This is a genomic window from Streptomyces sp. NPDC005866 (assembly GCF_040629895.1).
GTDB lineage: Bacteria > Actinomycetota > Actinomycetes > Streptomycetales > Streptomycetaceae > Streptomyces.
In genome coordinates this window covers 1-56,387 of sequence record NZ_JBEXWP010000031.1, presented here as the reverse complement: position 1 = coordinate 56,387, position 56,387 = coordinate 1, and the positions used below count along the sequence as shown (strand labels likewise).

Sequence of the window (56,387 nt, the reverse complement as noted above, 5' to 3'; positions counted from 1 at the left end):
GGTCGGCCTTCCGCAGCTCACGTCGGGCTTCGACCTTGTCGAAAGACTCGATCTGCCCATGCACCTCAAGGTGCACGGGCCGCTTGAGCCCCTGGGCGGGGAGCAGCTCGCGCAGCTCTCCGAACGCATCAATCTGAGGGGCCGCGGCGGCGCGGGTTTCCCCTTCCACAAAAAGCTGCGCTCGGTCGCCGAAGCGGCGATCAAGCGCGGCGTACGACCGGTCGTGGTCGTCAACGGCAGCGAGGACGAGCCGGCCTGCCGCAAGGACACGGTACTGATCAACCGTGCCCCGCATCTGATCCTCGACGGCGCGCTGCTGTGCGCCGAGGCGCTGGGTGCCCGCACGCTCGTGGTGGGGGTCACCCGGGAGTCCACACAGCGCTCCATGGAGCAGGCGCTCGCCGAACGTGGCCTGAGCACCGGCCGCCGTTCGGCCCTGAAGGCGTTCGTCCAGCGCAACCCGGTCCGCATGGTCACCGGCGCCGCCGCGTCATTGATCCGCTCGATCGACGGCGGCCCGGCGATCCCGCCCGGCCGCAAGACCAGCGCCTCGCAGAACGGTGTCGGCGGCGCGCCCACACTGCTGTCGAACGCGGAGACGTTCGCGCAGCTGGCGATCGCGGCCCGCATCGGCCCGGAGCGTTACGGCAACACCGGCCTGTACGACGAGCCGGGCACCGTCATGCTGACGGTCTCCGGCGCGGTCGCCCGCCCCATGGTCATCGAGGTGCCCACGGGTGTGCCGCTGCGCTACGTCCTGCAGCTGGCCGGTGCCCCGCCGGTGCCGCAGGGTGTACTGACCGGCGGCTACCACGGCAAGTGGATCGACGCGGCCACGGTCAACGAGGCGATCGTCTCCCGCAACTCCCTCGACGCGGTGGGCGGCGCGCTGGGCGCCGGCGCGATCCTGCCGATCACGCAGGACACCTGTCCGCTGGGCGAGTCGCTGCGGGTCGCCCAGTGGCTGGCTGAGGAGAGCGCGGGACAGTGCGGTCCCTGCTACCTCGGTCTGCCGGCGGCCGCGCGCGGCATGGAGGACATCCTCAACGGCGGCGGACCTGCCGCCCTGGAGGCGCTCAAGCAGGTCGCGAAGAACGTGAAGCGGCGCGGCGCCTGCTCGCACCCGGACGGTTCCGCGATGTTCCTTGAGTCGACGATCAAGGCGTTCACCGACGACCTGGCCGCGCATGTCCTCGGAAACGGCTGCGGAAGACCCGTGGAGGGCGTTCTGCCGCTCTTCGAGGACGGCAAGCTCCCGACCGGTATCCCTGGCGGCGCAGAGCCCGAGGAGACCAGCGGCAGCCGTCAGAAGATTTACGTCGACTGGACGCTGTGCCGGGGCCACGGCCTGTGCGCGGACATCCTCCCGGAGGTCTTCGAGCTGGGCGCGGACGGTTTCCCGACGGTGGCGCAGGCGAAGGTGCCGCGGTTCGCGGAGGCCAAGGCGCTGCGCGCGGTGCGCCGCTGCCCGGCGCTCGCCCTGCGTCTGGAGGAGGACACGCGCTCCCAGGCGCCGGCCAGGAACCTGCCGGTTCTCTCGCAGGGCCGCGGCCGCCGAGCCCTCGGCCGCTGACCGCACCAGCACCGCTACAAAGCACCACGCACGACGAACACCACACACAAGGCGGGCCACCCGGCCGGGTGGCCTGCCTTACATGTGACACAAGTTTCCCGGCGCCATTTCCGATGTTTCCGAATGTTTCCGAACAACGCCGAAGGCGGACCATCCGTCCGGATGGTCCGCCTTCGACTTCTGTGGAGCTAAGGAGAATTGAACTCCTGACCTCCTGCATGCCATGCAGGCGCTCTACCAACTGAGCTATAGCCCCGCGTTTCGCTCCGCCCGGTCTCCCTGGCGGCGACGCCAACATTACACGGTCGACCGGGTGCACCACCAAATCGTTTCCGTTCTGTACGGATACGGGCGCTAGTGTCGGACTTCGTGACCGTGATCGCGTTCCCCGAGACCCGGCGCCGGGTGGTGGCGGCCCTGGGGGCGTGCCTCTTGTCGTTCACGGCGTTCTGGGCGGCACAGCGGGCCGCGCACGTGTCGATGATCGACCTGATGGTCTATCGGGCGGAGGGGGCGACCGTCCTCGCGGGCGGCGACCTCTACGCGCTCCGTACGACGGCCGCTCATCTGCCGTCCACCTACCCGCCGTTCGCGGCGCTGCTGTTCACCCCGTTGACGCTGCCGGACGTCACGACCATGCGGACGCTGGCGACGGCCGCGAACCTCGTGCTTCTGGTGGCGTTCGTGGCGCTTTCACTGCGGCTCGTCGGGCACGCGCGCGTGGAGGGCGTGCTGTGGGTCGCGGCGGCGGCGGTGTGGTGCGAGCCGGTGTGGACGACCGTGCGCTACGGCCAGGTCAATCTGCTGCTGGCCGTACTGGTCCTGTGGGATCTGTCACGGCCTCCCGCCGAACGTCCGGGCCGCTGGGCGGGGGTGGGCGTCGGGCTGGCGGCCGCCGTCAAGCTGACGCCCGCCCTGTTCGCGGTGTTCCTGCTCGCCACGGGCCTGATGGCGCGCCGCGACGGCCGGGACGGGGGGCCGTGGCTGCGGCACGCGCGCGGGGCGGCCGCCGCCTTCGCGGGGGCCACCCTGCTGGCGGCCGCCGTCCTGCCGTACGACTCGTGGCGGTTCTGGACCGGGATGGTGTTCCGGACGGGGCGGGTGGGGCGTGCCGAGGAGACCGCGAATCAGGCCCTGCGTGGCGTTCTGGCGCGGTTGCTGCACACTCCCGAGCCGGGACTGTTCTGGACCGCCATAGCAGCTCTGACGGCTGTCCTGGGGCTCGCGGTGGCGGTGGCGGCGGAACTGCACGGCCTGCGGGGCTGGGCGGTGGCCGGGTGCGCGGTGACCGCGCTGCTGATCAGCCCGGTGTCCTGGTCGCACCACTGGGTGTGGTGTGTGCCCGTGGTGCTGCTGCTGTGGACGCGCGGGCACCGGGCGGTGGCCGCCGGCACCCTGCTGGTCTTCTGTTCGTACGCCCCGTGGTGGGTGCCGCACCGGCACGGGCGGCCCGAACTGCACCAGGACGCCGTCGACTTGACGCTGTCGGCGCTCTACGCGGTCGCCGGAGTGCTGTTCCTGGCGCTCGCCCGGACATCGTTGCCGAAACCGGGCGCGGCTCAGGCCGTGACGAACGAGTAGAACCGCTTGAGCGTGCAGTGCTCCTCAAGGAGGCGACCGTAGATCGGCTCGCCCTCCAGCTCACGGTAGGTCTCGATCGGGTCGCCTTTTATGATCAGCGCCCGAGCGCATTCCTCGCACCAGTACTGGTAATCGGGGTTGATCGGCTCCATGTCGCGGACGATCGGCGTGCCGCTTCCACACCAGTCGCACTTCCGCCTGTGTGCACCCATCGATCAGCTCCAGCTGTGGCCGCAGGCCGTGCACACGTAGGAGATCCCGCCGTTGTCGCCCAGCACTTGGGCCACATGTGCGGAACCGCAGGAAGGGCAGAGCAGCCAGGTGATCGTATCCCGTATCAACGCCGCACCGAGGAGCTGGCCGCCCTCCTCAAGGATGCTCGCAGGCATCGCTACTCCCTCCCGTCGGGCCGCGCCCCCTTCCGGCCGTTTGATTCTGCCACGGCCGGACCAATACGGTCAGCGACGCCTCAGTACCAGTCCGGACACGGCACCCGCGGCCGCCGTCGCGGCGAGCGACCATGCGCAGGCTGACAGCGCCTCCGCAGAGGTATACGCCCGCGGCGCCCCAAGTGACTCAAGCCGGTTCAAGAACAGCGTGCCGAATCGGACGACACCGATCAGCCGACCGAGCGGGCGGGATGCAGGGCGCCGTAGCCGAGGCCGCTCTGAACGGGCAGGGTGAGGGTGAAGAGGAATCTGGCGTTGACGGCCATGACGCGGAAGACGGCCAGCGGAACCGTCATCAGCGACGCGGCAGTCGCCAGCAGGACCAGGCCGGGGAGGTCCAGGCCGGGGACAGGACCAGGCCGCGCGCCCGCTCCGGCCCGGATCCGGCGCCCGGCGGCAGGGTGCGCCTGCCGAGGACGCGGAGTACGGCACCGACCGGCACATTGACGAAGAACCGAGGATCGCCGAGTAGGCGCCGGCCGCCCGGATGCGGGCCTCTCCGGTCAGCGTGCCCTGGATGAGGCTGAGGACCTGCGGGATCATCACCGCCGACCCGGCGCCCTGCACCAGCAGGACGGAACGCGATCAGCTCGATGGCACCCCTGGGCCGGGCCACAGGCCGGCGAGGCCGTCGTCAACCGTGCGAGTCCAGCGAGGTGGACCCGACCGTGGAGCCCGTCGCCGAGCCAGGCGCCGGTGACCAGGAGCACGGAGTAGGTGATGGCGTAGCCGGCGACGACCAGTTACAAGTCGGCACCGAAGGCGTGCTGTTCGGAGCCGGCCTGGGAGGACTTCATATGGGCGCTGTCCGGGACGCGCCGGATCGTGGTCTGCGCCCGGAGGACGAACGGACGCGGGAGAAGGTCGTGTTGTTGCGGGAGCGCAGACCGCGGTTGTGGCCGGTGACCGGCGACGAGGCCGCCGAGTTCGTCCCGATCATCCTGGAGTGGAACGCAGAGAATCCCGCCCTCTGAAGAGGACGGGATTCTCTCATCGATCTTTGACAACTCGACAGTGTGTGGAGTGCCGATCAGTGGAGCTAAGGAGAATTGAACTCCTGACCTCCTGCATGCCATGCAGGCGCTCTACCAACTGAGCTATAGCCCCTCGCGTTCTTCCCGTCTTTCCGCTCGGCGGGGCGAACAAGAAGAACTTTAGCCTGCGACCTGCTGGAAAGTGAAATCCGGGTCCCGGCGTCGGCCGGGCGGCCTGAGGGTCCTTGGCGGGACGCCCGAAAAGGGCTCTCAGTCGTCGTCGCCGAGGACGGGCTCCGGAAGGGTACCCGCGTTGTGCTCCAGGAGCCGCCAGCCGCGGGCGCCTTCGCCGAGCACGGACCAGCAGCAGTTGGTGAGACCGCCGAGGCTCTCCCAGTGATGGGAGTCCAGGCCGAGGAGGCGGCCGATGGTGGTCCGGATGGTCCCGCCGTGGCTGACCACCACGAGGGTGCCGTCCTCGGGCAGTTTCTCGGCGTGCCGGAGCACGACGGGGGCGGCCCGGTCGGCGACCTCGGTCTCCAGTTCGCCGCCGCCGCGGCGGACCGGCTCGCCGCGCTTCCAGGCGGCGTACTCGTCGCCGTGGCGGGCGATGATCTCCTCGTGGGTGAGGCCCTGCCACACGCCCGCGTAGGTCTCGCGCAGCGCCTCGTCGCGGATCACGTCGAGGCTGGTGAGGTCGGCGAGCTGGGCGGCCGTGTCGGCGGCCCGCTTCAGGTCGGAGGAGACGATCGCGTCGGGGCCCAGGGAGGCGAGCAGCCGGGCCGCGCGGCGTGCCTGGCCGATGCCGGTCTCGGTGAGCTCGACGTCGGTGGAGCCCTGGAAACGGCGTTCCACGTTCCACGAGGTCTGGCCGTGCCGCCACAGGATGATGCGGCGGCCGCGGCCCTTGCGGTCGGTCACCTCGCCCGTGGCGCTCATCACCACTCCCCGCCCGGCTCGCCGGCGTCCTCGTCGGCCTTCAGTTTGGCGTGCTCCTCGGCCTTGCCGCGGGTGGCCATGGCGTCGGCGGGCAGCTCGATCTCGGGGCAGTCCTTCCACAGCCGTTCCAGGGCGTAGAAAACGCGCTCCTCGCTGTGCTGGACGTGGACGACGATGTCGACGTAGTCGAGCAGGATCCAGCGGGACTCGCGGTCGCCCTCGCGGCGCACCGGCTTGGCGCCGAGTTCCTTCTGGAGGCGTTCCTCGATCTCGTCGACGATCGACTTGACCTGACGGTCGTTGGGCGCGGAGGCCAGCAGGAAGGCGTCCGTGATCGACAGGACGTCGCTGACGTCGTAGGCGATGACGTCGTGGGCGAGCTTGTCGGCTGCCGCCTGGGCGGCGGTGGTGATGAGCTCGAGGGAACGGTCGGTGGCGGTCACTACGTGGCTTTCCGTCGGCGGTCGTTTGACCTCAAGGGTCTCACGAACCGCCGGGCGTACCCCACGTGATTACCGCGTCACGTGAGGTACGGCGGGCGTGCTCAGGAGGAGGACGGCTGGTAGTCCTGGCCCAGGACGACCGAGACGTCGGCGCCCGAGCCGACCGTGCCCTTGGCCACGGCGCCGGTGCCGAGGCCGAGGGTCTTGGCGACCTCGGTGGCGTTCGCCTTGTCGGCGGCGTCGGAGTACAGCACCCTGGAGGCCGCCTGGGTGCCGGAGCCCGTACCGCCTTCCAGGAAGGTGTAGCCGCCGTTGACGAGGACCACGCGGGCCTTGTCGGTGTTGCCCTTGACGCCGGTGGCGTTCTGGACGGAGACCCGGACCGCGGAGTCCGCGGCGGGGCTCTTGGCGGTGCCGCCGAGGATGTCCTTGACCACGCTGGAGCTGGTCTGGGCGCTGAGGGTGCCGTCGTTCTGCACGGGCAGCAGGGCGGTCTTGTAGTCGCCGCTCTTGGCGAGGTCGGCGAGCTTGGCGAGGAAGGCGCCGAGGTCCTTGTCGGTGAGCGAGGGGTCGAGGATCTGCGCGAGGCTCTGCACGGTGACCGTGGCGGCCGAGGAGTCGGAGGACATCTTGCGCAGCACACCCTGCATGACCTGCCCGAACCGCTCCAGCTGGGCGTTCTGGGCCTCGCCGGAGGCGCGGTAGGTGGCGTAGGCGACGGCGGCCTTGCCGCTGAGGGTCTGGCTCTTGCCCTTGTGGACGAGGGGTGCCCCGTCCTTCTTCTTGGCGCCCGGGTCGGGGACGTCGGCGTTGGTGTCGATGTCGATGTTGCCGACGAGTTCGACGAGGTTCTGCAGGTAGGGGGTGTCGAGGCGCCAGGTGCCCTGGATGTTGGTGCCGAGGACGGTGTCGAGCTGGTCGCGCGTCCCGGAGGAGCCGTCGGAGTCGACGGACTTGGCGAGGGTCGTGGTGGTGCCGTCGTCGGCGGTCATGGCGAGCGAGTTGGGCAGCAGGACGGTGGTGCCCTGCTTGGTGGTGGTGTTCTCGACGAGCAACGCGGTCGAGGTGCCGCCGCCGCTCGTGTTGTGCAGGTGTACGACGACCACGTCGCGTTTCTGTGCGGCCGCGGACGTCGTCGTACCGCCCTTGGAGCCGGAGGAGGACAGGCCGGGCAGCTTTCCGGCGTACCAGAGGTAGCCGGCGCCGCCGACGGCGACCAGGGCGAGCACGACGACCAGGGCGATCATGCGGCTGCGGGCGCGGCGCTTGGCCTCCTCGCGGCGCTCGGTGCGGTTCTCGGTGAAGTTCAGCCAGTCGATGACGTCCTCGGAGTCACCGTCCGGCTCCTCGACGAACGCGAACTGCTCGGTGTGGTAGTCCCGTTCGCCCCCGGCGGGCCGGCGACCGGTGGGCGCCTCGGCGGGTCCGGCCTGCTGCGGGATGTGCGCGGTCTGCTCGGCGACCCGGGGCTGCCGGCCGCTGGTGGCTGCCTGCCCGTAGGGGTCGTAGGCGGCCTGGCTGCCGGTGTTGTACGGGTCGTAGGCGGGCGTGGGCGGCTGCTGCCCGGTGTCGTGGAAGGCGGCATGCTGCCCGGTGTCGTGGACAGGGGCATGCTGCCCGGTGTCGTACGACGGCGGGCCCTGCCGTCCGGTGTCGTACGACGGCGCGCCCTGCTGTCCGCCTCCGGCGTAGGGGTCGTATCCGTAGTTCTGTCCGGCGTGCGGGTCGTACGTCTGCTGTGGTTGCGCCGGGATCTGGCGGTACACCGGTTGCCCGTACTCGTCGTAGCCGACGAGTTCGTACTGGTCGCGTCCGTAGCCCGCGTCGTATCGGTCGTTCACCGGTGCCCCTCTCGGCTCACTCGCCGCGGTACAGCTCGCGCTTGTCGATGTAGCGCACGACTCCGTCCGGCACCATGTACCAGATGGGGTCGCTCTTGGCGACTCTCGCACGGCAGTCTGTGGAGGAGATGGCGAGCGCGGGAACCTCCACCAGCGAGACGCCGCCCTCCGGGAGGCCGTGGTCGGTCAGGTGGTGCCCGGGCCGGGTGCAGCCGATGAAGTGGGCGAGGGAGAAGAGTTCCTCCGAGTCGCGCCAGGTGAGGATCTGGCCGAGGGCGTCGGCGCCGGTGATGAAGAAGAGGTCGGCGTCGGGGTTGAGGGCACGCAGGTCGCGCAGGGTGTCGACAGTGTAGGTGGGGCCGCCGCGGTCGATGTCGATTCGGCTGACGGAGAACTGCGGGTTCTCGGCGGTCGCGATGACCGTCATCAGATAGCGGTCCTCGGCCGGTGAGACCTTGCGGTGGGTCTTCTGCCACGGCTGCCCGGTGGGCACGAACACCACCTCGTCGAGGTGGAACTGGGCGGCGACCTCGCTGGCCGCCACGAGGTGCCCGTGGTGGATCGGGTCGAACGTTCCGCCCATGACGCCGAGGCGGCGTTTGCCGGTGTGCGGGGGGCCCGCCGGCGTGAACAGCGGGGTCGTCACCGTGTCGTCGGCGGCATCGGCCGCGTCATTCGCCGGACCGGTAGGCATGTCCTGCTCTCCCATGCGTGCAGACCCTACCGGCCCGGCCCATGGGCCCCGCCCGGAGGACGGGTGTCGGGCGCAGCGGCCGGCTCAGCGGTCGCGGTTGAAACGGGTGGTGATCCACAGCAGAAGCAGCAGGATGAGGAACGCGCTGCCGCCGGTGACAAGCGGGTCGAGGCTGTTGTGGTTGCCACCGTGCTCCCCACCGTCGGCGGCGAGGGTGACCAACTGGGCAGCGGCGCTGTGGAGATTCATCATCTGCGGCAGGACCTATCGCGTGTGGACGGGATAAAGACGTCGGCCCATCGTATGCGGGCGGCCTGGTGGCGATCACGCCGACTCCGCTATTGGGCCGATGCCTGCATCACAACGGCTCGGGGAACGATCCCGAAGGCTCAGTCGTCCTTCTGTCTGTAGCCGCGCAGCAGGAACCAGGCGGTCAGCGCGCAGCCGAGGAACATGACGATCAGAACGACCTTGAGCAGGTCGCCCGAGCCCTGTTGCTGGGCGGCGCCCGCCGCCTGGGTGAGCCAGGCGGCGTGGGGGTTGTGCTCCATGAGGCACTCCTTCGGCTGTACTGCCCGTCCACGGTATCTCCGCCTAGGCTGGGCCTTGCTTCGGGGGCACAGTGGGCACACTCACGCACATGGGGGATGACATGTCCGACGACGGCCACGAGCGGAACGGGCACGAGCGGGTGCCGGGCAGGCAGCGCAGGCGGTTCCCGGGGATCTCCTCGCGCGCGTACGAACATCCGGCCGACCGTTCGGCCCTGGTGGCGCTGCGCAGGCTGAGCGGCTTCGACACGGTCTTCAAGGCGCTCAGCGGGCTGCTTCCGGAGCGGAGCCTGAGGCTGCTGTTCCTGTCCGACTCGGTCCGTGTGTCGGACCAGCAGTTCGCACACCTGAACGGCATGCTGCTGGACGCCTGTTACATCCTGGACCTGAAGAAGGTCCCGCCGATGTACGTCAACCAGGACCCGCAGCCCAACGCGATGTGCATCGGCCTGGACGAGCCGATCATCGTGGTCACGACCGGGCTCGTCGAGCTGCTCGACGAGGAGGAGATGCGGGCGGTCGTCGGGCACGAGGTGGGGCACGCCCTGTCCGGGCACTCGGTGTACCGGACGATCCTGTTGTTCCTGACGACCCTGGCGCTGCGCGTCGCCTGGATCCCGCTGGGCAATCTCGCGGTCATGGCGATCGTCACGGCGCTGCGCGAGTGGTTCCGCAAGTCGGAGCTGTCCGCCGACCGGGCGGGCCTGCTGGTGGGGCAGGATCTGCGGGCGTCGATGCGCGGGCTGATGAAGATCGCGGGTGGCAACCATCTGCACGAGATGAACGTGGACGCGTTTCTGCAGCAGGCCGAGGAGTACGAGGGCGGGGGCGATCTGCGCGACTCGGTGCTGAAGATCCTGAACGTGCTGCCGCGTTCGCACCCCTTCACCACGGTCCGCGCGGCCGAGCTGAAGAAGTGGGCGGAGTCCCGCGACTACCAGCGGATCATGGATGGTCACTATCCGCGGCGGGACGGGGACAGGGACACCTCGGTCAGCGACTCGTTCAAGGAGTCGGCGGCGAGCTACGCGAGTGATGTGAAGAGCTCCAAGGACCCGCTGATGAAGCTGGTCACGGACATCGCGGGCGGGGCCGGCGGCCTGGGCGGCCGGGTCAGGCGCGGCTTCGAGGGTTTCACGAGCGCGCCGCCCCCGAAGGGCGCTTCCCCGAAGGAGGCACCGTCGCAGGACGGTCCGGCGCAGGACGCTCCCCCGCGGGACGAGGAGTAACGGGGGCTTCGTCAGACCTTCGGCTCGGCCGCGCAAGACCTTCGGTTGGGCCGCCTCAGACCTTCGGTCCGGCCCCGTCAGACCTTCGGTTCGGCCGCGGCGGCCAGCGTCCCGCACAGGGCGGTGGCGCTGTCCGTGGCGTACGGGTTCGTCCCCGCGGGGCCGCCTGCCCTGGCCGTCTGACCGGCCAGCAGCGGGTGCAGGTGGTTGGCGGAGTCCTCGGCGCAGGACAGCGGGCCGGCCTGGACGTAGGAGACGACCAGCTGAGTCTGGTGCAGGCGCAGGTCGTCCCGGTCGAAGCGGAAGGTCAGCTCGCGGCGGACGGTGAACAGGGAGACCTGGGAGCCGGCCCGGGCGCCGGTGGGCCGCAGCGCGTAGACGAGGGTGTGGTCGGCGGTGACCTCCAGGGTGGCCGAGTCGGTCTCGGTGGCCTGCAGGCTGCCCTGGATGCGGATCTTCGGATCGGCGAGCTCGGCGCGGGTGGGGTCGAAGCGGATCAGCCATCCGGTGGGCGCGTGCCGGCCGTCCGCCGTGGGGTGGTCGAAGCTCTGGTCGAACTGGTCGAGCTGGCCGGGGTCGAGCAGCACCCGCGCGGGCCGCACCTCACTGCTGTCGAGGACCTCGGGGTAGAGCGCGGAGCGGACGATGTAGTCCTTGGCCGTGGTCAGGGCGGTGACGACCTGGCTGTCGGAGAAGTGCGCGGTGCTGCGGGCGGGCGGCAACGATATCCCTTCGGCGCCGACCTGGTACTGGGCGGCGGGGCTGTGCGCGAACAGGGCCTCGGCGGCGGCGGCGCCGGGCACCTTGCCCGGCGGGGCGAGCGGTATGACGGTCATCCGCAGGGCTTCGACGGGCTGCTGGGCCTCCTGGGTACCGTAGGGGTGGCGGACACCCATGTAGATCGCGGTGCCGAAGGCGACGAGGATCAGCAGGACGAGGATCAGGGCCTGCCGGGTGAGGCCCCGGCGCAGCGGCGGGCGGCGGCGTACGGCGGGCGCGTGGTCGGCCATGCGTTCGCGCGCGGAAGACTCCTGGAGGCGGGCAGCGCGGACGAACGATTCGTCGAAGACGACGGATCGGTACTCGTCCTCTCCACCCACGGGGCCGCCCTCGGGTGTCCCCTCGGGTGGGTCTCCAGGCCCGCCCATACTCTCAGAGTAGGTCTCGGAAGCCTCAGGTAAACGCCCTGCTACACGACAAGTTCTGACAGGTTCTCACCAGGACGGGCAATCGCCGCTCAGGGGGTGCGCGGGACCGCGGAGACCGCCGACTGGGCGGGCTGGGAGTATTCGGGGGACGCGGAGGGTGCCGCGGCGGTGCCCTGTTCCAGTCCGGTGGAGGGGGGCCTGGGCACCTGGTCGCGGCTGCCTCCCGAGGAGGCGCCGCGGTAGACCGCCGCGAAGGCGAGCGCGACCATGCCGATGCCCATGACGAGGGCGAGCACCCAGGCGACGGGACGGTGCCAGCGCACATGCTTGCCGTACGCCCCCGCGGCGCCGTACCGGTGTTCGAGTGCGTCGGCGTCGTCCAGGTCGTCGAGGTCGGCGCTGTGGCCGGAATCGGGGCCGCCGGGGCCGAAGCCGTCGTCGTAGTGCTCGCCTCTGGCGTGGGCACGGCGGGCCTCGGCCTCGGAGGCCTCGGCTCTGGCCTGTGCGGCGGCCAGGAGGCGTTCGACCGCGGTCGGCTCGTGGATCAGGGCCGCCTTGACGAAGGCCTCGTCGAAGACCACGGAGTCGAACTCTTCGTCCGACATCTCGCGGTCATGGTCGTCGTCGGGCTCCCAGCCGTCAGGGAACGGCATGCCCCCCACGTCCTCCGGCACGTGTCCAGAGTAGACCTGGGGGGTCAATTTGGGCAGACGGTATGGAAATTCATAGGCCCTGTGCGGCACCTTCACGCCCGCGCGGGGCTCCGTACGCCCTTCCGCGCGCCCGCACGCCGTAGGCGTAGGGCGGGCGCGGTGGGGCCGTACGGGTGTCAGCGGCGGATGTGGCCGTCGCCGGTGACGATGTACTTGGTGCTGGTCAGCTCCGGCAGGCCCATGGGGCCGCGGGCGTGCAGCTTCTGGGTGGAGATGCCGATCTCGGCGCCGAAGCCGAACTGGCCACCGTCGGTGAAGCGGGTGGAGGCGTTCACGGCGACGGTCGTGGAGTCGACCAGCTGGGTGAAGCGGCGGGCGGCCTGCTGGGAGGTGGTGACGATGGCCTCGGTGTGCCCGGAGGTCCACAGCCGGATGTGTTCAACGGCCTTCTCGAGGGAGTCGACGACGGCGGCGGCGATGTCGTACGACAGGTACTCGGTCTCCCAGTCCTCCGGGACGGCCTCGACGACGGTCGCCTTGGAGGCCTTGGCATATGCCAGCACGCGTTCGTCGGCGTGGACGGTGACGCCGGCCTCGGCGAGGGCGTCGAGCGCGCGGGGCAGGAACTCGGCGGCGATGTCCTCGTGTACGAGGAGCGTCTCGGCGGCGTTGCAGACACTGACCCGCTGTGCCTTGGAGTTGATCAGGATGTCGATCGCCATGTCGATGTCGGCGTGGGCGTCGACGTAGACGTGACAGTTGCCGGTGCCGGTCTCGATGACGGGGACCTTGGACTCCATGACGACGGTCTGGATGAGGGAGGCGCCGCCGCGCGGGATGAGGACGTCGACGAGGCCGCGGGCGCGCATCAGCTCGTGGACGGACTCGCGGCCCTCTCCCGGCACCAGCTGGACGGCGTCGGCGGGCAGCCCGGCGCCGCCGACGGCGTCGCGCAGGACGCGGACGAGGGCGGTGTTGGACTCGTAGGCGGAGGCGGAGCCGCGCAGCAGGACGGCGTTGCCGGACTTCAGGCAGAGGGCGGCTGCGTCGACGGTGACGTTCGGGCGGGCCTCGTAGATGATGCCGACGACGCCGAGCGGGACGCGGATCTGACGCAGGTCGATGCCGTTGGGGAGGGTGGAGCCGCGGACGACCTCGCCGACCGGGTCGGGCAGCTTCGCGACGTCACGGACATCGGAGGCGATGACACGGACCCGCTCGGGGGTGAGGGTGAGGCGGTCGACGATGGCCTCGCTGGTGCCGTTCTCGCGGGCCTTGGCGATGTCCTTGGCGTTGGCCTCCACGATCTCGCTCGTACGAACCTCCAGGGCGTCCGCGATGGCGAGCAGCGCGTCGTCCTTCACGGCACGCGGCAGCGGCGCGAGGTCGGCGGCGGCGGCCTTGGCACGGTAGGCGACCTGGGTGACCGGGGACATGGCGTCATACGGCGAGAGCGTGGTCATGGGGGAAGGGTAGTGCGCGACCGCGTCCCGTCCACGCGTCATTCCATACCGCGAGACGCGATCAAAAGGGGCGATAGCGGTCACTGTCAGAACGGGTGGATACCGACCGGTGTCGCCGGTGGCGGTCCGTAGCCCTCGGCGACCCGCTGGTGGTAGGTGGCGCGGTCGATGACCTCCAGGCCGACGATCTCCCAGGCCGGCAGGCCGGCGGTCTGGCGGTGCTCGCCCCACAGGCGCAGCGCGACGGCCGCTGCGTCGTGGAGGTCGCGGGCCTCTTCCCAGTAGCGGATCTCGGCGTGGTCGCAGGCGTAGCGGCTGGTGAGGAGGAACGGGTGGTCGTGGGCCAGTTGTTCGAGTCCGCGGCGCAGTTCCGGCAGGGGGACCTCGGCGCCGCAGACGCTGAGGGTGACATGCCACAGGCGGGGCAGGTCCTTCGGCTCCTCGTAGGTGGCCCCGGCCGCGACGCTCATCAGAGCACCGCGGGACGCCGAAGCCCCAGGGCGCACTCGTCTCACGACGGCCTCCTTCAGCTGTGCTCGTGCGGAACCACGTGTCCCTGAGACAAAGTTGAGCAGGCCGCAAGAGTTCGTGTGGCGGTTTTACGGAACGTCCCCCACCGGGGTCCGTCGTTACGCCCCGTTTTACGGATTCAGGATCACCAGGTCGTCCCTGTGTACGACCTCGCGTTCGTACGCCGGGCCCAGTTCGCGCGCCAGCTCCCTGGTCGAACGCCCGATCAGCTGGGGGATCTCCTTGGCGTCGAAGCTGACGAGCCCGCGGGCCACCGCGCGGCCTTCCGTGTCGCGCAGTTCGACCGGGTCGCCCGCGGCGAACTCGCCCTCGACGACGGCGATCCCGGCGGGCAGCAGCGACTTGCGGCCCTGCACGACGGCGCGCACGGCTCCGTCGTCGAGGGTGAGCGAGCCCTGCGGGGTGGAGGCGTGCTGAAGCCACAGGAGGCGGTCTGCGGACCGTTTGCCGGCGGGGTGGAAGTAGGTGCCGGTGTCGCCGCCGGAGAGCGCGTCCGCGGCGTGCACGGCGCTGGTGAGTACGACGGGGATGCCGGCGGCGGCGGCGATCCGGGCGGCCTCCACCTTGGTGACCATCCCGCCGGTGCCGACGCCCGCCTTCCCGGCGCTGCCGATCTCGGCGCCCGCGAGGTCCTCCGGGCCCTTCACCTCCGCTATCCGGGAGGTGCCGGGCTTGCTGGGGTCGCCGTCGTAGACGCCGTCGACGTCGGAGAGGAGGACCAGGAGGTCGGCGTGGACGAGGTGGGCCACGAGGGCGGCGAGGCGGTCGTTGTCGCCGAAGCGGATCTCGTCGGTGGCGACGGTGTCGTTCTCGTTGACGACCGGCAGGGCGCCCATCGCGAGGAGTTTGTCGAGGGTGCGGGAGGCGTTGCGGTGGTGGGCCCGGCGGCTCATGTCGTCGGAGGTGAGCAGGACTTGGCCGACGCGGACGCCGTAGCGGGCGAAGGAGGCGGTGTAGCGGGCGACGAGCAGGCCCTGGCCGACGCTGGCGGCCGCCTGCTGGCGGGCCAGGTCCCGGGGGCGGCGGCGCAGGCCGAGCGGGGCGAGGCCGGCGGCGATCGCTCCCGAGGAGACGAGGACGACCTCCTTCTCCCCTCCGCTGCGGCTCTTGGCGAGGACGTCGACGAGCGCGTCGACCCGGTCGGCGTCCAGGCCGCCGGAGGCGGTGGTCAGCGAGGAGGAACCCACCTTGACGACGATCCTGCGGGCCTCGCTCACGGCCTGCCTTGCCCTTGCCACGTCGTGTCCCCACTTCCTTGCGCGTGGCAGCAATCTACGCGAACGGGACGGGCGTCCGGCCGCCCGTCCAGCCTCCGGACACGGCGACGGACACCCCGAGGGACGGACGCCGCGCATGGCGATACGTGATCGCGTGACTGCGGACCGCACACGGTAAAAAGGTTGCGTTGGCCGTCCATGGAAATCGAAACGAACTTAAAGTTAATTTAAAGTCTGTGTCATCTAAAGATCGCCGCATGAAGCGCGTCCTCCTCAGGTCGGGAAAGAGTCCCTACGACGTCGTCACCGTCGAGGAGGCCCTGCACCGGGACGTCATGGCCACCAACTCGGGCAACCTGATCTTCAGCGACGCCGCGCACAAGATTCTCGAGACACCGGACACCGAGGTTGTCTCGAACGGCATGCCCTCCGACGTCTCCGCGGCCGCACGCATCAACGAGGAGTACGACGCCTTCGTCATCCCGCTCGCCAACGCCTTCCGCCCGTCCTTCGAGAGCGCGCTGAAGCGGATGACGCGGCTGATCTCGAAGTTGAGAATCCCGGTTGTCGTGCTCGGCGTCGGTGCGCAGACCGGAGTCGGCTACAACCCGGACCGGCTGAAGCGCATCGAGCCGACCGTGCGGGAGTTCTGCACGGCGGTGCTGGAGCGCAGCGCGTCGATCGGCGTGCGGGGCGAGTTCAGCGAGCAGTACCTGAGAAACATGGGCTTCAATGACGTCGAGATCATCGGCTGTCCTTCACTGTTCTTGTACGGCGACCGGCTCCCGGTGCACAAGAAGGCGCTGGAGCTGACGCCGGAATCGCGGATCGCGATCAACGGCTCGCACAGCGCCGTACGCACGCAGGGCCTGGACCGGATCATCACGCGCACCCATGAGCGCTACCCGTATCTGCGGTTCGTCGGCCAGAACCTCAGTGACGCACGGCAGTTGCACTGGCGGGACCTGTCGGATCCCAACGCCGCGGTGACCGCGATGCCGACCCACCCGGACCACCCGATGTTCCGCGAGGACAAGGTGCGGGTCTACGTCGACCCGGTCACCTGGATCGACGATCTGCGTTCCTTCGACTTCTCCTTCGGTTCGCGCATCCACGGCAACATCGCGGCGCTGCTCGCCGGCACGCCGGCCACCGTGCTGTGCGGTGACTCGCGGACGCTGGAGCTGTGCCGTTACTTCGAGATACCGCACCTGCGGCTGGACCGGGCGGTCAAGGACCCTGATTCGGCGGACCCGGCGAAGCTGTACGCGGAGGCCGACTTCGGCGGGCTGGTCGGCGGACACCGGGAGCGCTTCGAGCGGTTCACCGGGTTCCTCGACAAGAACGGTCTGGAGAACACCTTCACGCACGGCGACGGCGGAGCGGCCTTCGAGGAGCGGATGCGCACGCTGGCGTTCCCCGCGGGCATCCGCCCCTGGAACGAGGCGGACCTTGCTTCGCTCACCTCTCGCTTCGGCTGGCTGCACAGCCGTATCGACGAACTGTCTTTGGACAACGCCAGGTTGCAGAAGGAACTGGCGCGCGCCGGAGCCCGCGCCAAGGCGGCCGCCGCGCAGCCGGCCTCGGTCTACCGGCGGGCCCGGCGAGCCGTGGGCAGACCGATCCGGCGGGCGCTGGGGGCGGCGGGTCAATAAGCCAGGTGCCGGGTGCCCGGTCAGGCCGCCGCCGCTTTGACTTTGACTTCTCGTGTCGGCAGCGACCGGCGGAGCTTGCGCAGGGCGCGCCGCAGAATGGTGTTGGCCGTGTCCTCGCGGTAGCCCTCGACCGCGCGGGCCTCGCGGGGTTCGGCGAGGTAGATCCAGTCGGGAACGCCGGCCGTCCTGGAGCGGAAGTGCGGATAGGCGAAATAGACGCGGGTGCCGCGCTTCTCCAGGACGGTCCCGGCCTGCTTCTTGGCGCGCACGAACTCGAGGACGTCCAGGAGGAGATCGGGGCGCTGTACGGCGACCAGGTGGAGTCGCAGCCGTTCGTGGACCTTGAGGCGGCGGGCGACTTCCGGATTCCAGTGGGCGTCCATCAGCGGCTTCGCCAGCTCCAGTTTGTTCCGGCGTATTTCTTCGCCGTCCTTGAGGAACCTGGGACCGAACTGCGGGAGCAGGGTGACCAGGAACGGCCGGACCATGAGCGCGTCGCGACGCGGCCCGGCCGGGACCAGGTCGGCGATCAGGTTCATCAGGGCGCGTGCGGAGTCGAAGCGGAGGGTGTAACTGCCGCTCTTGGTGACATGTTTGCCGTCCTCGCGGCCGACCAGGTAGTAGCAGGGGTAGTCGGCGACCACGGAGACACCGTCGGCGCGCAGATAGGCCTCCATGGTGAACAGCGCGTCCTCACCGGTCCACAAGGACTCGTCGAAACGCATGTCGTGTTGTTCAAGAAATGCGCGGCGGAACAACTTCTGCGCGCTGAGCGTGAACTTGATGTTGGAGGAGAAGACGTCGGTGCGGTCGAGCGTCCGTCCCCACATGGACCGCGGGGGTTTGCGGTTGATCCCCTCGACCTTGCCGAGGACGACGTCCGTGTTGTTCTTGTCGGCCATGGCGACCATGCGCGCGAGGGCCTCGGGGCCGAGTCGGTCGTCGGCGTCCAGGAAGAACACGTAACGGCCGGTGGCCTTGGCGAGGCCGACGTTGCGGGGGCCGCTGGGGCCTCCCGAGTTCTCCTGGCGGATCACGGTCACCGGCATGGCGACACGGGCCGCGAACTCCTCCAGGCACTCCCCCGTGCCGTCGGTCGACCCGTCGTCGACCGCGATGACCTCCATGCGCGCCGGGTCGAGGGTCTGGCGCTCCACGGAGGCCAGGCATTCCACGAGATACGGCATCGCTTCGTACGCCCCGATGATCACGGTCACATCAGGCTGCGCAACGACGGTCACGTTTCCCCCTAGTCAATGGTGCATTCCCCCTGCGTCACCTCGATCGCAACGCGTTAGATGGCCGGTCGGCACGACAGGTTGCCTTGGGGACGCCTCCCGTGTTCCACCTCACATGACGAACGGCCAGCCGGGCGGTGTACAGCTGGTTACCTCGAAGAGTACGGATGTGCGGTAAGGGCTGCTCACCGAGAACCGTGAAGCACCGGTAAGAGAACCGGCATGAATGGCTAAGCAAGGGTAAGAAGAGGCGCCCTGAGGAAACGCCGAGGGGGCTCGGTCCCGGGGAGTTCTCCCGGGACCGAGCCCCCTCGGCGTTGTTGTGCGAGAGGTCAGCCGGTGACGGTGCCCTCCGCCTCGCCGGCGGCCTTCAGCGGGTCTCCGGGCAGCACCTCGGCGAGTTCGGCCGCCTCGGGGTCACCGGCCGCGATCCTGGCCTGCTGGCCGAGGTTGCGGGTCTCGGCCTTGCGGGCGAGCGCGGCGACCGCGGCGTTGAACTGCTCGATGGAGGTCGGCTCGTCCGGTCCCAGCAGATACTGCTTGAGCTCGTCCCGGTCCAGGGCCAGCGGATCGGCCGACGGATCGCGTACGGCGGCCAGCAGGGCGTCCAGTTCCTTGGCGCTGTTGGAGAGGATCACGGCGGCACGCACGGCGGTGTTCGCCCGCTTGAACTCCTCCACGCCGACTTCGGCGGAGTCGGCGACGGCGTACGGCTTGCCGCTCGCGATGTAGTCGGAGACGACGCTGGAGATGTCGGAGACCATCGCGTCAGAGACGTTGAAGCAGTCGTACAGGCGCGGTTCGGCGCCTGTGATGACCCGGTGCTCGTGGTCGGGGAAGGAACGCCAGTAGGCGTCGTTCCACTCAGCGCGCAGCCGGGCGATCTCCTCGTGCTTCTTCAGGTCGACGACGTCGTCCCGGCTGGCCTCGGCCTCGTCGCGCTTCTCGCCGCCGGTGCCGGTCAGCTCGGCCAGACGGGTCTCGATACGGGTCAGCTCTGCCCGCGCCGCCGCCTGGGCGGCCGTGTCGGCGGTGAAGCGGGCGTCGGCCACGCGTTCGGCGGCGGCCTTCTCGACGAGGGCGGTGACGCGCCGGTGGGCGGCGCCGGCCTCGGCGCTGACGGTGCCGGTGAAGGGGTGCGGCTTGTAGAGGACTCGGACCGGCGGGTCGGCCTTCACCAGCTTCTTCACGATGTTCTCGCCGGCGAGCACGAGGGAGGTGTTGCCGGGGTTGCCGTCCCAGCCCTCCCAGGTGGGCGCGTAGAGAACGGTGGGACAGCGTCCGTCAGCGGCCCGGCCGCGAGCGCCGTCGGCCCCGCCGGGTGCGGCCTGCCGGCTCTGGATGGGGGCCAGCTGCGGGCGGCCGACCTGGACGATGTCGTCGTCGCGGACACCGACGTCGGCGATGGCGTAGCGGTCGCGGCCCGCTCGGCCTGCGGTCCACACCTCGTCGTAGACCTTGCTGAACGGATTGACGCTGGCCAGCTTGTCGCTGTCGCCGTGGCCGATGAAGACGTGCTTCATGGTGGGAACGCGCAGCAGGTGGATGTTCTTTCCGACGTTGGCCGCGTAGAGGGCGACGCGGACCGTGGAGAGGTCCAGGTTCATCAGGTGCACACCGCCGGGCACGCAGATGACGGGGACCGTGGTCGGGGCGAGGTTCTGCAGGATGACCCGCTCGCGCAGCAGGATCAGCGGGCGGGACTCCAGCTGTTCCATTGTCTCCAGCCACATGTTGACCTGGTAGGCGGAATCCTTGGAACCGGAGAAGTACAGCAAGGTCTCAGGCTTGTACCGGCCGATCCAGTCGTCGACGGCGGCCAGCACGGTGTCCGGATCCGGCGGGGTCTTGCGGCCGCGCACGTAGGGCATCAGCACCAGCACGTACAGGCAGCCCAGGGCAAGGGTGATCCCTATGCCGACGGAACCGGGGACGGCGTTGTCCGTCATCGCCGAGATCAGCAGGCCGACGACGGCGGCGAGGTCGAGGTGGAGCATCTTCTCGGCGGAGCGGTCGAGCAGGCCGCGCGGCGGGGCGTCCGGGATGCGGATGCGGGACTTCAGGTCGACGTTGCGGGTGGCGACCGGCATCCTGCGGCGGTTGCGGATCAGGGTGACCAGTGCGCCGTGCGGGGCCTGCAGCCCGTAGAAGGCGATGAAGCAGGCGATCGCGCCGTAGAAGATCAGGTCGTTGAACAGGGACATCCGGGCCAGCAGCAGGATCAGCAGCAGCTGCCGGATCAGGAAGCGGATCGACAGACCGGCCCGGACCTTGCTCAGGCGGTTGATGAGGTAGCTGCCCTTGCGGTGCAGGTAGTGGTCCGCCAGGTACGTGACGGCGGCCGCGGCCGCGAAGGCGTAAACGCTCGGGGCGAGCGCGGCGATCATGAGCACCGGGAAGCCCAGCATCATGAGTGCCGCCGCGGCCAGCTCGGCCGCGCTGCCCACCCGGGCGACACGAATAGCGGTGGATATCACGGATAACCTTTTACTGACAAAGAGGCCTGAATTTGACCTTGCGGACAATCTGGGCAGTTGTCGATCGGGTTTTTTACGGGTTCAGGCCCCTGTGATTGCTCCGCGAACGCGCAGCCACAGAGGCCTGAATAACAGATGACTAATGGACGTTGATTATGCCACGCCGTCCTGTCGGTCGAGGACGCTGGCCAGCGCCTGCTCGAAGCCGGAGGCCTGGCCGGCTGCCGCCGTCGGGTCCTGCTGGCGGACGTCGATGACATGGCCGGTGAGTTCGGACAGCAGCACGTCGAGGGAGGTGCGGGCGACGGCCTCGGAGGAGAGCAGCGAGCCCGTCGGCTCCTGGCCGAACGCCTTGGTGCGCATCGGGGTGGCGGTGCGCTCGGGGTTGATGCAGTTGACGCGGATGCCGTCGCCGGCCCACTCGTCGGACAGGGCCTGGGTGAGGTTCACCATGGCGGCCTTGGTCGAGGAGTAGAGGCTGTACTCGGCGCGGCCGCGGGTGTAGCTGCTGGAGGTGTACAGCAGCAACTGGCCCTTGGTCTCGGCGAGGTACTTGTAGCTGGAGCGGGCGATCTGCACCGGGGCCAGGTAGTTGACCTTCAGCGCCTCCTCGATGGTGGCGTTGTCGGTCTCGGCGAGCTTGCCGATGCGCAGCACGCCCGCCGTGTTGACGACGTAGTCGATCCGGCCGGTCTCGGCGTACGCCTTGGAGAGCGCGTCGTCGACCTCCTCCGGGTTCTCCACGTGTGTGCCGGTGGTGGAGCGGCCCAGCGCGTAGACGTTCGCGCCGTAGGACTCGGCGAGTTCGGCGATGTCCTTGCCGATGCCGTACGAACCGCCGAAGATCACCGCGGTCTTGCCGGTGAGCAGCTCGCGGTAGGCGTCCTCGCCGTTCTGCTCGGGCGCGGGCGCGGCCGTGGAGGCGAGCTGGAAGAGCTTGTCGGCGATGAAGACGTCGACGGGCTGGGTGACCTTCATGTTGTACTCGTCGCCCGCGACGACGTGGATCGGTACGTCCGGCAGGTACTTGAGTACGACGGAGCAGTCGTCGGTGGCCTGGAAGTTGGGGTCGCCGGCGGCGACTTCGTAGGCCCGCTTGATCGTGGACAGCTTGAAGGCCTGCGGGGTCTGGCCGCGGCGCAGCCGGGAGCGGTCCGGGATCTCGGTGATGAACTCGCCGTCCTCGCCGTGCGTCCGCGTGACGATGATGGTGTCGGCGGACGGGATGGCGACGTCGACGGCCTGGTAACGCTCCAGCGCGGCCACGCAGTCGTCGATGACGCGCCGCGACAGCAGGGGGCGTACGGCGTCGTGGAAGAGGACGTTGAGGTCCTCGCCCTCGGCCAGGCCCTCGCCGAGCGCCTCGATGGCGCGCTCGGTGGTCTCGTTCCGCGTGTTACCGCCCTCGATGATCTTCTTGACCTTTGTGAACCCGGCCTTGGCGACGATCTTCTCGATGTCCGCGACATAGCCAGGTGCCATCAGGACGATGACGTCGTCGATCGAGTCGGCCTTCTCGAAGGTGGTCAGGGTGTGCTCGATGACTGCCTTGCCGGCGATCTTCAGCAACTGCTTGGGGATCGACAGACCCACCCGCTGGCCGGTGCCACCGGCCAGGATCACTGCGGTGGTTCGGGGCTTGGCTATGTGCTGGGACACAGGTGACCTACCTTGGGGCATCAGGGAACCAGGGAATGGTCCCACTTCCGGTAACCGCTGTGCAAGGTGAGCGCCGTCCGCTGCATATGTGTCCGCAACCTTTCATTCACTTTGCATCGCTGGTGATGGGCGCGACCCCGTCGGCGTCCGGGAAAGTTCCGTGAATTTGCTGTGAGTAACTACACAGGGCATTCCGATTGCTGTGCGTGACGCGTGGCACGTCTCAGGACGGCTAAGCCGTGCCGCTTGGACGACTTAGCGCAGCTAAGCCGTCCGCACCCGGGACCGGCTCACCGCCGTCGCAGCTTCTTCAGACACCGGTGCCCCAGTACGCGTACGAGTTCCTTCGACGACGTCTGGTGCACCGTGCGGGCCTTCGCCTCGGCGGTGTGGCGTACCGGTGCCGCGGCCGCCGCGGCGAGGGCGCCGTACAGGGCCTGGGCGGCGACCTCCGGTGCGATGCGGGCGTCGCCGGTGGCCGGCCGGCGCTGCTGGGGTACGGCGGAGAGCAGGGAGGGGTCGCCGATGACGCGGACGCCCATGGCGCCGATGCGTTCCACCATCTCGGCGCCGATACGGCCGGCGGCCTCGACGGCCCAGCCGGGGGTGGCGATCTTCGCGTCCTCGGCGGTGGGGCTGCACGTGTTCTTCATATGCATGACGGCGCCGTTGCGGACGAGCCTGGAATAGAGCTCGTCGGGCAGCCCATTGCCACGGAATTCCACGTTGAGGTTTCGCAGCATTTCGGTCTCGGCGAGGGTGAGGGAGCGGTTCGCCGTGTCCGGGACGGGCTGGAGGAGCTTCTCGGGCAGTGCGAGCAGCGCTTCGAAGGTGCGCATCAGGCCGTCGCCGTCCCGGTCGTCGCCCACGACGACGGTGATCCGGTCGGCGCCGACCGCGCGGATCCAGCGTTCGACGAGCCGGTCGTGCCGGTGCCGGCGCCAGAAGCTGGGGTTGGGCTTCTCGTAGGGGGCCTTGCGGAGCATGTGGTCCAGCCAGTCCTCGTAGCCCATGCGCAGCCCGTTCTGCACGTACTGCTGCCACTGCGAGGGCATGGTCCGGGCGAGCGGGCGCGGGGTGACGAGAACGTGGACGCGGTCGCCGCCGAGCTGGTCGACGATACGGGCGACGGTCTCGTCGTCGGGGGCGTCGGCGAAGAACTCGCTGCTGCTGATCACCGAGGTCCGGGATCCGGTGGCCTGGACCTGCTTGAGCAGCCGCGTCCAGTGCTTCTCGGTGGGCACGGTGTCACCGATCATCGCGGGCCGGGCGAGGCGGCGAGGGCGGCCTCCATGGGGTGCCGGCTGGTCGCCGGGAACTCCACGCCGTGCTCGGGCAGCATGTCCTTCGCGGCGAACAGGGCGCCCTGGATGGCAGTGGTGCCGGTTTTGTGAGGGCCGATGTGCAGCAGGCGAGTGCCGGCGGGCAGGGCGGCAAGGGGACCGATGGGGCCCATAGAGCCTATGGGGGCGTTGTTCACCGGGGCCTCGCCTCTCGCACAGTCCGTCTCCATAGTGAACGAAAGGTAAGACGTTTACCTTAAGTTCACCCTAGAGAAACCTGGGACACTGATGAGTCCCAGCTCCTGTCACACGGACTTGGCTGTCGGCGCGCCGGATTCGCTCGTCACACGACCTGTACGCCCCGCTTCGTCCGCCTCGACGCGCAGGGTGGCCAGGGTGCTCGCGGTGGCCTGCGGCTTGACGACGGTGTCGAGGGGTGCCCCCGGTCGGTACCCCCGCTGCCCCCAGCCGCCCCCGGCTGCCCCCAGCCCCTTGACGACCGCCCCCGCCCCGCCCCCGTCACTCCTCGAACGGGTCGAAGTCGCCGTACTCCCGCAGGGACTCGTCCCGTTCCGCCTGCCGGTCGCGGCGGCGCTGGACGGCGGGGCGCTGTTCCTCGAAGCGGTGGTCCTCGCCGCGCCGGCCGAGCATCTCGGCGCCGGACATCATGGACGGCTCCCAGTCGAAGACGACGGCGTTCTCCTCGGGACCGATGGCGACGCCGTCGCCGGACCGGGCACCGGCCTTCATCAACGCCTCTTCCACGCCCAGGCGGTTGAGCCGGTCGGCGAGGTAGCCGACGGCCTCATCGTTGTTGAAGTCGGTCTGCCGCACCCAGCGTTCGGGCTTCTCGCCGCGCACCCGGAAGAGGCCGTCGTCCTCCTGGGTGACGGCGAAGCCGGCGTCGTCCACGGCCTTGGGCCGGATGACGATCCGGGTCGCCTCCTCCTTGGGCTTCGCGGCGCGGGCCTGGGCGACCAGCTCGCCTAGCGCGAACGACAGTTCGCGCAGGCCGAGGTGGGCGACCGCCGACACCTCGAAGACGCGATAGCCGCGGGCCTCCAGGTCGGGGCGGACCATGTCGGCGAGGTCCTTGCCGTCGGGGACGTCGGTCTTGTTGAGGACGACGATCCGGGGCCGGTTGTCGAGGCCGCCGTACTGCTTGAGCTCCTCCTCGATGACGTCGAGGTCGGAGACGGGGTCGCGTTCGGACTCCAGGGTGGCGGTGTCGAGGACGTGGACGAGGACGCTGCACCGCTCGACGTGCCGCAGGAACTCCAGGCCGAGGCCCCTGCCCTGGCTGGCGCCGGGGATGAGTCCGGGGACGTCGGCGATGGTGTAGACGGTCGAACCGGCCGTCACCACGCCGAGGTTGGGGACCAGGGTGGTGAACGGGTAGTCGGCGATCTTCGGCTTGGCGGCCGACAGCACGGAGATCAGCGAGGACTTGCCGGCGCTGGGGTAGCCGACCAGGGCGATGTCGGCGACGGTCTTCAGCTCCAGGACGATGTCCTGGAGGTCTCCGGGCTCGCCGAGCAGGGCGAAGCCGGGGGCCTTGCGGCGGGCGCTGGCGAGGGCCGCGTTGCCGAGGCCGCCGCGGCCGCCCTGGGCGGCGATGTACGAGGTGCCGTGGCCGACGAGGTCGGCGAGCACGTTGCCCTCACTGTCCAGCACCACCGTGCCGTCGGGCACCGGCAGGATGAGGTCCTGCCCGTCCTTGCCCGCGCGGTTGCCGCCCTCGCCGGGCTTGCCGTTGGTGGCCTTGCGGTGAGGGGAGTGGTGGTAGTCGAGGAGGGTCGTCACGGACTGGTCGACGGTCAGGATTACGTCGCCGCCGCGGCCGCCGTTGCCGCCGTCGGGGCCGCCGAGCGGCTTGAACTTCTCCCGGTGTACGGAGGCACAGCCGTGGCCTCCGCTACCCGCGGCGACGTGCAGCTCGACGCGGTCCACGAAGGTGGTCATGGTGGGGTGCCTCCAGTTACTGACGGGGTAATACCAATGTCAACACGCGAAAGGCGGACCCGCCTTCCCGATCGGGAAGTGAGGTCCGCCTCGCGAAACGTTCGGACTGAGCCGTGCGGTCAGAAGACCAGGACTCAGGCGACCGGAACGACGTTCACGACCTTGCGGCCACGGTGGGTACCGAACTCCACCGCACCCGGCTGCAGCGCGAACAGCGTGTCGTCGCCGCCACGGCCGACGCCCGCACCGGGGTGGAAGTGGGTGCCGCGCTGGCGGACCAGGATCTCACCCGCGTTGACGACCTGACCGCCGAAGCGCTTCACGCCGAGGCGCTGAGCGTTGGAGTCACGACCGTTACGGGTGGACGATGCGCCCTTCTTGTGTGCCATCTCTCCTCAGTCCCTTACTTCGCAGCCGCGGGGATCTCAGTGACCTTGATCGCCGTGTACTGCTGGCGGTGGCCCTGACGACGGCGGTAGCCGGTCTTGTTCTTGTAGCGAAGGATGTCGATCTTGACGCCCTTGTGGTGGTCCACGACCTCGGCCTGGACCTTGATGCCGGCCAGGACCCACGGGTCGCTGGTCACAGCGTCGCCGTCGACAACGAGCAGGGTCGAGAGCTCGACCGTGTCGCCAACCTTGGCGGTGGAAATCTTGTCAACCTCAACGATGTCGCCGACAGCAACCTTGTGCTGGCGACCACCGCTGCGCACGATGGCGTACACGCGGATCTCACTCTCTCGCTCGGGAACGGCACCCCCGCAGTCCAGCCGCCCGGCACGCGAGCGGCCTCTCCGGAACACCGTGTGCTCCGGAGGAAGAGGTTTACGGGGATGTGGCGCGTCCTCATATCCATGGACACGCCGACGGTCAAGGTTACGGGGCGGTGGCCGAGGGGGTCAAACCGGGCCCCTTTGGGTGTGGGGCCGGTCACTCGGCCCCCCTTGTGCCGCGGTGGGGGGCCGGTCACTCGGACCGGCCCCCCCACCCGGGCGTCAGCCCTCGTCGGAGGCGGTGGCGACCGTGGTGGTGGCCTTCTTCGCCGTCGACTTGGTGGCGGCCGTCTTGGCGGTCTTGGCCGCCTTCTTCGCCGTCGTCTTCTTCGCCGTCGTCTTCTTGGCCGCGGTCTTCTTGGCGGCCGTCTTCTTCGCGGCGGTCTTCTTGGCAGCCGCCTTACGGGCCGTCTTCTTGGCCGGAGCGGCCTCCTCGACGCCCTCCTCCGCTGTCTCCCCCGCGACCGGCGCCTCGGCAGCGGACGCCTGCGGCTGCTCGGCGGCCTCCGCCGACGGTACGACCACGACGGCCGCCTCCTCCGACGCGGTCGGCGCGGTGGCCTTGCGCACCGCGCGGCGGCGCGGGCGGCCCGGGGCGGCGCTCTCGGCGGGCGCGGCCGCCTCGGGCTTCTCCTCCGGCTCCACCACCGGTTCCGCCGGGGCGGTGTCGGCGACGACGGTCACCACGGCCGTCTCGGCCCCAGCCGGGGAACCGGCGGGCGCCGACACCTTCCGGGTGGCACGGCGACGGGTGCGGCCCTTGGACGGGGCCTCCTCGGCGGCCGGGACCTCCGGAGCCTCGGGGGCCTGGACGACCGGGTCCTCCACGGCGACCGGCTCGGCGTGCGCCTCGGCGGCCGACTCCGGCAGCACCTCACGCTCGGCCTCCGCGGCGGCCGGTACGGCCTGGGCGGTCGGCGTCTCGGCCTCGGCGGCCCGGTTCCGGCCCGCACGCTCCCTGGGCGCTCCGGCCGGAGCCGAGGCCCGGCGGCTCGCCCGGCGGCGGTTACGGCCTCGGCCGGCCGAGGCCTCCGCCTCGGCGACACTGCTGTACAGCTCCTCGTCCGGCGCGAAGTCGGGGCCGGGCAGCGCGAGGGGCCCGGCGGCCTCGGCCGCGACCTCCGCCGCCGTCTCGACCGTCTGGACGTGCTCGATGTGCTCGACGGCCCCGTCGGCCGCGTGGGTCTCGTGCACCTCGTGGTCGTGCTCGTGGCCGTCGCCGCCGCGCCCGCGCTTCTTGCGCTTGCCGCCGCCACCGCCGGAGCTCGGCTGCTCCATGTGGACGATGACGCCACGGCCGTTGCAGTGCACACAGGTCTCGGAGAAGGACTCCAGCAGGCCCTGCCCGACACGCTTACGGGTCATCTGGACGAGCCCCAGCGAGGTCACCTCGGCCACCTGGTGCTTCGTACGGTCCCGCCCGAGGCATTCGAGCAGGCGGCGCAGCACCAGGTCCCGGTTGGACTCCAGGACCATGTCGATGAAGTCGATGACGATGATGCCGCCGAGGTCACGCAGCCGCAGCTGGCGGACGATCTCCTCGGCCGCCTCCAGGTTGTTCCTGGTGACCGTCTCCTCCAGGTTGCCGCCCTGGCCGGTGAACTTGCCGGTGTTGACGTCGATGACGACCATCGCCTCGGTCCGGTCGATGACCAGCGAACCGCCGCTGGGCAGCCAGACCTTGCGGTCCAGGGCCTTGGCGAGCTGCTCGTCGATCCGGTAGGTGGCGAAGACATCGACCTCGGAGGTCCACCTCGACAGCCGGCCGGCGAGGTCGGGAGCGACGTGCGAGACATAGCCGTGGACGGTGTCCCAGGCCTCGTCACCGCTGACGACGACCTTGGAGAAGTCCTCGTTGAAGATGTCGCGGACGACCCGGACGGTCATGTCCGGCTCGCCGTACAGCAGCGTCGGGGCGTTGCCGTTCTTCGACTTCTTCTGGATGTCCTCCCACTGCCCCTGGAGCCGTTCGACGTCGCGGCGCAGCTCGTCCTCGCTCGCGCCCTCGGCGGCGGTGCGCACGATGACGCCCGCGTCCTCGGGGACGATCTTCTTGAGGATGGTCTTCAGCCGGGCCCGCTCGGTGTCGGGCAGCTTGCGGCTGATGCCGGTCATCGAGCCCTCGGGGACGTACACGAGGTAGCGGCCCGGGAGGGAGACCTGGCTGGTCAGACGGGCGCCCTTGTGGCCGATCGGGTCCTTCGTCACCTGGACGAGCACGGACTGACCGGACTTGAGGGCGGACTCGATACGGCGCGGGCCGTTGGCCATGCCCAGCGCCTCGAAGTTGACCTCACCGGCGTACAGGACGGCGTTGCGCCCCTTGCCGATGTCGATGAAGGCGGCCTCCATCGAGGGCAGCACGTTCTGGACCTTGCCCAGGTAGACGTTGCCGACGTACGAGGTCGACTCCTCCTTGTTGACGTAGTGCTCGACGAGCACGCCGTCCTCCAGGACGCCGATCTGGGTGCGGTCGCCGTGCTGGCGTACGGCCATCACGCGCTCGACGGCCTCGCGGCGGGCGAGGAACTCGGCCTCGGTGATGATCGGGACGCGCCGGCGGCCCTGCTCACGGCCTTCCCGGCGGCGCTGCTTCTTGGCCTCCAGACGGGTCGAGCCCTTGATGGACTGCACCTCGTCGGACGGCTCGGACGGCTTGCGCGGCTCGCGGACCTTGACGACCGTGCGCTCCGGGTCGTTGTCGCCGGGCTCGGCGTCGGCGGCGGTGTCCCCGGCGCGGCGCCGGCGGCGACGGCGACGGCGGCTGCTGGAGGAGCCGCCGGCCTCGTCGTGGGCGTCCTCGTCGTCCTCTTCCTCCTGCTCGGCGGTGTCCTCGGCATCCTGCTCGGCCTGCTCGGCGGCGAGCTCGTCGCTGTCGGCGTCACCGCCCTCGCCGTCGGCGGCGTCACCGCGGCGACGGCGACGGCCTCCGCGGCGGCGACGGCGGCGGGAACCGGCCTCCTCGGCCTCGTCCTCACCGTCGCCGTCGGCGGCGTCCTCGACGTCGTCGGCGGGCTCCTCCGGCTCCTCGGCCTCGTCCTCGGCGGCGGGTCCGGTGACCGGGGTCTCCTCGACGGCACCCCGGCGGCGGCGCCGGCGGCGCGAACCACCGGTCTCGGCCTGCTCGGCCGGCTCCAGCGGGTACGGGGCGAGTTCCTCGGGCTCCTCCGTGCCGGCGGCCTCGGCGGCCGCTTCGGCGGCGGCCCGCTCCGGGGTCTGGAACTTCGGCTCGGTGAACACGGGCGCCTGGAACACGGCCACGGCGGGCCGGGCGGGCCGGCGCTGCGACTCCTCCTCGGCGGGTGTGGCCGCGGCGGCGGGCTCGGAGAACCCGACGGCGGCCTGCCGCACGACCCGGCGCCGGCGCCGCGGGGCCTCGGTCTGCGGCTCCTCGACGGCGGGGGCCTCGGTGGTGGAGGTGACGGCCGGGGCCTCGACGGCCTGCGGCTGAGCCGCGGCGGGGGCTTCGGCGGCGGTCTCGGGCGCACCGGCGGGCGCGGCGACCCGGCGGGTGGCGCGGCGCCGGCTGCGCGGCGCGGGCGCGGTGGGCTCCGCCTCGGGGGCGGCAGTGCCCTCGGCGGGCTCGTCTGCGGCCGCGACGGCCTCGGCGGGCTCCGCGACGGCGGCCGTGGGCGCGGTCTCGGCGACCGTCTCGGCCGCCACCGGGGCGCCGGAGGGCGCCGACGCCCGGCGGGTCGCCCGACGGCGGGTACGCGCGGCGGTCACGGTCTGTTCGCCGGCTTCGGCGGTCTCAGCGGTCTCGGCCGCCTCCTCGGCAACCGGAGCGGCCTCGGCAACCTCAGGGACCTCGGAAGCCGCGGAGGCCTCGACGGCCGCTTCCTTCTCGGCAGCCTCGGTGGGCGTGGAGACGCGACGTGTGGCGCGCCGACGCGTCCGGCGCGGGGCGGCCTCCTCGTCGCTCTGTACCGCGGTCTCGACGGCCTCAGCCGAAGGAGTGGCCTCGGCAGGCTCGGCGGCGGTCACGGGGAGGACGGTCTCGGCAGCCTCGGCGGCCTCGGCGCCCGTCGGGGAACCGGCGGGTGCCGACGCCCGGCGGGTCGCCCGACGGCGCGTACGCGCGGCGGGCGCGGCCTCCTGCCCTGCCGCGGCAGTCTCAGAGGCGTCCAGGGTCTCGTCCGTCTCCTCGGGAGCCTCTGCGGGCTCCGAGGGGAAGGACTCGGCGGCCGGTATGGCCGGCGTGGTGATCTCGGCCACCTCGGCCTCGGTCGCGGCGGGCGGTCCCGCGGGGCGGGACGCGGCACGGCGACGCCTGCGCGGCGGCAGGTTGTCGCTGGGGGTGGTCAGTTCGGAGCCCTCGGTGGGCTCGGTCGGTTCGAGCATGCGGGCGGTTCTCCCGTCAGGCTCCCGGGCGCCGCGCCTGGTCCGGCGTCGATCGGTTCGAGCGACCGCCGGTGACGTCCGCGGCTCGCGCGGTGCGCGGTGCCGCCGTGTGGGGCGCGGGCGCCGCACAGGAGCTCTCTGTGTCCTTGTCTCGCCGGTTCCGTACGCCTTGTCGCGGACGGCCTGGCGAAAGTCTTCTGGTCGGTGCGCTGCCCGACCCAGGTGGCTCCCGAGTACGAGGGCGGCGCTTCGACGTACGTCCTTCGCGGGACCTTCCTTACGCCGGCGCCGGCGCGGCGGCAGCGGGTTCGGCCTTCGAGAGGGCCTCCACTGCCTCGCGGTCGGGCGCGAGCGGGTCGGTCACCGTGCCGGTCTCTTCATCGAGCAGCCCCTGCGCCAGCCTGGTCACCGCTGCGGGGACCGGCGGCGCCAGGTCGGCCACGGCGCGGAGACCGGACAGGACGTCGTCGGGTCGTACGGCAGGCGTCACGTGCCGAACAACCAGCCGCAGTATCGCACAGGGCTGGTCGGTAGGCCTATCAGCCGTTTCAATGTGCGTTTCAAGTTGTACGACCGCGGGGCGGGCGTCGAAGGTCCGTACGCCGTTCTTGGTCATGCGCTGGACCTCTACTGCCTCGGCCGTGTTGAACGCGGCGACGGCCTGTCGGGCCTCCGCCGGGTCCAGGCCGGCCAGCCGCAGCTCCCATACGGAGGCGGTGAGCCGGTCGGCCAGTCCGGGCGTCCGCGCCTCGACCGCGTCGACGATGTCGAGCCCGGCGGGCAGGGACTCGTCGAGGAGGACGCGCAGTCGCTCCGGGTCGCGGGCTTCGGTGAGCGCGATCTCCAGGTACTCGGCCTCGCTGCCCGTGCCGGTGGGTGCGGCATTGGCGTACGACACCTTCGGGTGCGGTGTGAACCCCGCCGAGTAGGCCATCGGTACCTCGGCGCGGCGCAGCGCACGCTCGAAGGCGCGCTGGAAGTCACGGTGGCTGGTGAACCGGAGGCGGCCGCGCTTGGTGTAGCGCAGTCGGATGCGCTGCACCGCCGGTGCGGGCGGCGGGCCTTCGGGCTGTCGCTTGCCCAGTGTCGTCAGTCCTTCGTGGTTCTGGTGAGAGCAGCCGTACCGCGGGGGCCGTGCTGCCGTGTGCTGCTATCCATCAAGAGTACGTGTGTCGCGGCCGACGGGTTCCCGCCGGTCCACGGCCGCCGGCGGTGCCGGCTCGCCGAACAGGGCGCGGCGCAGGTCGGCGCGGGCCTGCCGGACGGCCCGGCCGAGGGCGCGCGTGATCTGGGCGGCGGGGCGCAGCACGAGGTCGCGTACGACGTGTCCGACCGGGGTGAGCACGGTCCGGTAGAGCCAGCGCGCGGGCTCCAGGAAGATCCACCGGAAGAGGGTCGCGAGAACCCGTCCGGCGGCGCGTGCTACGTATCCGGCGGCCCGCCAGGCGTGCCCGAGGGCCTGCCAGATCTCCCTGAGGACGATGCCGAGGACGTGGCCGACCGGGGTGAGGATCCACCGCCACAGGGCGACGGCGGGCAGGACGAGCAGCACGCGCGCGATCCAGTACAGGGCGGTGGCGAGCTGTTCCAACACCCAGGCGACGGCTTTGGCGACGGGTGTGAGGAGCCGGAGAACCGCGTGGCCGATCGGAGTGAGCACGCGCGCGTAGAGCCACACGAGGCCATGGCCGAGGGGGGTGAGCAGGTGGCGGTACAGCCAGATCAGCGGGACGACGAGGAGCACGTGCAGGAGCCAGCCGACGGCGCGGCCGACGGGGGTGAGGACGTACCGCCAGAGGAATCGCGCGACGGGAACGACGGCGTACTGCCACAGGAACCGTGCGACGGCGGCGAACGCGTCCCAGATCAGGCGTACCGGCAGCACCACCAGGAACACGAAGATGCGGACGGGGATCCTGATCGCGACGACGAGACACCCCTCGGGGTGCTCCGCCCGCGGTTGCGGTTGCCGCTGCTGCTGTTTCTGCATGTCCATGGCCGTAGAGACGCTATCGCGTGCCGCGCGGATGCGATCCGCCGCGCTTGATCACCGAACGGCGGCGACACGGTAACGGTTGTCCCGCACACGCCAATCTGGATGGAACCGGCCAGGGCGGCTTGATTTGCTGAGGGCCAGCCAAATCTTGATCCTTGGGGGACGAGTAATGAACTGGTACCTGGACGTTCTGAAGAAGTACGCGGTGTTCAACGGCCGTGCGCGCCGGCAGGAATACTGGATGTTCTTCCTGTTCAACCTGATCATCAGCATCGTGCTGGCGGTCATCGGGCGGGTCATCGGGTTCGCCGCCCTCGGCGCGATCTACAGCCTGGCGGTCTTCCTGCCCGGCCTCGCGGTCGCGGTCCGCCGGCTGCACGACACCGGCCGTTCGGGCTGGGCGGTCCTGGTCGGCATCATCCCGCTGGTCGGCTGGATCATCCTGCTGGTCTGGCTCGCCGCCGACAGCAAGCCGGAGCAGAACGAGTACGGCGACAACCCGAAGCAGGTGCCCGCCGTCTGACCCGCCATCACCCCGAAGGCCCGCCGGATCCGTCCGGCGGGCCTTCGCCTATGAGGCCGCGGACGATCCCTTCTCGCGTTCGGTCTGGAGGTGCAGGACCACGAAGACGACCCGGAGGAGGTCGTCGGGCAGGGCGCGCAGGTCCTTGGGGAGCGCGACACGGCGGGGGCGGGTGCCGAGGGCGTCGTACGAGAGGGCGAGCGGGCCGATCGCGCCGGCCCGGCCGCTGAACCTGGGGTGCTCTATGGCGTACGGCCCGACACGGCGCGGAATCCCGGACCATGCGGCGCAGTCGACGTCCCAGGTCCCGAACGTTCTCGGGACGCTGCCGAGGCGGCCGTACCCGATCTCGATGTCGCCGACCCACCGCAGCCGGCTGCCGAGCATGTCGTACTCGAGCGGATACGGTCCGAGCGCGTGGGGCCTGCCGCCCCAGCGGCCGTAGGTGAGGGGGACGTCCCCGATGGAGCGGAGCCTGCTGCCCAGCAGGTCGTAGCCCAGTTCAAGTTCCATGTCCGCCAACTCCCCCGTGTCTCACCGGCCTTCGGTCTCCCCGATTGTGCGGCCGGGCCGGTGGGCCTTCCATGGCGGTCGTGTCACGGTTTGGCCGCCGACGCGGTGCGGACGCCCGCTGGGCCATGAGCGTGGGGACCCGGGTCCCGGACGGAAGTCGGGGCGCAGCCGACCGGTGCCCTCGGCACGGTCGGCCGGCCTCGCCATCGACCTCGGCAGACCGCCGTCCCGTCCGGGGATCAGGCGCGTCGCGGCAGCACCCCGGCCGCGACGAGCGAGTCGTACAGCCGCTGCTGTTCCTCGTCGAGCCCGGAGTACAGCATGTGGTACGCCTCCTCCTCGCCCCGCACCATCTCGACCGGGTCCCAGCCGGCGCCGAGCGCCTCCATGACGTGGGCGCGCCGGGTCATCTCGTGCCCGGTGAGATCGACGACGAAGTCGACCGGTTCGGAGGGAAGGGCGGCATCAGAAGTGGACATACGACCGAAGTTAGGCAGGCAAGCCACCCGCGACAAGAGTCCGTGGGACACATCACAGCAGGTCATCGGCGCATTGCCCGGGCGATTCCGGCACAGCGGGACCCGGAAGTGCGGCCACAAACGGCCACCGGCCGCGGATTGGCCCGCGACCGGGCACAGCCCGTTTGAGAAGCTCGGCGTTCGCGCCGTGCTTCGAGGAGACGCCATGCAGGTAGCCGTGCTCACCTTCGACGGATTCAACGAACTCGACAGCTTCATCGCCGCCGCGCTGATCAACCGGTGCCGCAAGGACGGACTGGAGGCCTTCATCACCACGCCGACGCCGGTGGTCACGTCGATGAACGGCGTCGAGGTGACCGGGCAGCGCCCGATGGAGTTCGTGACCGAAGCCGATGTCGTGCTGATCGGCAGCGGGGTGCGGACGCGGGACGTGGTCGCCGACGGCCGGCTGATCTCCAGGCTGCCGCTAGCCCCTGCACGGCAGCTGATCGGCGCGCAGTGCTCCGGCGCGCTGGTCCTCGCCCGGCTCGGCCTGCTGGACACCATGCCCGCCTGCACGGACCGCAAGAGCAGGCCTTTCGTCGAGGCGTGCGGGGTCACCGTCCTGGACGCGCCGTTCCACGCCGAGGGAAACATCGCCACGGCCGGTGGATGCCTGGCCTCCCAGTACCTCGCCACCTGGGTGATCACCCGAACCCTCGGCGAGGACGCCGCGCGCGAGGTCCTCGACCACGTGGCCCCGGTCGGCGAGAACCAGGAAACGGTCGACCGCGCCCTGCGCGCCGTCCACACGGCGGAGCCCGCCCTGCACTGACACACCGTCCCCGCACCCGCCTCGGGCCTGATCGGGACGGACCGGCCGTGGCCCTTCCTTCGCCTGGTCGCCCCGGGCGGCGTCGGCTCAGGCGGGCGGTTCGGTCCCGGCCTGCTCGCTCACCATGTACCGCGCGTACCCCGGACGAAGCGCTCCAGCCGCTCGGTGTCATGGGCGTCGAACACGGCCGTGCTCAGCGGGTGCAGCTCGTCCGCGGCCCGCTGGAGACGCCCGGCGTCACGCGCCACGAGCACCACCTCGCCGCCGGCCGCCCGCACCTGCCGCGCGGTCTCCAGACCGATGCCCGCGCTGCCGCCCACCACCACGACCGTCTGCCCGGCCAGTTCTCCGCGCGCTCCACTGCGCTCATCACCGGGCACGACCGACGCCTCCGGTCTCCCGGGAGCCCCCGCCGGGCCCGCCGTCCAGCAGCCCGACGAACTCCTCGGTGGTGAGGACGGCATGGGCGTACAGGGGCGCGTTGAGGTCGAAGGTCGCGGTCATCTCCTCCCAGCTGAAGGAGGCGATGGCGTCCCGGACGAGGGTCACGTGGTACCCCAGCTCCTGGCCGTAGCGCGCGGTGGTGTCCACACAGGTGTTGGCGCGCATACCGATCAGCACGATCTTCCGGATGTGGTGCTGCTTGAGCATGAAGTCGAGGTCGGTGTTGGCGAAACCGCTGGAGCCCCAGTGCTGCCGTACGACGGTCTCGCCCTCGCGCGGCTGGAAGTCGGTGTGCCACTCGGCCCCCCAGCTGCCCTCGGCGAAGGTCTGCTGGGCGACGATGCGCCGCTGGGTCGGGGACAGGTGGTCCCATGTGACGTAGTCGCTCGGCGTCGTCCGGTGGTGCGGCACGACGAGCACGCGGAAGCCCTGGCCGCGGGCCGTGGCGAGCACGGTCCGCATATGGTCGAGGAGGCCTACGCCCTCCGCCACTTCCTTCGCCCTGGGCCACAACTTGCCGCCCTCGGAAAGGAAGTCGTTGTAAGGGTCGACGATCAGAAGAGCGGTTTCGTCCGGGGAGTAGCGCGCTTCGGAGGTCTCGGGGGTCATGGACGGTTCCCAACTGGTCCCCGCTGGTCAGCGACCGGATCTCTCGCTGCCGGGACACGGCACGCAGAGTACGGCCGACGGAGAGTACGGCCGACACCCGCCCCCAGCCGGGCCCTCCGCCACAGGGCCGCCGGCTCAGATCCCTCAGTCTGTCACTCCCCCGGCCGAACGGCATCCGGGCCACCGCCTCCCCCACCGGCCTGGTACGGCCCCAGGGACACGTCACCCCAGGGAGGGCGACGGCGTGATCGGTTCGAGGAGCCGCAGCGGCCTGTTGATCGCGTCGGACACGGGATCGTCACGAATCCGGGCCCGGGTTCAAGCACGGTCTCCGGCACCGGAACGACCGACCCGCAGGACTGGATCAACCACCCAGGTCGGCCAGCAAGCCGCGGATGCGCTGTTCGATCGCGTCGCGGATCGGGCGGACCGCGCCAACCCCCTGGCCGGCGGGGTCGTCGAGCTGCCAATCCAGGTACCGCTTCCCGGGGAAGACCGGGCACGTGTCGCCGCACCCCATGGTGATCACCACGTCGGATGCCTGCACCGCTTCCACCGTCAGCACCTTCGGAGTCTCGGCGGAGATGTCGATGCCGACTTCCTTCATCGCGTCGACGACGGCCGGGTTGACCGTGTCGGCGGGAGCGGAGCCCGCCGAGCGGACTTCGACCCGATCGCCCGCGAGGTGGGTGAGGAACGCGGCGGCCATCTGGGACCGCCCGGCGTTGTGGACGCAGACGAACAGCACGGACGGGCGCGGGGTGGCAGTGCTCATGGCAGGTGTCCTTCTGGGGAGGAGGCGGGCTCAGGGAGCGGACGGGGTGGGTTCGGGCTCGCCGTGAGGGATGACGATGTCCGTCTCGGTGGACGCCGGTCGACCGAACACCACCGCCAGCAGACCCAGGCCGACGGCGGCGCCGACCAGTTGCGCGGCGACGAAGGGAGCGACGGAGGCCGGGGCGATCCCCGCGAACGTGTCAGTGAAGGTCCGGCCGACCGTCACCGCCGGGTTCGCGAACGACGTGGAGGACGTGAACCAGTACGCGGCCCCGATCCAGGACGCCACCGCAGCCGGTGCGAGGTGGGCGCGATCGGTCCGGGCCAGGCCGAAGACCAGCAGGATGAGCCCGGCCGTGGCCACGATCTCGCCCAGCCACAGGTGGCCGGCGGAGCGGTCGTGCGTGGACCACTTCACCAACGGTTCGGCGAACATCGCATCGGCCAGCACCGCGCCGCCGATCGCGCCCAGGGTTTGGGCAGGGACGTACACGGCTACTTCGCGGGCGGTCATTCCGTCGCCGCTTTTCCGCCCCGTGAACCAGGCGGCCATGGTGACGGCCGGGTTGAAATGGGCCCCGGAGACCGGCCCGAACAGCGTGATCAGCACGGCCAGGCCGAAAACGGTGGCGAGCGAGTTCGCGAGCAGCTGCACGCCGACGTCCCGTGACAGTTCCGTCGCCTGGATGCCCGAACCGACCACCACCGCGACCAGCGCGGCCGTCCCGACCAGTTCGGCCACGGCACGCCGGCCAAGCGAAGCGCTCACGCGGTCACCCCGCCGGGCTCAGGAGTGGTCAGGAACGCGCCCAGGCGATCCAGGACGCCGGGAAGCACCCAGTAGTAGACCCAGGTCCCACGCCGCTCGCAGTCGATGAGTCCGGCCTGCCGGAGCAGCTTGAGATGGTGGGAGATCGTCGGTTGCGACAGCTCGAAGGCGGGCGTCAGCTCGCACACGCACACCTCGCCGCCCTCCCGCGAAGCGATCAACGAGAGCAGCCGCAGCCGGACCTGGTCGCCCAGCGCCTTGAACACCTTCGCCAGTTCGACGGCCTGGTCCTCGGCCAGCGGGGCGGAGGCCAGCCCCTGGCAGCAGGCACCGTCTGCCTCATGGCCGATCACCTCAAGCTCTTGTTTCGACATGCCTCTATGTTGACGTTCTTCGATACAAGGCGCAAGGTTGCATCAACGAACGTCAATACAAGCCGTTCCGGGGCCTGCCATGCCCCGTCATCCAGGAGTGAGTCATGAGCGAGCAGCCCACTGAACTGCGGGAGACCGTCCGCCGGCGGTACGCCGCCGCAGCCGTGAAGGTCACCGAGGGCGGCACCGCCTGTTGCGGACCGCAGCCGGTCGAGGTCGACGAGAACTTCGGCTCCACGCTCTACGCCGCCGACGAACGCGACATCCTGCCCGCCGAAGCCGTCGCCGCCTCCCTCGGCTGCGGCAACCCGACCGCCGTGGCCGATCTCCACGAAGGCGAACGCGTCCTCGACCTCGGCTCCGGCGGCGGCATCGACGTCCTGCTGTCCGCCCGCCGCGTCGGCCCCACGGGCAAGGCGTACGGCCTCGACATGACCGAAGAGATGCTCGCCCTGGCCCTCACCAACGCGAAGAAGGCGGGCGCGACGAACGTCGAGTTCCTCAAGGGCACCATCGAGGCCATCCCGCTGCCCGCGAGCACCATCGACGTCGTGATCTCCAACTGCGTGATCAACCTGTCGACCGACAAGGCGGCGGTTTTCGCCGAGACGTTCCGTGTCCTGACCCCCAACGGCCGCATCGGTGTCTCGGACGTGGTCGCCGACGACGCCCTGTCCCCCGCCCAGCGCGCGGAGCGCGGCGACTACGTCGGTTGCATCGCCGGCGCCCTGTCGTTCACCGAGTACCGCGAAGGCCTTGAGGCGGCAGGGTTCGTGAACGTCGAGATCACACCCACGCACGCCGTGGCCGACGGCATGCACTCCGCCATCGTCCGCGCCACCAAGCCCCAGACCGAGACGCAGGCATCCCGGACGACCGGTTCGGCCAACGCGTGCTGCGGCGTCAACGCCTGCTGCACACCCGCCGAGACTTCCGCCGACCCCGGCATCACCGTCACAGAGGCGAAGACCGTATCCGGCTGCGGCTGCCAGAACTGACCCGCGCCGGCACCTCACTCACTTCAGTGCCCGTGTCCGCTGGTCGCGGCCGAGCGCCTCGCTCACGTCAGTGGGGCACGGCGCCGGCGCAGGTGTTCGCGGTAGGGGTCGACGAGGGTGGGCCGGTAAGCGGGGGCGATGCGCAGGGCCTGGGGTTCGGGCATGCGGGCGTAGCGCTTGACGGTGTTCAGGGCCAGGGCCAGGCCCAGGCGGCGGGAGCAGTCGAGCAGGCCGACGCCCTGGCTGAGGAGATCGTGGATTTTGTTCCAGCGTTCGCGGGTACTCTGCTCGCGTACTCCGCCGGGGCGGGGCGGGTTGATGGTGGCCCAGCATCCGTCGTGCGCGCGGACCTCGAGCAGAACTTTGTCGCAGAGATTCCGCCAGAGGTGCCATCGGTCGCTGACCTGCACCGCGTCGGGCAGAGCCCGGCGGACGGCCTCGGCGTAGGGGGCCGAGCCGTCCCGGCACACCACCTCGACACCGCTGCCGTGCTCGCGCAGCCAGGACTCCAGGGTGGCCGCCTCGCGGTCGGGCAGGACCGCGACGCGTCGGCCAGTCTCGGCATCCGTGATGATCGTGGCGTAGCGGTGGCGGCGGCGCAGGGCGAAATCGTCCACGCCGATCACCCGCGGGATGGCCTGCTGCGGCAGCGGCAAGCGCCGTAGATGGCGCAGCGCGGTGCTGCGGGAAACGGGCACGGCCAGCAGGCCGGCGAGGCGTGCGGCCGCCCGGCCGCATAACTCCCGCGCCACCTTGGGATATCTGCCAGGCAAGCCGCACCGTGCGGCGCTGATGGCGCTTCAGCACCCCGGGAATCTGCTCACGGAAGGTCTGCCGCCGGCAGCCCAGAACCGGACAGACCAGCCGCCGTACGTGCAGGTGGACGACGACCTGGCGGCCGTCGACCGGCACGTCCGCCACCATCCGGTGGTGATACCCGTGCACCTTCGCCGTCGGCCTCCGGCACACCGGGCACGGCACCGCCTCCCCCCGGGTGCGGGCGGTGACCACCACCGCTTCACCTCCGTCCGTCACGTCCTCGACGACCGCCGCCGACAGCCCGGAAAACACCGTCCCCATAAGGGAGTTGACATCCATCACAAGATCATGATCGCGGATGGCTACTCGACGTCACCACCGACTACGGGCCAGAGGCGAACGTTTTACAGTCCCGCGCGTAGCGAGCGGGGCAGGCCGAAGCGGGGGAGCAGGCCGTTGTCGACGAAGCGGGTCAGCGCCGAGACGCGGTGGCCGGACAGGGTGAGGACGAGCAGTCCGTGGGCGTGCGCGATCGGCGTCCTCGGATCGACGAGGTAAACGCCGTACGCGGGCTGGCCGTTGGCGTGCGTGGGCACCAGCCGGAAGCGGCGGCCGTCGCGCAGCGCCACCGTCCTCAGGAAGTGACCGATGGCCTCCAGTCCCTGGTACTCGTAGGGCAGCGGCGGCATCGTCAGCCACGCGTCGTCGGTGAGCAGAGCGAGGATCGCGTCGACGTCGGCGCGTTCGAAGGCGAGGGAGAAGTCGTCAACGAGCTTGCGCTCGCGGGGTGAGTACGGCAGCTCCGCCTCGGCGTGGGCGTCCGCGGGCAGCCGGGTCGCGAGCGTGGCGCGGGCCCGTTTCAGCGCGCTGGTGACCGAGTCGACGCTGGTGTCGAGCATTCCGGCGACCTCGGCCGCGCGGAAACCGAGCACGTCCCGCAGGACCAGCACCGCCCGCTGCCGGGGCGGCAGGTGCTGCAGCGCAACGAGGAACGCCAGGGAGACCGCCTCCTTGGTCTCGTAGTGGGCCTCCGGTCCGGGCGCGGCGTCCGGCAGCCCGGCGAGCAGCACGTCCGGATAGGGCTCCAGCCAGCTGGGGTCGCCGCGGCGGGTGGGTTCGGGCAACGGAACCTCCAAGCGGTACGCCGAGCCCTCGCCGGGCCGGCGGCTGCCGTCCCGCAGCGCGTTCAGGCAGCGGTTGGTGGCGATCCGGTACAGCCAGGAGCGCAGCGACGACCGCTCCTCGAACCCGTCGAGCCCGCGCCAGGCCGCGAGCAGGGTCTCCTGCAGCAGGTCCTCGGCGTCTTGCACCGAGCCCAGGATGCGGTAGCAGTGCACCTGCAGCTCGCGCCGGTAGGGCTCGGTGAGCTCACGGAACGCCTGCCCGTCGCCCGCCCGCGCCCGCTCCAGCGTGCGCGTCGACATGGGCATCGGCATCGGCGTCTCCTCGCTCGGCATTACGTCGCCTCCCAGGCTCCGGTTCGTCGAGGGTTCGGGCAGTTCGGGTCCGTCGACAGTTATGACACCCACGGCGGCCGAAACTGGGCGCCGAATCCCGACCGTCCGCGGAATTCACAGCCGATCGCAGAATCCACGACCGTTCGCCGCCCAGTTTCCGGGCCACCCCGTGTCTCCACCACCGACAGCACGACTGCAGACACACGGCGACGGGAGCACCAGTGAACAGCAACGAGAAGTCCGTCACGGCGGCGCAGCGGTGGACGCTCGCGCTGGCGTCGGTGGGTTCGTTCATGGTCGTCCTCGACCTGCTGGTGGTGGCCACGGCGCTGACCGCGATCCAGCACGACCTGCATGCGTCGATCGAGGACCTGGAGTGGACGATCAACGCGTACACCCTCAGTTTCGCGGCCCTGCTGATGACCGCGTCGTCGCTCGGCGACCGCTTCGGCCGCAGGCGGTTGTTCGTCGCCGGGCTCGCACTATTCGCCATGGCGTCGGCCGCATGCGCGCTGGCCCCCAGTACCGGCACCTTGATCGCGGCGCGCGCCGTCCAGGGCATCGGCGCGGCGACCGTCATGCCGCTCGCCCTGGCCCTGCTGAACGCCGCGTTCCCGCCCGAGCGGCGCGGCTGGGCGCTCGGCATCTACGGCAGCGTCACCGGCCTCGCGGTGCTGCTCGGCCCGGTCCTGGGCGGCGTGATCACCGAGGGACTGGCCTGGCAGTGGATCTTCTGGCTGAATGTTCCAGTCGGCCTGGCCGCGATCCCCTTCGTGTTCGCCCGGATCAAGGAGGGCTTCGGCCAGGGCACGGCGGTGGACTTCCCGGGCCTGCTGCTCTTCACCCTGTCCGCGTTCGGGCTCGTATGGGGCCTGGTCAGGGCGGATGCAGCGGGCTGGGGCAGCGCGGAGGTGACGGGCGCACTGGCCGGGGGAACGGTCCTGGTCGTTGTCTTCCTGGTGTGGCAGTCCCGGGCCCGTACGCCGATGCTGCCGCTGCGGCTGTTCCGGTCCCGGGCGTTCTCGGCGGGCAATGCAGTGATGTTCCTGCTCAGCGGCTCGATGTCCGCCTCGGTGTTCTTCATCGCCCAGTATCAGCAAGTCACCCTGGGCCAGGGCCCGTTGGGCGCCGGACTGCGGCTGCTCCCGTGGGGCACCTTCGTGGTCCTGCTCGCCTCGCGCACCGGAGCACTCGCCGACCGCTGGGGCGAACGCTCTCTCGTCGTCGCCGGCCTCGCCCTGCAGACCATCGGCACGGCCTGGATCGCCCTGATCGCCGCCCCGCACCTCTCGTACGCGCCCCAGGTCATCCCGCTGAGCCTCGCGGGCATCGGCTTCGCCCTGGCGATCCCTGCCGTCACCAAAGCGGTGGTCAGCACCAGCGCACCCGCCGACATCGGCAAGGCCTCCGGCGCCTACAGCACGATGCGCCAACTCGGCGGGGCCTTCGGCATCGCGATCACCGCCGCGGTCTTCGCCGCCACCGGTGGCTACACCTCCGCCGCGGCCTTCAGCGACGGCTTCGGAGCGGCGATGACGGTGGCCGCCGGCCTCGGCGTCGCCGCAACGCTGGCGGGCACCTTGCTGCCGCCCCCGCAGCGACCGGCTCTGCGCGCCCCGACGGGAGCACCGGCCGACGCAGACCGGGTGGACATCTCGTAAAAGAGCGTTTTGTCACGCCAGTAGTGTTTGGTTCGATGTTCAGGTGTCGCGCCGGTTCAGGGTGGATTTGCGGGTGAGTCGTCGGGTTAGGTCGATCATCGCGACGTGGATTATGGCTTCGGAGCGGTGTGAGTGGGTCTCGTAGTCGCGGCGAGGCGCACTCAACCACGCACGCCGGGATGAGAAAGGCGCCGGGCGGTTGCGGCTACGGGAGGCGCCGGACGCGCTGGAGGACCGGCATGGGCATCGTCAACTTGTGGGGATGGCGCGTTGTTGAGGGTGCGGCAGTTCATGGTGGGGCCGGATGGCAGCCCTGGTTCAGCCCGCTGTGGGCGGTGCGGTGACGCCGGTGACGCGCTCCCAGCCGCCGAGCCTCCAGGGGGCGGCAGGGGCGTTCTCTGCGTCTCCTGCACGATGCCCGCCGCCCACGCTGCGTACAGAGCGCCCTCAGGGCAGCAGCCGCCTTGTCCTCGCCGCCATCCTCCAGGACCTCCATAATCCGCCGCAACGCCTCACTCACGTCAGTGAGCGTGTCCGCTGGTCGGGGCGTCCTTCCTGACCGTCAGCGGCAGCAACTTCTTGCCGCTGTTGCTTACTTGTGGCCAAGTATCCATCTGCGGGCACACCCCGCAGTCGAAACAAGGCGTCCAGCGGCAGTCCTCGACCTCCGTCTCGTCGAGGGCGTCCTGCCAGTCCTCCCAGAGCCAGTCCTTGTCCAGGCCCGAGTCGAGGTGGTCCCAGGGGAGGACCTCCTCGTAGGTGCGCTCGCGGGTGGTGTACCAGTCGACGTCCACGCCGAAGTCGGCCAGGGTCTTGTCGGCGCAATCCATCCAGCGGTCGTAGGAGAAGTGCTCGCGCCAGCCGTCGAAGCGGCCGCCGTCCTCGTAGACCGCGCGGATCACGGCGCCGATGCGGCGGTCGCCGCGGGAGAGCAGGCCCTCGACGATGCCGGGCTTGCCGTCGTGGTAGCGGAAGCCGATCGAGCGGCCGTACTTCTTGTCGCCGCGGATCTTGTCCCGGAGCTTTTCGAGGCGCGCGTCGGTTTCCTCGGCGCTCAGCTGCGGGGCCCACTGGAAGGGGGTGTGGGGCTTGGGGACGAAGCCGCCGATCGAGACCGTGCAGCGGATGTCGTTCTGCCCGGAGACCTTGCGGCCCTCCGCGATCACCTTCATCGCCATGTCGGCGATCTGGAGGACGTCCTCGTCCGTCTCCGTCGGCAGGCCGCACATGAAGTACAGCTTCACCTGGCGCCAGCCGTTGCCGTAGGCGGTGGAGACCGTTCGGATCAGATCGTCCTCGGAGACCATCTTGTTGATGACCTTGCGCATGCGCTCAGAGCCGCCCTCGGGGGCGAAGGTCAGGCCTGAGCGGCGGCCGTTGCGGGTCAGCTCGTTGGCCAGGTCGACGTTGAAGGCGTCGACTCGGGTGGAGGGGAGGGAGAGGCCGATCTTGTCTTCCTCGTAGCGGTCGGCCAGGCCCTTCGCGATGTCGCCGATCTCCGAGTGGTCCGCGGAGGACAGGGAGAGCAGCCCGACCTCCTCGAAACCCGTCGCCTTGAGGCCCTTGTCGACCATGTCGCCGATGCCGGTGATCGAGCGCTCGCGGACCGGGCGGGTGATCATGCCGGCCTGGCAGAAGCGGCAGCCTCGCGTGCAGCCGCGGAAGATCTCCACCGACATGCGCTCGTGGACGGTCTCGGCCAGGGGGACCAGTGGCTGCTTCGGGTACGGCCATTCGTCCAGGTCCATGACCGTGTGCTTGCTGACCCGCCAGGGGACGCCCGACCTGTTGGGGACCACGCGGGCGATACGGCCGTCGGCCAGGTACTCCACGTCGTAGAAGGCCGGGATGTAGACGGCGCCCGTCTTCGCCAGGCGGAGGAGGACTTCCTCGCGGCCGCCGGGGCGGCCCTCCGCCTTCCACCCGCGGATGATCTTCGTCATGTCGAGGACGGCCTGCTCGCCGTCGCCGATGATCGCCGCGTCGATGAAGTCGGCGATCGGCTCGGGGTTGAAGGCCGCGTGGCCGCCGGCCAGCACGATCGGGTCGTCCAGCCCACGGGCGCGGGACTCCAGGGGGATGCCCGCCAGGTCCAGGGCCGTGAGCATGTTCGTGTAGCCGAGTTCCGTGGAGAAGCTCAGGCCCAGGACGTCGAACGCGCTGACGGGCCGGTGGCTGTCCACCGTGAACTGCGGGACGCCGTGCTCGCGCATCAGCGCCTCCAGGTCCGGCCACACGCTGTACGTGCGCTCGGCGAGGACGCCCTCCTGCTCGTTGAGGACCTCGTAGAGGATCATGACGCCCTGGTTGGGCAGACCGACCTCGTACGCGTCCGGGTACATCAGCGCCCAGCGGACATCGCAGTCCTCCCACGGCTTGACCGTGGAGTTGAGTTCACCGCCGACGTACTGGATCGGCTTCTGCACATGCGGGAGCAGAGCTTCGAGCTGCGGGAACACAGACTCGGCGACCTGAGCGGCGGCTTCGGCAGGCATCTCGCGGACCTTTGTGAGGTGACTGGGGGCACCCCCGGCCGAAGGCTGGGGGAAGGGTGACCATCAAGCGTAACCCGCTCAGCGGCCTCCCCCGTACGCCCGGATCACAGTCCGTACGGCCGGATCACGGTCCGTACCCTCGGATCACAGTCCGTACGCCCGGGAACAGTCCGTACGCCCGGAACAGTCCGTGCGCCCGGATCACACCGGCGCCTCGTCCTTGATCTCCTTCCAGGCCTGGGGCAGCTCCGCCTCCACCGCCGCCGCACGCTGCTCCTCACGGCCGTACAGCAGCCCGTACGTGAACGCGCTCTCCCCGGCCGCGTGGGCCACCGCGGACAGTTCGCGCAGGGTCTCGCGGGCCATCACGCTGTCCTGGTGCTCGCCGAGCATGCTCTGCAGCGACTTCATGGACTTGACCATGGTCTTGGCCGGCTTGCCGAGCGCGGGGCGGGCCGCCTCGGCCGCGTAGCGGGTGCGCTTGGACTTCTTGCGGGCCTCGTGCAGGCCGAGGTCGCGGTCGCGGCCGGGGGGCTGTGCCATGGCCGTCTCGATCAGGTCGGTCACCTTCGCGAAGTCCTTGTGCACGGCCTTGGCGAGCACCTTCTTCGGGTTCCCGGTGGCCGCCTTCAGCAGCGGCGGGTCGGCGATGAGGGCGTCCAGGGTGTCCAGCAGGGTCAGATAGCGCTTGGAGTCCAGTACACCGAGCAGCCGGCCCCGGGAGCCGCGCTCACCGGCCTCGGCCCAGGCGCGCAGACGGTCGTGGATGGGACCGGAGACGAGGGTGCGGGGGACTTCGTCCAGGGCCGTCATCAGGCGTTCGGCGAGGACCTCCAGGTCGCGGCCCACGCCCAGTTCGCCTGCGAGCCACTTCAGTTCGTCCGCGATCGGGTCGGTGACCTCCCGGTCGAGGACCTTGCGGAAGGAGCGGAAGGTGCTGCGCAGCCGGCGGGTGGCCACCCGCATGTCGTGGACGCCCTCCTCGGCGTTCAGGCGTACGGCCGGGTCGAGCTCGACGATCGCGTCCCGCTGGGCGCGGACGTAGGCGAGGACGTGATCGCCGGCCGTGACGGGTTCACCGGCGTCCGGCTTCGGCGGGTGCGGTTTTCCGCCCTTGGTCTCGGCCAGTGCCCGGGCCAGCTTCGAGGGGGACTTCGACGGCCGTACGCCCGCCTTGCCCAACCGTTTCTCCACCTTGTCGAGGAAGGCCGGGTCGACGCCGTCGGCCAGTTCCACCTCGATCTCGGTCCACTGGGCCGTGCCCGCGCCGCCGAAGAGCCGTTCGGCTTGGACGCGGTCGACGCTCACCTCGGCGAGCAGGGCGCCGTCCGCGTCGACGAGGTGCCGGATCTCGCGTGTGGTGCGCAGCCGGATCACCGGGACCAACTGGCCCTCGCGGACCCGGGAGCGGGTCAGCTTGGCCAGTTCGTCGGGGACGGTGTCGGAGAGTGGGGCGTGGATCTCGTCGCGGATGCCCGGGGCCACCGGGAGTTTGAGGTGCCAGCCGGCGTCGTTGCCTCCGGTGCGGCGGCGCAGGGTGACTCCGGCCGAGGCCAGGCGTAGGTCGGAGGTGTCGTAGTAGGTCGCGTCGAGTTCGGCGGTGCCCTTGTCGACGACGTTCGCCACGCCGGCGACGCCGGTCAGGTCGGGCAGCCCGCTCTCATCGGATTCGTACTTGCGCTCGATTTCACGCTTCGCGTCCGCCATGAACCGAATCTAATGGCCCGGGCGCCCCAAGGACAGCGGCCGAAGTAGGTAAATGGGAAGAAACATACAAATGAGGGTGAGGTGAACACACCGGGAACGGCGCGTTCACCTCACCTCGGGCCGTCCGGCTATGCCGACATCGGGCGCTGCACCCTGATCGACTGCAGCAGCCCCACCGCCACCCACACCGCGAACATCGACGTGCCGCCGTACGACACGAACGGCAGCGGCAGGCCGGTGACCGGCATGATGCCGAGGGTCATGCCGATGTTCTCGAACGCCTGGAACGCGAACCAGGCCACGATCCCCGCGGCCACGACCGTGCCGTACAGCTCGGTCGTCTCGCGGGCGATACGGCAGGCGCGCCACAGGACGACGCCGAGGAGGACGATGATCAGGCCCGCGCCGACGAAGCCCAGTTCCTCCCCCGCGACCGTGAAGACGAAGTCCGTCTGCTGCTCCGGGACGAACTGGCCGGTGGTCTGCGACCCGTGGAACAGGCCCGCGCCGGTCAGGCCGCCGGAGCCGATGGCGATACGGGCCTGGTTGGTGTTGTAACCGACGCCCGCGGGATCGAGGTTCGGGTTGGCGAAGGCCGCGAAGCGGTTGATCTGGTACTCGTCCAGGATGTGCAGCTGCCAGACCGCGATCGCGCCCAGCAGCCCCGCCGCGAGCAGGCCGAAGACCCAGCGGTTGGAGGCGCCGGAGGCGAGCAGCACGCCCAGCACGATGATCACCATGACCATGACCGAGCCGAGGTCGGGCATGAGGAGCACGATCAGGACCGGTACGGAGGCCAGGCCGAGGGCCTGCAGAACCGTGCGGTGGTCGGGGTACTTCTTGTCGCCGGCGTCGACCCGGGCCGCCAGCATCATCGCCATCCCCAGGATGATCGTGATCTTGACGAACTCGGACGGCTGGAGCGAGAAGCCGCCGCCGAGCACGATCCAGGAGTGCGCGCCGTTGACGGTGGAGCCCAGCGGGGTCAGTACGGCGAGGATGCCGAGCAGCGACAGGCCGTAGAGGATCGGCACCGCGTTGCGCAGCTGGCGGTGGCCGATCCAGACGGTGGCGATCATCAGGGCCAGTCCGATACCGGTGTTCATCAGGTGCCGGATCAGGAAGTAGTACTGGTCGCCCTGGTTGATCTCGGTGCGGTTGCGGGTCGCCGAGAACACCAGCAGCGAGCCCAGCAGGGACAGCGCGAGGGCCGCCATCAGCATCGGCCAGTCCAGGCGGCGGGCCAGCGAGTCCCGGGCGAACAGCCGGGTCCAGCCGGCCCGCGCCGGGCCGTACCCGGAGACGGAGAAGCTGTTGACGCCGGTCATGCCGAGCACCTCCGGCTCGAAAGGCTCGTCATGTGAGCATCCTCCGGCTTCCCCTCTTTCGAGGTCGCCTGCGGGTGTTGCGGTTGCCGGTCGAGGGTGAGGCCGTGGTGGCCGGCGTCTGCTGGCCGTTGGCGGGGTTGTTGCCCTGCTGGCTCGCCTGGAAGTCCTTCGCCGGGTCCTTGGAGATCTTCGGGGCGGCGATGGTGCCGTCCGTGCGGACCTTCGGCAGGCCCTGCTGCGGGGTGTAGAGCAGTGCCTTCGACTTGTCGATGGAGCCGTCGGCACCGACGCCGTACATCGCGCTGTAGATGTTGCGGACCGCCTCACCGGAGGCACCGGAACCGGTACCGGCCTGGGCGATCGTCATGACGACCGTGTAGTCCTTGGAGTAGGTGGCGAGCCAGGAGGTGGTCTGCTTGCCGTAGACCTCCGCGGTACCGGTCTTGGCGTGCAGCTCGATCTTGTCCTGCGGCCAGCCCTGGAACTTCCAGGCCGCGGTACCGCTGGTGACGACGCCGGCGAGGGCCTTGTCCATGCCCTGGAGCGTGGCCTGGGTGATCGGGAGCCTGGCCTTGACCTTCGGCTTGATCTCCTTGACCGTCTTGCCGTCGGCGCTGACGACCGCCTTGCCGATGGTCGGGACGTACTCGGTGCCGCCGTTGGCGAGCGCCCCGTAGATCATGGCCTCCTGGATCGGCGTGACGAGGGTGTCGCCCTGGCCGATGGAGTAGTTGATCGAGTCGCCCTCACGCATCTTGTTGCCTTCGAGGCAGTTCTCGTAGGCGATCCTCTCGACGTAGCTGCCGTCCTTCTTCCCGGACTTGCACCAGGAGTCCTTGTTGGCCTTCCAGTAGTCGAGCTTCCACTGGCGGTCGGGGACCCGGCCGGTGACCTCGTTGGGCAGGTCGAGGCCGGTCTCCTTGCCGAGGCCGAACTGGTGCGCGGCCTTGAAGAAGTAGTCCTTCGGCTGGCCCGGCTTCGGGTTGATGCCGCCGTCCCTCTTCCACTCGCGGTCGGCGAGGCCGTAGAAGACGGTGTCGCAGGAGACCTCCAGGGCGCGGCCCAGGGAGATGGGGCCGAAGTTCTCGCCCTCGAAGTTCTTGAAGACCTGGCCGCCGACCGAGTACGAGCTGGTGCAGGGGTAGCCGCCGTCCCACACGTAGCCGGCCTCGACCGCGGCGGCCGTGGAGACCACCTTGAACGTCGAACCGGGCGCGGACTGACCCTGTATGGCCCGGTTCAGCAGCGGGTAGTCGGAGTTCTTGCCGGTGAGGGCCTGGTAGTCCTTGGCGGAGATGCCGCCCACCCAGACGTTCGGGTCGTAGTTCGGCGCGGAGGCCATGGCGACGATCCGGCCGGTCTTGGCCTCCATCACGACGACGGCGCCGGAGTCGGCCTTGTAGTTCTCCTGGGTGATCTTGTCGTACTGCTGGCGGGCGGCCTTCATGGCCCTGTCCAACTCGTACTCGGCGACGCGCTGGACGCGGGAGTCGATGCTGGTGACCAGGTTGGAACCGGCTTCGGCGGCGTCGGACTTGGCCTTGCCGATGACCCGGCCGAGGTTGTCGACCTCGTAGCGGGTGACACCGGCCTTGCCGCGCAGTTCCTTGTCGTACTGGCGCTCCAGGCCGCTTCGGCCGACCATGTCGGAGCGCAGGAAGGGCGAGTCGGTGTTCTGGGCCTGCTGGATCTCGGTGTCGGTGACCGGGGAGAGATAGCCGAGGACCTGGGCGGTGTTGGACTTGCCGGGGGCCGGGTAGCGGCGTACGGCCTCGGGCTCGGCGGTGATGCCGGGGAAGTCCTCGGCGCGCTCGCGGATCTGCAGGGCCTGCTTGGCGGTGGCCTCGTCGGTGATCGGGATCGGCTGGTAGGGGGAGCCGTTCCAGCAGGGCTGGGGGGTCTTGGAGTCGCAGAGCCGGACTTTCTGCATGACTTCCGTGGGGCTCATCCCCAGGACGCCCGCGAGCTTGGTGAGGACCGCCTTGCCGTCGTCCTTCTGCTTGAGCAGGTCGGTACGGGACGCGGAGACGACCAGCCGGGTCTCGTTGTCCGCGATGGGGACTCCGCGCGCGTCCAGGATCGAGCCGCGTACCGCGGGTTCGACGACCTGCTGGACGTGGTTGCCGGAGGCTTCCTTCTGGTATGCGGCGCCCTCGCGGATCTGCAGGTACCACAGGCGGCCGCCGAGGGTGCCGAGCAGGGAGAGGACGAGGATCTGGATCACGACGAGACGGATCTGGACCCGTGGGGTCCGACCGGTCTCGGGAATATTGGTCACTGGGCTGCCTCCCCCTCTCAGTGATGTGTGTCTGTGTCATGTACGACGAAGCTGTGTGCCCCGCCGGGTCGCCGCGTGACCTCAAGCCGAGTGAACTCCCGTGCCCTCACAGCCGCTTGACCCCCTTGATGCGGCCGACGCGGACGCTGCGGGAGCGGGCCCTGGCCTTCAGGGAGCCGAGGCGGCCGCGCTGGCCGCCGACGCGCAGTCCGGTGCCCGAGGAGAGCCAGCCGGAGGAGATGTCGCCGGCCTTGGTGCCGGAGTTGGCCTCCGTCAGCGGGTCGTTGTCGGCGCGGCGGGCCAGGGCCATGATGCCGGGGACCACGAACGGGGCGAGCAGCACGTCGTAGAGGGCGGCCGTGATCAGCAGACTCGTCATGCCGACATGGCGGGCGGCGGTGTCGCCGACCAGGGCGCCGACCCCCGCGTACATCAGGGTCGAGCCGATGGCGGCGGCGACCACGACGGCCATCGGCCCGGTCGCGGACTTCAGCCGGCCGTTGTCCGGCTTGATCAGGCCCGCGAAGTAGCCGACGACGCACAGCACCAGGGCGTAGCGGCCGGCCGCGTGGTCGGCGGGCGGGGCGAGGTCGGCGAGCAGTCCGGCGCCGAAGCCGACGAGGGCGCCGCCCACATGGCCGTACACCATGGCGAGGGCGAGGACGGTGAGCAGCATCAGGTCGGGGACGGCGCCGGGCAGGTGCAGGCGGGCGAGGACGCTCACCTGGAGCACCAGGGCGACGACGACCAGGGCGGAGGAGAGCAGGATCCGGTTGACACGCATGGGGATTGAGCTCCTACTGCTGCTGGCCGGTGGTGTTGGTCGCGTTCGCGCTCGCGTTCGCGGACGGGGTGACCGTGACGGTCACCGTCGGGGTCGGTGTCGGTTTGGGTTTGGCCGGGAGCACCTCGTCGCGCGGATCCTTCTTCGGTGCCTCGACGACCACGCCGACGATGTCGAGCTTGGTGAAGGACACGAACGGCGTGACGTACAGGGTGCGGGTGAGGCCGCCGTTGGAGGGGTCGACGCTGGAGACGGTGCCGACCGGGACGCCGGGCACGAAGGGCCGGTCGGCCTGGGAGCCGAAGGTGACGAGCCGGTCGCCCTTCTTCACCTCCGCCTTGCCGTTGAGGAGTTCGACGCGCAGCGGGCGGTCGCCCTGTCCGGAGGCGAAGCCGAGTTCGTCGCTGCCCTCCATGCGGGTGCCGACGGTGAAGTCGGGGTCGTTGGCGAGCAGCACGGTGGAGGCGCCCGGCCCGACGGTGGTCACGCGGCCGACCAGGCCGTTGCCGTTCAGCACGGTCATGTCCCGTTTGATGCCGTCGTTGGCGCCGACGTCGATGGTGATGGTCCAGGAGAAGCCCTGCGCCGACCCTATGGCGATGACCTGGGCCCCCTTGATGCCGTACTGGCCGTCGCCGGCCATCTTCAGCATCTTGTCGAGCTGGTTGAGGCGGCTGCGGTTGCGGTCGTCGCTGCCGAGCTTCGCCTTGAGGGTCGCGTTCTGCCTCTCCAGACGGGCCAGCCGGTCGTGCCGGACTCCGGAGTCGCGGACGGCGGAGACGGCGTTGCCCACCGGGTTCACCGCCGTCGACATGCCGTTCTCGATCGGGCCGAAGACCGCTGCCGCGGCCTGCCGGGCGCCGTCGACCGGGGAGTTCCTGCCGCCTCGGATGTCCACCGTGATCAGCGCGAACGCGATGGCGATCAGCAGCACCAGGAGCAGCCGGCTCTCTTTCGTGTCCCTCACGTGCGGCGGCCGTGCCTTCCTCAATAGGAACTTGCGTGCTTGTTTTGTGAGTCGGGGGGAAGTCGGGGGCGGAGCTCGTGCGTGTGAGCCTATGCCTCCATATCAACGATCCGCCGCACGAGAGGAGACATCTCGTACGGCGGAATCGAAGAGTTACGTCATCTGCGAGGCTGGGCGTCCAGGACCTGCTGCAGCGCCTCGAACTCCTCGACGCACTTGCCCGAGCCGAGCGCCACGCTGTCCAGCGGGTCCTCGGCGATGTGGATCGGCATGCCGGTCTCCCGGCGCAGCCGCTCGTCCAGGCCGCGCAGCAGTGCTCCGCCGCCGGTCAGAACGATTCCCCTGTCCATGATGTCGCCGGACAGCTCCGGCGGGCACTTGTCGAGAGTCGTCTTGACGGCGTCGACGATCGCGTTGACCGGCTCCTCGATCGCCTTGCGGACCTCGGCGGCCGAGATGACGACGGTCTTCGGCAGCCCGGACACCAGGTCCCGGCCGCGGATTTCGGTGTGCTCGTCGGCGTCCATCTCGTACGCCGAACCGATCGTGATCTTGATCTGTTCGGCCGTCCGCTCACCGAGAAGGAGGCTGTACTCCTTCTTGATGTGCTGGATGATCGCGTTGTCCAACTCGTCGCCCGCGACGCGGATGGACTGGGCCGTGACGATGCCGCCCAGCGAGATGACCGCGACCTCCGTGGTGCCGCCGCCGATGTCCACCACCATGTTGCCCGTGGCCTCGTGGACCGGCAGGCCGGAGCCGATGGCGGCGGCCATCGGCTCCTCGATGATGTGCACCTGGCGGGCACCGGCCTGCGACGACGCCTCGATCACCGCGCGGCGCTCGACACCGGTGATGCCGGAGGGCACGCACACGACGACCCGCGGACGCGCCAGGTACCGCCGCTTGTGGATCTTCAGGATGAAGTAGCGGAGCATGCGCTCGGTGATCTCGAAGTCGGCGATCACGCCGTCCTTCAGCGGACGTACGGCGACGATGTTGCCGGGCGTGCGCCCGATCATCTTCTTCGCTTCCGCGCCGACTGCAAGAATTCCACCGGTGTTCGTGTTGATCGCGACGACGGACGGCTCGTTGAGTACGATCCCGCGACCCCTGACGTACACCAGCGTGTTGGCGGTCCCGAGGTCGACAGCCATGTCACGGCCGATGAACGACATTGAGTTCCCCATCAGGATTCGTCTGGCCTTCCCGGGAGCTTTTGAGGGCATTTCAGGTTGGCGAAGTTGGTGCTGTGACGTGAAGGCTTCCATCGTAGACGCGCCTGCACGAACACCGCGCGAGGGTCTTCGCCATTGTCAGCACGGACAGGGCCGCCTCGCTTGTGGAGACGGTCCAACGGGGCCACTCGTTCCCCCGATCGGCGCGCATATGCCGAGGGACGGCCGAAATCATTCGACCGTCCCAGGTCACGTGAGCCATCGGGCTGACACATCGTCAAAAACATCCACGAAAACTCCGTACGGGGGGCGTCCGCCCCACGGAGCTACGCGCGGCCCGGGAAGAAGATCTTGATCTCGCGCTCAGCGGACTCCGCGGAGTCGGACGCGTGGATCAGGTTCTCGCGGACGATCACTCCGAAGTCACCGCGGACGGAGCCCGGCGCGGCGGCGATCGGGTCGGTCGGGCCGGCGAGCGCGCGGATGCCCTCGATGACCCGCTCCCCCTCGACGATCAGGGCGACGGCCGGGCCGGAGGCCATGAACTCGACCAGCGGCTCGTAGAACGGCTTGCCGACGTGCTCGGCGTAGTGCTGCTCCAGCGTCGCCCGATCCAGGGTCCGCAGCTCCAGCGCGGTGATCCGCCAGCCGGCCTTGCGCTCGATACGGCCGATGATCTCGCCGGTCAGGCCCCTGCGGACGGCGTCGGGCTTGAGGAGGACGAGGGTGCGCTGAGTCACGGGAGGGCTCCTTCGCGGTGCTGACGTGTGCGGTGAGGAGAGGCTACAGGGCAGGTCCGGGCGCCCGTCACGCAGCGTCAGCTCCCGGGGCCTCGGACTGGGCGGCGAAGCGGGCCTTCGCCTCGTCGATCTTCCTCCCGTAGTGCACCGACGCCCACCACAGGGCCGCGAAGATCGCGCCCATGAAGTACATCGTCGGCACGAAGACACCGGAGGCGATCAGCGCGCCCTGCAGGGCCCAGCCGAGGACGATGCCACCGGGCCGGGTGACCACGCCGCACAGGGCCACGCAGAGGAACATGGCGATACCGCTGACCAGCCACACCGTGGAGGCGGACAGGCCGGGGTCCTTCATCGCGACCAGCGCGGCGAAGCCGATGACGAAGAACTCGCCGATCAGGGTGGAGGAGCAGAGCGTACGCATCGTCAGACCCTCCCCAGGAGCAGCCGGGCCTCGCCGACCGTGATGACCGAACCGGTGACCAGCACACCCGCACCCGCGAACTCGCCCTCCTCCTCGGCCAGCGTGATCGCGGCCTCCAGGGCGTCGGGCAACCGCGGTTCGACCTGGACGCGTTCCTCGCCGAACACCTCGACGGCGACCGCGGCCAGCTCGTCCGCGTCCATCGCGCGGTGGCTGGAGTTCTGGGTGATCACGACCTCGGCGAAGATCGGCTCGAAGGCCTCCAGGAGGCCGCGGACGTTCTTGTCGCCGCTGGCGCCGACCACGCCGATCAGCCGGCTGAAGTCGAAGGCCTCGCCGACGGCCTCGGCGGTGGCGCGGGCGCCGGCCGGGTTGTGGGCGGCGTCCAGGACGACGGTGGGAGAGCGCCGTACGACTTCCAGACGGCCGGGCGAGGAGACCGCCGCGAACGCCTTGCGGACCGTGTCGATGGCGAGGGACCCGGGGCGCTGGGAGCCGACACCGAAGAACGCCTCGACGGCCGCCAGCGCGACGGCCGCGTTGTGGGCCTGGTAGGGGCCGTGCAGGGGCAGGTAGATCTGGTCGTACTCGCCGCCGAGGCCGCGCAGGGTGAGCACCTGGCCGCCGACGGCGACCTGGCGGGCGACCACGCCGAACTCCAGGCCCTCCCGGGCCACCGTGGCGTCCACCTCCACGGCCTTCTTCAGCAGCACCTGGGCAGCCTCCACCGGCTGCTGGGCCAGGATCACGGTGGCGTCCTGCTTGACGACCCCGGCCTTCTCGCCGGCGATCTCGGCGGTGGTCTCGCCGAGCCGGTCGGTGTGGTCGAGGTCGATGGGGGTGACGACGGCGACGTCACCGTCGATCACGTTGGTGGCGTCCCAGGAGCCGCCCATGCCGACCTCGACCACGGCCACGTCGACGGGGGCGTCCGCGAAGGCCGCGTACGCCATGCCGGTGAGCACCTCGAAGAAGGAGAGCCGGTACTCCTGCTGGGAATCGACCATCTCGACGTACGGCTTGATGTCCTCGTACGTCTCGATGAACCGCTCGGCGGAGATCGGGGCGCCGTCGAGGCTGATGCGCTCGGTGATCGACTGCACGTGAGGGCTGGTGTAGCGGCCGGTGCGCAGGTCGAAGGCGCCGAGCAGGGCCTCGATCATGCGGGCGGTGGAGGTCTTGCCGTTGGTGCCGGTGATGTGGATCGAGGGGTACGTCCGCTGGGGCTCGCCCAGGACGTCCATGAGGGCGGCGATCCGGGTGACCGACGGCTCCAGCTTGGTCTCGCCCCAGCGGGTGGCCAGTTCCGCCTCGACCTCGCGCAGGGCCTTGTCGACCTCGGGGTCCTCGGGGCGGGCCGGGACGCCGGCCTGCGCCGGGCCGCCCTGGGTGCGCAGGGTCCGGCTGCCGGCCTCGATCACCGCGAGATCGGGGTCGCGGTCCGTCTCGGCCTCGATGATCTCGTCGAAGCTCTCATTGGGGTCGCTCGGGGGCAGATCACTCACGGCACCAGTCTACGGAGCCCGGCACCCGCCTGGAGCTCTCGGGCCTGTTGCGAAAGTCCCGTCGTCCGCCCGGAGGGCGGGCCCCGCGGCGTCCGGTGCGTGCTCTCGGGGTGCCGGGTGCAAGCCCTCGTACTG

At 70.1% G+C, this 56,387-nt stretch carries 50 protein-coding genes, 2 tRNA genes and 3 pseudogenes (1 of these 55 running past the window's edge); 9 read left to right on the top strand and 46 right to left on the bottom strand.

Going from position 1 to position 56,387, the window contains the following annotated elements; all coding sequences use genetic code 11:
* A protein-coding gene (locus tag ABZ396_RS34630; protein ID WP_358916174.1) for an NADH-ubiquinone oxidoreductase-F iron-sulfur binding region domain-containing protein crosses the window boundary here: on the top strand, positions 1-1,573 show its 3' portion. 38 nt of this gene lie to the left of the window's left edge; 1,573 of the gene's 1,611 nt are visible here — the last part of the coding sequence; the start codon falls outside the window, past its left edge; its stop codon occupies positions 1,571-1,573.
* Positions 1,574-1,756: 183 nt separating this feature from the next.
* Here the strand turns inward: ABZ396_RS34630 and ABZ396_RS34625 are convergent.
* Positions 1,757-1,829, bottom strand: a tRNA-Ala gene (locus ABZ396_RS34625).
* Positions 1,830-1,942: 113 nt separating this feature from the next.
* Between ABZ396_RS34625 and ABZ396_RS34620 the strand changes: the two genes are divergently transcribed.
* The gene (locus ABZ396_RS34620) at positions 1,943-3,154 is read left to right on the top strand and encodes a glycosyltransferase 87 family protein (RefSeq protein WP_358916176.1); all 1,212 of its coding nucleotides are present in this window, start codon (positions 1,943-1,945) and stop codon (positions 3,152-3,154) included.
* Here ABZ396_RS34620 and ABZ396_RS34615 read toward each other — a convergent pair.
* From ABZ396_RS34615 to ABZ396_RS34605, 3 genes are all read right to left on the bottom strand, one after another.
* Positions 3,133-3,366 carry a hypothetical protein gene (locus tag ABZ396_RS34615; RefSeq protein WP_006136074.1) on the bottom strand — a complete coding sequence of 78 codons (234 nt, stop codon included), beginning with the start codon at positions 3,364-3,366 and terminating at the stop codon, positions 3,133-3,135. The two genes, ABZ396_RS34620 and ABZ396_RS34615, sit on opposite strands and share 22 nt — an antisense overlap.
* Before the next feature lie 3 nt (positions 3,367-3,369).
* Positions 3,370-3,543, bottom strand: coding sequence for a hypothetical protein (locus tag ABZ396_RS34610; protein ID WP_358916178.1), 174 nt, complete (start codon positions 3,541-3,543; stop codon positions 3,370-3,372).
* Between the two features lie 230 nt (positions 3,544-3,773).
* Entirely contained in the window at positions 3,774-3,899 is a 126-nt protein-coding gene (locus ABZ396_RS34605; RefSeq protein ID WP_358916180.1) for a hypothetical protein, read from the bottom strand.
* Positions 3,900-4,400: 501 nt separating this feature from the next.
* On the opposite strand from ABZ396_RS34605, the gene ABZ396_RS34600 reads away from it, so the two are divergent.
* The gene (locus tag ABZ396_RS34600; RefSeq protein WP_358916182.1) at positions 4,401-4,577 is read left to right on the top strand and encodes a hypothetical protein; all 177 of its coding nucleotides are present in this window, start codon (positions 4,401-4,403) and stop codon (positions 4,575-4,577) included.
* A gap of 60 nt (positions 4,578-4,637) precedes the next feature.
* On the opposite strand, the gene ABZ396_RS34595 is transcribed toward ABZ396_RS34600, so the two are convergent.
* The 7 genes from ABZ396_RS34595 to ABZ396_RS34565 all read right to left on the bottom strand — a co-directional run bounded on the left by ABZ396_RS34595 (position 4,638) and on the right by ABZ396_RS34565 (position 9,045).
* Positions 4,638-4,710: transfer RNA gene (locus tag ABZ396_RS34595), tRNA-Ala, on the bottom strand.
* Between the two features lie 137 nt (positions 4,711-4,847).
* Positions 4,848-5,516 (bottom strand): histidine phosphatase family protein, encoded by a 669-nt coding sequence (locus tag ABZ396_RS34590; RefSeq protein WP_358916184.1) that lies wholly within the window; start codon positions 5,514-5,516, stop codon positions 4,848-4,850.
* Positions 5,516-5,959 carry a ribosome silencing factor gene (gene rsfS / locus ABZ396_RS34585; protein ID WP_358916186.1) on the bottom strand — a complete coding sequence of 148 codons (444 nt, stop codon included), beginning with the start codon at positions 5,957-5,959 and terminating at the stop codon, positions 5,516-5,518. The genes ABZ396_RS34590 and rsfS overlap by 1 nt, the downstream gene beginning before the upstream one ends.
* 101 nt (positions 5,960-6,060) lie before the next feature.
* Positions 6,061-7,800, bottom strand: coding sequence for an LCP family protein (locus ABZ396_RS34580; protein ID WP_358916188.1), 1,740 nt, complete (start codon positions 7,798-7,800; stop codon positions 6,061-6,063).
* A gap of 16 nt (positions 7,801-7,816) precedes the next feature.
* Entirely contained in the window at positions 7,817-8,509 is a 693-nt protein-coding gene (nadD, locus tag ABZ396_RS34575) for a nicotinate-nucleotide adenylyltransferase (RefSeq protein WP_358916190.1), read from the bottom strand.
* 69 nt (positions 8,510-8,578) lie between these two features.
* Positions 8,579-8,746 carry a hypothetical protein gene (locus ABZ396_RS34570; protein ID WP_358916221.1) on the bottom strand — a complete coding sequence of 56 codons (168 nt, stop codon included), beginning with the start codon at positions 8,744-8,746 and terminating at the stop codon, positions 8,579-8,581.
* Positions 8,747-8,883: 137 nt separating this feature from the next.
* Positions 8,884-9,045, bottom strand: coding sequence for a hypothetical protein (locus tag ABZ396_RS34565; protein ID WP_358916192.1), 162 nt, complete (start codon positions 9,043-9,045; stop codon positions 8,884-8,886).
* A gap of 101 nt (positions 9,046-9,146) precedes the next feature.
* On the opposite strand from ABZ396_RS34565, the gene ABZ396_RS34560 reads away from it, so the two are divergent.
* Complete coding sequence (locus ABZ396_RS34560; RefSeq protein ID WP_358916212.1) at positions 9,147-10,274, top strand: M48 family metallopeptidase; 1,128 nt, start codon at positions 9,147-9,149, stop codon at positions 10,272-10,274.
* 77 nt (positions 10,275-10,351) lie between these two features.
* Here the strand turns inward: ABZ396_RS34560 and ABZ396_RS34555 are convergent, their stop codons facing one another.
* The 5 genes from ABZ396_RS34555 to proB form a co-directional block, all read right to left on the bottom strand.
* Positions 10,352-11,422 (bottom strand): hypothetical protein, encoded by a 1,071-nt coding sequence (locus ABZ396_RS34555; RefSeq protein ID WP_358916194.1) that lies wholly within the window; start codon positions 11,420-11,422, stop codon positions 10,352-10,354.
* 89 nt (positions 11,423-11,511) lie between these two features.
* Positions 11,512-12,096 (bottom strand): hypothetical protein, encoded by a 585-nt coding sequence (locus tag ABZ396_RS34550; RefSeq protein WP_358916195.1) that lies wholly within the window; start codon positions 12,094-12,096, stop codon positions 11,512-11,514.
* Positions 12,097-12,251: 155 nt separating this feature from the next.
* On the bottom strand, positions 12,252-13,538 hold the full coding sequence (locus tag ABZ396_RS34545) for a glutamate-5-semialdehyde dehydrogenase (RefSeq protein WP_358916197.1): 1,287 nt from the start codon (positions 13,536-13,538) through the stop codon (positions 12,252-12,254).
* 86 nt (positions 13,539-13,624) lie between these two features.
* Complete coding sequence (locus ABZ396_RS34540) at positions 13,625-14,008, bottom strand: hypothetical protein (protein WP_358916199.1); 384 nt, start codon at positions 14,006-14,008, stop codon at positions 13,625-13,627.
* A gap of 171 nt (positions 14,009-14,179) precedes the next feature.
* Positions 14,180-15,286: a glutamate 5-kinase gene (gene proB, locus ABZ396_RS34535; RefSeq protein WP_358916213.1), complete on the bottom strand. Its 1,107-nt coding sequence runs from the start codon at positions 15,284-15,286 to the stop codon at positions 14,180-14,182.
* A gap of 257 nt (positions 15,287-15,543) precedes the next feature.
* Here proB and ABZ396_RS34530 point away from each other — a divergent pair, with 257 nt between their 5' ends.
* The gene (locus ABZ396_RS34530) at positions 15,544-16,941 is read left to right on the top strand and encodes a polysaccharide pyruvyl transferase family protein (protein WP_358916201.1); all 1,398 of its coding nucleotides are present in this window, start codon (positions 15,544-15,546) and stop codon (positions 16,939-16,941) included.
* A 20-nt stretch (positions 16,942-16,961) separates the two neighbouring features.
* Here ABZ396_RS34530 and ABZ396_RS34525 read toward each other — a convergent pair whose 3' ends face one another.
* The 10 genes and pseudogenes from ABZ396_RS34525 to ABZ396_RS34480 form a co-directional block, all read right to left on the bottom strand.
* Positions 16,962-18,128: a glycosyltransferase family 2 protein gene (locus ABZ396_RS34525; RefSeq protein ID WP_358916215.1), complete on the bottom strand. Its 1,167-nt coding sequence runs from the start codon at positions 18,126-18,128 to the stop codon at positions 16,962-16,964.
* 383 nt (positions 18,129-18,511) lie between these two features.
* A complete protein-coding gene (locus ABZ396_RS34520) occupies positions 18,512-20,626 on the bottom strand; it encodes a hypothetical protein (RefSeq protein WP_358916217.1) in 2,115 nt (704 codons plus the stop codon).
* Between the two features lie 183 nt (positions 20,627-20,809).
* A complete protein-coding gene (locus tag ABZ396_RS34515) occupies positions 20,810-22,315 on the bottom strand; it encodes a bifunctional cytidylyltransferase/SDR family oxidoreductase (RefSeq protein WP_358916202.1) in 1,506 nt (501 codons plus the stop codon).
* Between the two features lie 290 nt (positions 22,316-22,605).
* Positions 22,606-23,828, bottom strand: a pseudogene (locus ABZ396_RS34510) (hypothetical protein).
* 289 nt (positions 23,829-24,117) lie between these two features.
* Positions 24,118-25,560 carry a GTPase ObgE gene (gene obgE, locus ABZ396_RS34505; RefSeq protein ID WP_358916204.1) on the bottom strand — a complete coding sequence of 481 codons (1,443 nt, stop codon included), beginning with the start codon at positions 25,558-25,560 and terminating at the stop codon, positions 24,118-24,120.
* 134 nt (positions 25,561-25,694) lie between these two features.
* On the bottom strand, positions 25,695-25,949 hold the full coding sequence (gene rpmA, locus ABZ396_RS34500) for a 50S ribosomal protein L27 (RefSeq protein ID WP_018846648.1): 255 nt from the start codon (positions 25,947-25,949) through the stop codon (positions 25,695-25,697).
* Between the two features lie 14 nt (positions 25,950-25,963).
* On the bottom strand, positions 25,964-26,284 hold the full coding sequence (gene rplU / locus ABZ396_RS34495; protein WP_007381993.1) for a 50S ribosomal protein L21: 321 nt from the start codon (positions 26,282-26,284) through the stop codon (positions 25,964-25,966).
* Between the two features lie 270 nt (positions 26,285-26,554).
* Positions 26,555-30,673, bottom strand: coding sequence for an Rne/Rng family ribonuclease (locus ABZ396_RS34490; protein ID WP_359186650.1), 4,119 nt, complete (start codon positions 30,671-30,673; stop codon positions 26,555-26,557).
* 277 nt (positions 30,674-30,950) lie between these two features.
* A complete protein-coding gene (locus tag ABZ396_RS34485) occupies positions 30,951-31,715 on the bottom strand; it encodes a TIGR03936 family radical SAM-associated protein (protein WP_358920421.1) in 765 nt (254 codons plus the stop codon).
* Positions 31,716-31,823: 108 nt separating this feature from the next.
* Positions 31,824-32,669, bottom strand: coding sequence for a hypothetical protein (locus ABZ396_RS34480; RefSeq protein ID WP_358920423.1), 846 nt, complete (start codon positions 32,667-32,669; stop codon positions 31,824-31,826).
* A 169-nt stretch (positions 32,670-32,838) separates the two neighbouring features.
* Here ABZ396_RS34480 and ABZ396_RS34475 point away from each other — a divergent pair, with 169 nt between their 5' ends.
* Positions 32,839-33,192, top strand: coding sequence for a DUF805 domain-containing protein (locus ABZ396_RS34475; protein ID WP_358920425.1), 354 nt, complete (start codon positions 32,839-32,841; stop codon positions 33,190-33,192).
* Between the two features lie 48 nt (positions 33,193-33,240).
* Here the strand turns inward: ABZ396_RS34475 and ABZ396_RS34470 are convergent, their stop codons facing one another.
* Positions 33,241-33,705, bottom strand: a complete 465-nt coding sequence (locus ABZ396_RS34470; protein ID WP_358920427.1) for a hypothetical protein — start codon at positions 33,703-33,705, stop codon at positions 33,241-33,243.
* 239 nt (positions 33,706-33,944) lie between these two features.
* On the bottom strand, positions 33,945-34,184 hold the full coding sequence (locus tag ABZ396_RS34465; protein ID WP_358920429.1) for a DUF6400 family protein: 240 nt from the start codon (positions 34,182-34,184) through the stop codon (positions 33,945-33,947).
* Positions 34,185-34,389: 205 nt separating this feature from the next.
* On the opposite strand from ABZ396_RS34465, the gene ABZ396_RS34460 reads away from it, so the two are divergent.
* Positions 34,390-34,998, top strand: coding sequence for a DJ-1/PfpI family protein (locus ABZ396_RS34460; RefSeq protein WP_358920430.1), 609 nt, complete (start codon positions 34,390-34,392; stop codon positions 34,996-34,998).
* A gap of 119 nt (positions 34,999-35,117) precedes the next feature.
* Here the strand turns inward: ABZ396_RS34460 and ABZ396_RS34455 are convergent, their stop codons facing one another.
* The 5 genes from ABZ396_RS34455 to ABZ396_RS34435 all read right to left on the bottom strand — a co-directional run bounded on the left by ABZ396_RS34455 (position 35,118) and on the right by ABZ396_RS34435 (position 37,971).
* Positions 35,118-35,378: an SDR family NAD(P)-dependent oxidoreductase gene (locus tag ABZ396_RS34455; RefSeq protein ID WP_358920432.1), complete on the bottom strand. Its 261-nt coding sequence runs from the start codon at positions 35,376-35,378 to the stop codon at positions 35,118-35,120.
* Complete coding sequence (locus tag ABZ396_RS34450) at positions 35,368-36,051, bottom strand: isochorismatase family cysteine hydrolase (RefSeq protein WP_358920434.1); 684 nt, start codon at positions 36,049-36,051, stop codon at positions 35,368-35,370. Before ABZ396_RS34450 ends, ABZ396_RS34455 begins: the two co-directional genes overlap by 11 nt.
* A gap of 364 nt (positions 36,052-36,415) precedes the next feature.
* The gene (locus ABZ396_RS34445) at positions 36,416-36,826 is read right to left on the bottom strand and encodes an arsenate reductase ArsC (RefSeq protein WP_358920436.1); all 411 of its coding nucleotides are present in this window, start codon (positions 36,824-36,826) and stop codon (positions 36,416-36,418) included.
* Between the two features lie 30 nt (positions 36,827-36,856).
* Positions 36,857-37,597: an MIP/aquaporin family protein gene (locus tag ABZ396_RS34440; protein ID WP_358920438.1), complete on the bottom strand. Its 741-nt coding sequence runs from the start codon at positions 37,595-37,597 to the stop codon at positions 36,857-36,859.
* Positions 37,594-37,971, bottom strand: a complete 378-nt coding sequence (locus ABZ396_RS34435) for a metalloregulator ArsR/SmtB family transcription factor (protein ID WP_358920440.1) — start codon at positions 37,969-37,971, stop codon at positions 37,594-37,596. Before ABZ396_RS34435 ends, ABZ396_RS34440 begins: the two co-directional genes overlap by 4 nt.
* Before the next feature lie 104 nt (positions 37,972-38,075).
* Between ABZ396_RS34435 and arsM the strand changes: the two genes are divergently transcribed.
* Positions 38,076-38,969, top strand: a complete 894-nt coding sequence (gene arsM, locus ABZ396_RS34430) for an arsenite methyltransferase (RefSeq protein ID WP_358920442.1) — start codon at positions 38,076-38,078, stop codon at positions 38,967-38,969.
* A 74-nt stretch (positions 38,970-39,043) separates the two neighbouring features.
* Here arsM and ABZ396_RS34425 read toward each other — a convergent pair.
* Positions 39,044-40,040 (bottom strand): annotated as a pseudogene (locus ABZ396_RS34425) (ISL3 family transposase); the annotation flags it as partial.
* 92 nt (positions 40,041-40,132) lie between these two features.
* On the bottom strand, positions 40,133-41,164 hold the full coding sequence (locus ABZ396_RS34420) for a sigma-70 family RNA polymerase sigma factor (protein WP_358920443.1): 1,032 nt from the start codon (positions 41,162-41,164) through the stop codon (positions 40,133-40,135).
* 242 nt (positions 41,165-41,406) lie between these two features.
* Between ABZ396_RS34420 and ABZ396_RS34415 the strand changes: the two genes are divergently transcribed.
* Positions 41,407-42,846, top strand: coding sequence for an MFS transporter (locus ABZ396_RS34415; RefSeq protein ID WP_358920444.1), 1,440 nt, complete (start codon positions 41,407-41,409; stop codon positions 42,844-42,846).
* Between the two features lie 39 nt (positions 42,847-42,885).
* Here the strand turns inward: ABZ396_RS34415 and ABZ396_RS34410 are convergent.
* From ABZ396_RS34410 to ABZ396_RS34360, 11 genes and pseudogenes are all read right to left on the bottom strand, one after another.
* Positions 42,886-42,996 (bottom strand): annotated as a pseudogene (locus ABZ396_RS34410) (IS5/IS1182 family transposase); the annotation flags it as partial.
* A 371-nt stretch (positions 42,997-43,367) separates the two neighbouring features.
* Positions 43,368-45,341: a TIGR03960 family B12-binding radical SAM protein gene (locus ABZ396_RS34405; protein ID WP_358920445.1), complete on the bottom strand. Its 1,974-nt coding sequence runs from the start codon at positions 45,339-45,341 to the stop codon at positions 43,368-43,370.
* A 201-nt stretch (positions 45,342-45,542) separates the two neighbouring features.
* On the bottom strand, positions 45,543-47,048 hold the full coding sequence (locus tag ABZ396_RS34400) for a CYTH and CHAD domain-containing protein (protein WP_358920446.1): 1,506 nt from the start codon (positions 47,046-47,048) through the stop codon (positions 45,543-45,545).
* A 128-nt stretch (positions 47,049-47,176) separates the two neighbouring features.
* Positions 47,177-48,376 carry a rod shape-determining protein RodA gene (gene rodA / locus ABZ396_RS34395; RefSeq protein WP_358920448.1) on the bottom strand — a complete coding sequence of 400 codons (1,200 nt, stop codon included), beginning with the start codon at positions 48,374-48,376 and terminating at the stop codon, positions 47,177-47,179.
* A 28-nt stretch (positions 48,377-48,404) separates the two neighbouring features.
* Positions 48,405-50,654: a penicillin-binding protein 2 gene (gene mrdA, locus ABZ396_RS34390; protein ID WP_358920450.1), complete on the bottom strand. Its 2,250-nt coding sequence runs from the start codon at positions 50,652-50,654 to the stop codon at positions 48,405-48,407.
* Between the two features lie 106 nt (positions 50,655-50,760).
* Positions 50,761-51,438, bottom strand: a complete 678-nt coding sequence (mreD, locus tag ABZ396_RS34385; protein WP_358920452.1) for a rod shape-determining protein MreD — start codon at positions 51,436-51,438, stop codon at positions 50,761-50,763.
* Between the two features lie 13 nt (positions 51,439-51,451).
* Positions 51,452-52,405, bottom strand: coding sequence for a rod shape-determining protein MreC (gene mreC, locus ABZ396_RS34380; RefSeq protein ID WP_358920454.1), 954 nt, complete (start codon positions 52,403-52,405; stop codon positions 51,452-51,454).
* A 158-nt stretch (positions 52,406-52,563) separates the two neighbouring features.
* The gene (locus tag ABZ396_RS34375; protein WP_358920456.1) at positions 52,564-53,583 is read right to left on the bottom strand and encodes a rod shape-determining protein; all 1,020 of its coding nucleotides are present in this window, start codon (positions 53,581-53,583) and stop codon (positions 52,564-52,566) included.
* A 326-nt stretch (positions 53,584-53,909) separates the two neighbouring features.
* Entirely contained in the window at positions 53,910-54,323 is a 414-nt protein-coding gene (gene ndk / locus ABZ396_RS34370) for a nucleoside-diphosphate kinase (protein WP_358920458.1), read from the bottom strand.
* Between the two features lie 67 nt (positions 54,324-54,390).
* Entirely contained in the window at positions 54,391-54,747 is a 357-nt protein-coding gene (locus tag ABZ396_RS34365; protein ID WP_358920460.1) for a DUF4233 domain-containing protein, read from the bottom strand.
* A 2-nt stretch (positions 54,748-54,749) separates the two neighbouring features.
* Positions 54,750-56,243, bottom strand: a complete 1,494-nt coding sequence (locus tag ABZ396_RS34360; RefSeq protein WP_358920585.1) for a folylpolyglutamate synthase/dihydrofolate synthase family protein — start codon at positions 56,241-56,243, stop codon at positions 54,750-54,752.
* Between the last annotated feature and the right edge of the window lie 144 nt (positions 56,244-56,387).

What these genes read in the sequence shown, in the direction of transcription:
- ABZ396_RS34615 (WP_006136074.1), bottom strand. Translation starts at nt 3,366, where the DNA reads ATGGGTGCACACAGGCGGAAGTGCGACTGGTGTGGAAGCGGCACGCCG.
- ABZ396_RS34610 (WP_358916178.1), bottom strand. Translation starts at nt 3,543, where the DNA reads ATGCCTGCGAGCATCCTTGAGGAGGGCGGCCAGCTCCTCGGTGCGGCG.
- ABZ396_RS34605 (WP_358916180.1), bottom strand. Translation starts at nt 3,899, where the DNA reads ATGACGGTTCCGCTGGCCGTCTTCCGCGTCATGGCCGTCAACGCCAGA.
- ABZ396_RS34600 (WP_358916182.1), top strand. Translation starts at nt 4,401, where the DNA reads ATGGGCGCTGTCCGGGACGCGCCGGATCGTGGTCTGCGCCCGGAGGAC.
- ABZ396_RS34590 (WP_358916184.1), bottom strand. Translation starts at nt 5,516, where the DNA reads ATGAGCGCCACGGGCGAGGTGACCGACCGCAAGGGCCGCGGCCGCCGC.
- nadD (WP_358916190.1), bottom strand. Translation starts at nt 8,509, where the DNA reads ATGGGAGAGCAGGACATGCCTACCGGTCCGGCGAATGACGCGGCCGAT.
- ABZ396_RS34570 (WP_358916221.1), bottom strand. Translation starts at nt 8,746, where the DNA reads ATGATGAATCTCCACAGCGCCGCTGCCCAGTTGGTCACCCTCGCCGCC.
- ABZ396_RS34565 (WP_358916192.1), bottom strand. Translation starts at nt 9,045, where the DNA reads ATGGAGCACAACCCCCACGCCGCCTGGCTCACCCAGGCGGCGGGCGCC.
- ABZ396_RS34560 (WP_358916212.1), top strand. Translation starts at nt 9,147, where the DNA reads ATGTCCGACGACGGCCACGAGCGGAACGGGCACGAGCGGGTGCCGGGC.
- ABZ396_RS34555 (WP_358916194.1), bottom strand. Translation starts at nt 11,422, where the DNA reads ATGGGCGGGCCTGGAGACCCACCCGAGGGGACACCCGAGGGCGGCCCC.
- ABZ396_RS34545 (WP_358916197.1), bottom strand. Translation starts at nt 13,538, where the DNA reads ATGACCACGCTCTCGCCGTATGACGCCATGTCCCCGGTCACCCAGGTC.
- ABZ396_RS34540 (WP_358916199.1), bottom strand. Translation starts at nt 14,008, where the DNA reads ATGAGCGTCGCGGCCGGGGCCACCTACGAGGAGCCGAAGGACCTGCCC.
- ABZ396_RS34530 (WP_358916201.1), top strand. Translation starts at nt 15,544, where the DNA reads ATGAAGCGCGTCCTCCTCAGGTCGGGAAAGAGTCCCTACGACGTCGTC.
- ABZ396_RS34525 (WP_358916215.1), bottom strand. Translation starts at nt 18,128, where the DNA reads ATGCCGTATCTCGTGGAATGCCTGGCCTCCGTGGAGCGCCAGACCCTC.
- obgE (WP_358916204.1), bottom strand. Translation starts at nt 25,560, where the DNA reads ATGACCACCTTCGTGGACCGCGTCGAGCTGCACGTCGCCGCGGGTAGC.
- rpmA (WP_018846648.1), bottom strand. Translation starts at nt 25,949, where the DNA reads ATGGCACACAAGAAGGGCGCATCGTCCACCCGTAACGGTCGTGACTCC.
- ABZ396_RS34490 (WP_359186650.1), bottom strand. Translation starts at nt 30,673, where the DNA reads ATGCTCGAACCGACCGAGCCCACCGAGGGCTCCGAACTGACCACCCCC.
- ABZ396_RS34480 (WP_358920423.1), bottom strand. Translation starts at nt 32,669, where the DNA reads ATGGACATGCAGAAACAGCAGCAGCGGCAACCGCAACCGCGGGCGGAG.
- ABZ396_RS34475 (WP_358920425.1), top strand. Translation starts at nt 32,839, where the DNA reads ATGAACTGGTACCTGGACGTTCTGAAGAAGTACGCGGTGTTCAACGGC.
- ABZ396_RS34470 (WP_358920427.1), bottom strand. Translation starts at nt 33,705, where the DNA reads ATGGAACTTGAACTGGGCTACGACCTGCTGGGCAGCAGGCTCCGCTCC.
- ABZ396_RS34465 (WP_358920429.1), bottom strand. Translation starts at nt 34,184, where the DNA reads ATGTCCACTTCTGATGCCGCCCTTCCCTCCGAACCGGTCGACTTCGTC.
- ABZ396_RS34460 (WP_358920430.1), top strand. Translation starts at nt 34,390, where the DNA reads ATGCAGGTAGCCGTGCTCACCTTCGACGGATTCAACGAACTCGACAGC.
- ABZ396_RS34450 (WP_358920434.1), bottom strand. Translation starts at nt 36,051, where the DNA reads ATGACCCCCGAGACCTCCGAAGCGCGCTACTCCCCGGACGAAACCGCT.
- ABZ396_RS34445 (WP_358920436.1), bottom strand. Translation starts at nt 36,826, where the DNA reads ATGAGCACTGCCACCCCGCGCCCGTCCGTGCTGTTCGTCTGCGTCCAC.
- ABZ396_RS34435 (WP_358920440.1), bottom strand. Translation starts at nt 37,971, where the DNA reads ATGTCGAAACAAGAGCTTGAGGTGATCGGCCATGAGGCAGACGGTGCC.
- arsM (WP_358920442.1), top strand. Translation starts at nt 38,076, where the DNA reads ATGAGCGAGCAGCCCACTGAACTGCGGGAGACCGTCCGCCGGCGGTAC.
- ABZ396_RS34420 (WP_358920443.1), bottom strand. Translation starts at nt 41,164, where the DNA reads ATGCCGATGCCCATGTCGACGCGCACGCTGGAGCGGGCGCGGGCGGGC.
- ABZ396_RS34405 (WP_358920445.1), bottom strand. Translation starts at nt 45,341, where the DNA reads ATGCCTGCCGAAGCCGCCGCTCAGGTCGCCGAGTCTGTGTTCCCGCAG.
- ABZ396_RS34400 (WP_358920446.1), bottom strand. Translation starts at nt 47,048, where the DNA reads ATGGCGGACGCGAAGCGTGAAATCGAGCGCAAGTACGAATCCGATGAG.
- rodA (WP_358920448.1), bottom strand. Translation starts at nt 48,376, where the DNA reads ATGACCGGCGTCAACAGCTTCTCCGTCTCCGGGTACGGCCCGGCGCGG.
- mreD (WP_358920452.1), bottom strand. Translation starts at nt 51,438, where the DNA reads ATGCGTGTCAACCGGATCCTGCTCTCCTCCGCCCTGGTCGTCGTCGCC.
- ABZ396_RS34375 (WP_358920456.1), bottom strand. Translation starts at nt 53,583, where the DNA reads ATGTCGTTCATCGGCCGTGACATGGCTGTCGACCTCGGGACCGCCAAC.
- ABZ396_RS34365 (WP_358920460.1), bottom strand. Translation starts at nt 54,747, where the DNA reads ATGCGTACGCTCTGCTCCTCCACCCTGATCGGCGAGTTCTTCGTCATC.